Origin of the sequence: Mycolicibacterium agri (assembly GCF_002553505.1) — a bacterium.
GTDB lineage: Bacteria > Actinomycetota > Actinomycetes > Mycobacteriales > Mycobacteriaceae > Mycobacterium > Mycobacterium agri.
Genome location: NZ_PDCP01000011.1, coordinates 1 through 54389 on the forward strand (window position 1 = coordinate 1; position 54389 = coordinate 54389).

At 66.3% G+C, this 54389-nt stretch carries 59 protein-coding genes and 2 pseudogenes (1 of these 61 running past the window's edge); 34 read left to right on the plus strand and 27 right to left on the minus strand.

The features are described 5' to 3' along the window. From CQY20_RS07870 to CQY20_RS07900, 6 genes are all read right to left on the minus strand, one after another. A partial coding sequence (locus tag CQY20_RS07870) for a hypothetical protein (RefSeq protein ID WP_097939633.1) occupies positions 1–346 on the minus strand: 346 nt, incomplete at its 3' end. Positions 347–453: 107 nt separating this feature from the next. Beyond that, entirely contained in the window at positions 454–1680 is a 1227-nt protein-coding gene (locus CQY20_RS07875; protein ID WP_097939528.1) for an Nramp family divalent metal transporter, read from the minus strand. Between the two features lie 93 nt (positions 1681–1773). Continuing rightward, a complete protein-coding gene (locus tag CQY20_RS07880; protein ID WP_097939529.1) occupies positions 1774–2010 on the minus strand; it encodes a hypothetical protein in 237 nt (78 codons plus the stop codon). Between the two features lie 379 nt (positions 2011–2389). Then, positions 2390–2659: a hypothetical protein gene (locus CQY20_RS07890; RefSeq protein ID WP_097939531.1), complete on the minus strand. Its 270-nt coding sequence runs from the start codon at positions 2657–2659 to the stop codon at positions 2390–2392. Between the two features lie 22 nt (positions 2660–2681). Further along, a complete protein-coding gene (locus CQY20_RS07895; protein WP_097939532.1) occupies positions 2682–3767 on the minus strand; it encodes an NAD(P)H-dependent amine dehydrogenase family protein in 1086 nt (361 codons plus the stop codon). Between the two features lie 13 nt (positions 3768–3780). Further along, positions 3781–4572 (minus strand): SDR family oxidoreductase, encoded by a 792-nt coding sequence (locus tag CQY20_RS07900; protein WP_097939533.1) that lies wholly within the window; start codon positions 4570–4572, stop codon positions 3781–3783. Positions 4573–4863: 291 nt separating this feature from the next. Here CQY20_RS07900 and CQY20_RS07905 point away from each other — a divergent pair, with 291 nt between their 5' ends. After that, on the plus strand, positions 4864–5166 hold the full coding sequence (locus tag CQY20_RS07905) for a DUF732 domain-containing protein (protein ID WP_097939534.1): 303 nt from the start codon (positions 4864–4866) through the stop codon (positions 5164–5166). Positions 5167–5171: 5 nt separating this feature from the next. Here CQY20_RS07905 and ku read toward each other — a convergent pair whose 3' ends face one another. From ku to CQY20_RS07920, 3 genes are read right to left on the minus strand one after another with little or no spacing between them, the layout of a single operon-like run. Next, on the minus strand, positions 5172–6119 hold the full coding sequence (gene ku, locus CQY20_RS07910) for a non-homologous end joining protein Ku (RefSeq protein ID WP_097939535.1): 948 nt from the start codon (positions 6117–6119) through the stop codon (positions 5172–5174). A gap of 22 nt (positions 6120–6141) precedes the next feature. Continuing rightward, the gene (locus CQY20_RS07915) at positions 6142–7110 is read right to left on the minus strand and encodes a carbohydrate kinase family protein (RefSeq protein WP_097939536.1); all 969 of its coding nucleotides are present in this window, start codon (positions 7108–7110) and stop codon (positions 6142–6144) included. Continuing rightward, a complete protein-coding gene (locus CQY20_RS07920; RefSeq protein ID WP_097939537.1) occupies positions 7107–8549 on the minus strand; it encodes a mannitol dehydrogenase family protein in 1443 nt (480 codons plus the stop codon). The genes CQY20_RS07915 and CQY20_RS07920 overlap by 4 nt, the downstream gene beginning before the upstream one ends. A 76-nt stretch (positions 8550–8625) precedes the next feature. Here CQY20_RS07920 and CQY20_RS07925 point away from each other — a divergent pair, with 76 nt between their 5' ends. The 6 genes from CQY20_RS07925 to CQY20_RS07950 all read left to right on the plus strand — a co-directional run bounded on the left by CQY20_RS07925 (position 8626) and on the right by CQY20_RS07950 (position 16355). Continuing rightward, entirely contained in the window at positions 8626–9627 is a 1002-nt protein-coding gene (locus tag CQY20_RS07925) for a sugar-binding transcriptional regulator (protein WP_097939538.1), read from the plus strand. A 10-nt stretch (positions 9628–9637) separates the two neighbouring features. Then, positions 9638–10993: an ABC transporter substrate-binding protein gene (locus tag CQY20_RS07930; RefSeq protein WP_097939634.1), complete on the plus strand. Its 1356-nt coding sequence runs from the start codon at positions 9638–9640 to the stop codon at positions 10991–10993. Next, complete coding sequence (locus CQY20_RS07935; protein ID WP_097939539.1) at positions 10990–11952, plus strand: carbohydrate ABC transporter permease; 963 nt, start codon at positions 10990–10992, stop codon at positions 11950–11952. Before CQY20_RS07930 ends, CQY20_RS07935 begins: the two co-directional genes overlap by 4 nt. Beyond that, positions 11952–12839 carry a carbohydrate ABC transporter permease gene (locus tag CQY20_RS07940; protein ID WP_097939540.1) on the plus strand — a complete coding sequence of 296 codons (888 nt, stop codon included), beginning with the start codon at positions 11952–11954 and terminating at the stop codon, positions 12837–12839. Before CQY20_RS07935 ends, CQY20_RS07940 begins: the two co-directional genes overlap by 1 nt. A 16-nt stretch (positions 12840–12855) precedes the next feature. Further along, positions 12856–13944, plus strand: coding sequence for an ABC transporter ATP-binding protein (locus CQY20_RS07945; protein WP_097939541.1), 1089 nt, complete (start codon positions 12856–12858; stop codon positions 13942–13944). Between the two features lie 146 nt (positions 13945–14090). Beyond that, positions 14091–16355 carry an ATP-dependent DNA ligase gene (locus CQY20_RS07950; protein ID WP_097939542.1) on the plus strand — a complete coding sequence of 755 codons (2265 nt, stop codon included), beginning with the start codon at positions 14091–14093 and terminating at the stop codon, positions 16353–16355. A 6-nt stretch (positions 16356–16361) separates the two neighbouring features. On the opposite strand, the gene CQY20_RS07955 is transcribed toward CQY20_RS07950, so the two are convergent. After that, a complete protein-coding gene (locus tag CQY20_RS07955; protein WP_097939543.1) occupies positions 16362–16952 on the minus strand; it encodes a TetR/AcrR family transcriptional regulator in 591 nt (196 codons plus the stop codon). 96 nt (positions 16953–17048) lie between these two features. Here CQY20_RS07955 and CQY20_RS07960 point away from each other — a divergent pair, with 96 nt between their 5' ends. From CQY20_RS07960 to CQY20_RS07975, 4 genes are read left to right on the plus strand one after another with little or no spacing between them, the layout of a single operon-like run. Then, positions 17049–17525, plus strand: coding sequence for a DUF1772 domain-containing protein (locus CQY20_RS07960; RefSeq protein WP_097939544.1), 477 nt, complete (start codon positions 17049–17051; stop codon positions 17523–17525). Further along, positions 17525–17866, plus strand: a complete 342-nt coding sequence (locus tag CQY20_RS07965; RefSeq protein ID WP_097939545.1) for an NIPSNAP family protein — start codon at positions 17525–17527, stop codon at positions 17864–17866. Before CQY20_RS07960 ends, CQY20_RS07965 begins: the two co-directional genes overlap by 1 nt. Then, the gene (locus tag CQY20_RS07970; RefSeq protein ID WP_097939635.1) at positions 17863–18243 is read left to right on the plus strand and encodes a DUF4267 domain-containing protein; all 381 of its coding nucleotides are present in this window, start codon (positions 17863–17865) and stop codon (positions 18241–18243) included. The genes CQY20_RS07965 and CQY20_RS07970 overlap by 4 nt, the downstream gene beginning before the upstream one ends. 42 nt (positions 18244–18285) lie before the next feature. Beyond that, on the plus strand, positions 18286–18936 hold the full coding sequence (locus CQY20_RS07975; RefSeq protein ID WP_097939546.1) for a hypothetical protein: 651 nt from the start codon (positions 18286–18288) through the stop codon (positions 18934–18936). Between the two features lie 5 nt (positions 18937–18941). Here the strand turns inward: CQY20_RS07975 and CQY20_RS07980 are convergent, their stop codons facing one another. After that, positions 18942–19562: a VOC family protein gene (locus tag CQY20_RS07980; protein WP_097939547.1), complete on the minus strand. Its 621-nt coding sequence runs from the start codon at positions 19560–19562 to the stop codon at positions 18942–18944. A gap of 54 nt (positions 19563–19616) precedes the next feature. On the opposite strand from CQY20_RS07980, the gene CQY20_RS07985 reads away from it, so the two are divergent. Continuing rightward, entirely contained in the window at positions 19617–20453 is an 837-nt protein-coding gene (locus tag CQY20_RS07985) for an SDR family oxidoreductase (RefSeq protein WP_097939548.1), read from the plus strand. 103 nt (positions 20454–20556) lie between these two features. Here the strand turns inward: CQY20_RS07985 and CQY20_RS07990 are convergent, their stop codons facing one another. Together CQY20_RS07990 and CQY20_RS07995 are read right to left on the minus strand one after the other, a co-directional pair. Then, on the minus strand, positions 20557–21552 hold the full coding sequence (locus tag CQY20_RS07990; protein ID WP_097939549.1) for a cytochrome d ubiquinol oxidase subunit II: 996 nt from the start codon (positions 21550–21552) through the stop codon (positions 20557–20559). After that, positions 21549–22934, minus strand: a complete 1386-nt coding sequence (locus CQY20_RS07995; RefSeq protein WP_163701703.1) for a cytochrome ubiquinol oxidase subunit I — start codon at positions 22932–22934, stop codon at positions 21549–21551. The genes CQY20_RS07990 and CQY20_RS07995 overlap by 4 nt, the downstream gene beginning before the upstream one ends. Before the next feature lie 149 nt (positions 22935–23083). Here CQY20_RS07995 and CQY20_RS08000 point away from each other — a divergent pair, with 149 nt between their 5' ends. After that, a complete protein-coding gene (locus tag CQY20_RS08000; protein WP_133119043.1) occupies positions 23084–23428 on the plus strand; it encodes a hypothetical protein in 345 nt (114 codons plus the stop codon). Positions 23429–23449: 21 nt separating this feature from the next. Here CQY20_RS08000 and CQY20_RS08005 read toward each other — a convergent pair. The 5 genes and pseudogenes from CQY20_RS08005 to CQY20_RS08020 form a co-directional block, all read right to left on the minus strand. Then, positions 23450–25018 (minus strand): annotated as a pseudogene (locus CQY20_RS08005) (CheR family methyltransferase); the annotation flags it as partial. Between the two features lie 44 nt (positions 25019–25062). Then, positions 25063–25830, minus strand: a complete 768-nt coding sequence (locus tag CQY20_RS08010) for an STAS domain-containing protein (RefSeq protein WP_234816152.1) — start codon at positions 25828–25830, stop codon at positions 25063–25065. Then, complete coding sequence (locus tag CQY20_RS36175; protein WP_237683020.1) at positions 25811–26182, minus strand: hypothetical protein; 372 nt, start codon at positions 26180–26182, stop codon at positions 25811–25813. Before CQY20_RS36175 ends, CQY20_RS08010 begins: the two co-directional genes overlap by 20 nt. Then, complete coding sequence (locus CQY20_RS36180; RefSeq protein WP_237683019.1) at positions 26175–26834, minus strand: chemotaxis protein CheB; 660 nt, start codon at positions 26832–26834, stop codon at positions 26175–26177. Before CQY20_RS36180 ends, CQY20_RS36175 begins: the two co-directional genes overlap by 8 nt. A 109-nt stretch (positions 26835–26943) precedes the next feature. Further along, entirely contained in the window at positions 26944–27810 is an 867-nt protein-coding gene (locus tag CQY20_RS08020) for an LLM class flavin-dependent oxidoreductase (RefSeq protein ID WP_097939638.1), read from the minus strand. A 76-nt stretch (positions 27811–27886) separates the two neighbouring features. Between CQY20_RS08020 and CQY20_RS08025 the strand changes: the two genes are divergently transcribed. After that, the gene (locus CQY20_RS08025) at positions 27887–28156 is read left to right on the plus strand and encodes a DUF4235 domain-containing protein (protein ID WP_097939551.1); all 270 of its coding nucleotides are present in this window, start codon (positions 27887–27889) and stop codon (positions 28154–28156) included. Positions 28157–28240: 84 nt separating this feature from the next. Here CQY20_RS08025 and CQY20_RS08030 read toward each other — a convergent pair whose 3' ends face one another. Beyond that, a complete protein-coding gene (locus tag CQY20_RS08030; RefSeq protein WP_133119044.1) occupies positions 28241–29071 on the minus strand; it encodes a DUF4873 domain-containing protein in 831 nt (276 codons plus the stop codon). Beyond that, positions 29068–30006 carry an AurF N-oxygenase family protein gene (locus CQY20_RS08035; RefSeq protein ID WP_097939553.1) on the minus strand — a complete coding sequence of 313 codons (939 nt, stop codon included), beginning with the start codon at positions 30004–30006 and terminating at the stop codon, positions 29068–29070. The genes CQY20_RS08030 and CQY20_RS08035 overlap by 4 nt, the downstream gene beginning before the upstream one ends. A 128-nt stretch (positions 30007–30134) precedes the next feature. On the opposite strand from CQY20_RS08035, the pseudogene CQY20_RS08040 reads away from it, so the two are divergent. The 3 genes and pseudogenes from CQY20_RS08040 (at position 30135) to CQY20_RS08050 (ending at position 32328) form a co-directional block, all read left to right on the plus strand. Beyond that, positions 30135–31183: pseudogene (locus tag CQY20_RS08040) on the plus strand (YihY/virulence factor BrkB family protein). A gap of 15 nt (positions 31184–31198) precedes the next feature. Next, entirely contained in the window at positions 31199–31939 is a 741-nt protein-coding gene (gene cobF, locus CQY20_RS08045; RefSeq protein WP_097939554.1) for a precorrin-6A synthase (deacetylating), read from the plus strand. Positions 31940–31950: 11 nt separating this feature from the next. After that, positions 31951–32328, plus strand: a complete 378-nt coding sequence (locus CQY20_RS08050) for a phage holin family protein (protein ID WP_097939555.1) — start codon at positions 31951–31953, stop codon at positions 32326–32328. 3 nt (positions 32329–32331) lie between these two features. Here the strand turns inward: CQY20_RS08050 and CQY20_RS08055 are convergent, their stop codons facing one another. Next, a complete protein-coding gene (locus CQY20_RS08055; protein ID WP_097939556.1) occupies positions 32332–33498 on the minus strand; it encodes an aminotransferase class V-fold PLP-dependent enzyme in 1167 nt (388 codons plus the stop codon). Positions 33499–33527: 29 nt separating this feature from the next. Here CQY20_RS08055 and CQY20_RS08060 point away from each other — a divergent pair, with 29 nt between their 5' ends. Next, positions 33528–34391, plus strand: coding sequence for an Fpg/Nei family DNA glycosylase (locus CQY20_RS08060; RefSeq protein ID WP_097939557.1), 864 nt, complete (start codon positions 33528–33530; stop codon positions 34389–34391). Between the two features lies 1 nt (position 34392). Here the strand turns inward: CQY20_RS08060 and CQY20_RS08065 are convergent, their stop codons facing one another. Beyond that, entirely contained in the window at positions 34393–34956 is a 564-nt protein-coding gene (locus CQY20_RS08065) for a chorismate mutase (RefSeq protein ID WP_097939558.1), read from the minus strand. 26 nt (positions 34957–34982) lie between these two features. Here CQY20_RS08065 and CQY20_RS08070 point away from each other — a divergent pair, with 26 nt between their 5' ends. The 5 genes from CQY20_RS08070 to CQY20_RS08090 all read left to right on the plus strand — a co-directional run bounded on the left by CQY20_RS08070 (position 34983) and on the right by CQY20_RS08090 (position 37537). Beyond that, positions 34983–35732: an SDR family oxidoreductase gene (locus tag CQY20_RS08070; protein ID WP_097939559.1), complete on the plus strand. Its 750-nt coding sequence runs from the start codon at positions 34983–34985 to the stop codon at positions 35730–35732. Positions 35733–35778: 46 nt separating this feature from the next. Continuing rightward, positions 35779–36078, plus strand: a complete 300-nt coding sequence (locus CQY20_RS34460) for a hypothetical protein (RefSeq protein WP_097939560.1) — start codon at positions 35779–35781, stop codon at positions 36076–36078. A 111-nt stretch (positions 36079–36189) separates the two neighbouring features. Further along, positions 36190–36555 carry a hypothetical protein gene (locus tag CQY20_RS08080; protein WP_165789245.1) on the plus strand — a complete coding sequence of 122 codons (366 nt, stop codon included), beginning with the start codon at positions 36190–36192 and terminating at the stop codon, positions 36553–36555. 141 nt (positions 36556–36696) lie between these two features. Next, on the plus strand, positions 36697–36999 hold the full coding sequence (locus CQY20_RS08085; RefSeq protein ID WP_163701700.1) for a helix-turn-helix transcriptional regulator: 303 nt from the start codon (positions 36697–36699) through the stop codon (positions 36997–36999). Beyond that, positions 36980–37537: a hypothetical protein gene (locus CQY20_RS08090; RefSeq protein WP_097939562.1), complete on the plus strand. Its 558-nt coding sequence runs from the start codon at positions 36980–36982 to the stop codon at positions 37535–37537. Before CQY20_RS08085 ends, CQY20_RS08090 begins: the two co-directional genes overlap by 20 nt. On the opposite strand, the gene pgi is transcribed toward CQY20_RS08090, so the two are convergent. Further along, positions 37534–39201, minus strand: coding sequence for a glucose-6-phosphate isomerase (pgi, locus tag CQY20_RS08095; protein ID WP_097939563.1), 1668 nt, complete (start codon positions 39199–39201; stop codon positions 37534–37536). The genes CQY20_RS08090 and pgi overlap by 4 nt on opposite strands. Before the next feature lie 49 nt (positions 39202–39250). On the opposite strand from pgi, the gene CQY20_RS08100 reads away from it, so the two are divergent. Beyond that, a complete protein-coding gene (locus CQY20_RS08100; RefSeq protein ID WP_097939564.1) occupies positions 39251–40699 on the plus strand; it encodes an NAD-dependent succinate-semialdehyde dehydrogenase in 1449 nt (482 codons plus the stop codon). Positions 40700–40873: 174 nt separating this feature from the next. Beyond that, entirely contained in the window at positions 40874–42853 is a 1980-nt protein-coding gene (locus CQY20_RS08105) for an acyltransferase family protein (protein ID WP_234816153.1), read from the plus strand. A gap of 1 nt (position 42854) precedes the next feature. Here CQY20_RS08105 and CQY20_RS08110 read toward each other — a convergent pair whose 3' ends face one another. Continuing rightward, positions 42855–43166, minus strand: a complete 312-nt coding sequence (locus CQY20_RS08110) for a chorismate mutase (RefSeq protein ID WP_097939565.1) — start codon at positions 43164–43166, stop codon at positions 42855–42857. 199 nt (positions 43167–43365) lie between these two features. Between CQY20_RS08110 and pcrA the strand changes: the two genes are divergently transcribed. From pcrA to CQY20_RS08140, 5 genes are all read left to right on the plus strand, one after another. Continuing rightward, positions 43366–45684, plus strand: coding sequence for a DNA helicase PcrA (gene pcrA, locus CQY20_RS08120; RefSeq protein WP_097939566.1), 2319 nt, complete (start codon positions 43366–43368; stop codon positions 45682–45684). A gap of 124 nt (positions 45685–45808) precedes the next feature. After that, positions 45809–46135 (plus strand): hypothetical protein, encoded by a 327-nt coding sequence (locus CQY20_RS08125; protein ID WP_097939567.1) that lies wholly within the window; start codon positions 45809–45811, stop codon positions 46133–46135. Between the two features lie 57 nt (positions 46136–46192). Then, the gene (locus tag CQY20_RS08130; RefSeq protein WP_097939568.1) at positions 46193–46642 is read left to right on the plus strand and encodes a hypothetical protein; all 450 of its coding nucleotides are present in this window, start codon (positions 46193–46195) and stop codon (positions 46640–46642) included. A gap of 46 nt (positions 46643–46688) precedes the next feature. After that, positions 46689–47153, plus strand: coding sequence for a hypothetical protein (locus CQY20_RS08135; protein WP_097939569.1), 465 nt, complete (start codon positions 46689–46691; stop codon positions 47151–47153). After that, positions 47150–48070 (plus strand): hypothetical protein, encoded by a 921-nt coding sequence (locus tag CQY20_RS08140; protein ID WP_133119045.1) that lies wholly within the window; start codon positions 47150–47152, stop codon positions 48068–48070. Before CQY20_RS08135 ends, CQY20_RS08140 begins: the two co-directional genes overlap by 4 nt. 81 nt (positions 48071–48151) lie before the next feature. Here CQY20_RS08140 and CQY20_RS08145 read toward each other — a convergent pair whose 3' ends face one another. Next, positions 48152–48739 carry a hypothetical protein gene (locus CQY20_RS08145; protein ID WP_371871148.1) on the minus strand — a complete coding sequence of 196 codons (588 nt, stop codon included), beginning with the start codon at positions 48737–48739 and terminating at the stop codon, positions 48152–48154. Between the two features lie 11 nt (positions 48740–48750). After that, on the minus strand, positions 48751–49827 hold the full coding sequence (locus CQY20_RS08150; protein WP_097939572.1) for a M23 family metallopeptidase: 1077 nt from the start codon (positions 49825–49827) through the stop codon (positions 48751–48753). Positions 49828–50070: 243 nt separating this feature from the next. On the opposite strand from CQY20_RS08150, the gene sucC reads away from it, so the two are divergent. From sucC to CQY20_RS08165, 3 genes are all read left to right on the plus strand, one after another. After that, positions 50071–51237: an ADP-forming succinate--CoA ligase subunit beta gene (sucC, locus tag CQY20_RS08155; RefSeq protein WP_097939573.1), complete on the plus strand. Its 1167-nt coding sequence runs from the start codon at positions 50071–50073 to the stop codon at positions 51235–51237. Between the two features lie 22 nt (positions 51238–51259). After that, complete coding sequence (sucD, locus tag CQY20_RS08160) at positions 51260–52162, plus strand: succinate--CoA ligase subunit alpha (RefSeq protein WP_097939574.1); 903 nt, start codon at positions 51260–51262, stop codon at positions 52160–52162. Between the two features lie 232 nt (positions 52163–52394). Beyond that, positions 52395–53921 carry an acetyl-CoA acetyltransferase gene (locus tag CQY20_RS08165; RefSeq protein ID WP_097939575.1) on the plus strand — a complete coding sequence of 509 codons (1527 nt, stop codon included), beginning with the start codon at positions 52395–52397 and terminating at the stop codon, positions 53919–53921. A gap of 103 nt (positions 53922–54024) precedes the next feature. Here CQY20_RS08165 and CQY20_RS35910 read toward each other — a convergent pair whose 3' ends face one another. Continuing rightward, complete coding sequence (locus CQY20_RS35910) at positions 54025–54156, minus strand: hypothetical protein (protein ID WP_272938801.1); 132 nt, start codon at positions 54154–54156, stop codon at positions 54025–54027. 142 nt (positions 54157–54298) lie between these two features. On the opposite strand from CQY20_RS35910, the gene CQY20_RS08170 reads away from it, so the two are divergent. Then, positions 54299–54389: the beginning of an SRPBCC family protein gene (locus tag CQY20_RS08170; protein ID WP_097939641.1), read on the plus strand. Its footprint extends 344 nt past the window's final position; the window shows 91 of its 435 coding nt (coding positions 1–91); it begins with the start codon at positions 54299–54301; its stop codon lies off the right edge, out of view.

The window sequence follows — 54389 nt, forward strand, 5'->3', positions numbered from 1 at the left end:
GGGGAGGACCCTGCGGCGGCGGGGGCGGAGGCCCGGCCTCGTGCGGTGCGCCATGCCACGGATAGACGGTGTTGGCGGCGATGTCGACGATGCCCTCGGAGTTCCAGTACCAGTCGTGGCAGATGTTCTGGTCCCAGGTCAGGATGCCGAATTCGCTGCCGGGGATCGGCGGGTCGCCGGGGCACCAGCGGGTGCAGGAACCCACGCCGGGCGGACAGTTGCCGCCGCTGTAGCTGGGTCCCCATGCGGGGTCGGCAGCGGCGGTCGCCGAGGTCAGGCCCACGCCGGCCAAGCCCACCCCACCGGTCACCACCGCAGTGACGGTCCACCTCGCAATCCGATTCATGGTCGCTTCCTTTCGCAAGGCGCCGCCCCGGTGGCGTCGCCGATGCGGCCCAGTACAGAACGCCGAAGGGGCTACCGATCCCAACTGCGTTACCGGGACGGTAGTCGTCAGCCAGCAACCGTGAGGTAGATAAGCACAACGTTGAGCACGCTGATCAGCCCGGCCACGAGCCAGCCGAGCGTCGAGGTCAGGCGGTGGTTGGCGTCGTCTCCCATCAGCGCGGGATTGCTGGTCAGGCGCACCAGCGGCACCAGGGCAAACGGAATCCCGAACGACAGCACCACCTGCGACATCACCAGTGCGCGACTGGGGTCCACGCCGACGGCCAGGACGACCAGCGCGGGGATCAACGTGACCAGCCGACGCAGCAGCAGCGGGTAGGAGCGCCGCAGCAGGCCCTGCATGATCATCGCGCCCGCGTAGGCGCCGACCGACGTCGACGCGAGGCCCGACGCGAGCAAGCCGATCGCGAAGAACAGCGCGACGACGGGCCCGAGCGCGTCGCGCACCGCGGCGTGTGCGCCCTCGATGGAGTCGGTGTCGGGTTGGCCCTGCAGGTTGGTCGCCGCGATCAGCACCATCGACAGGTTCACCGCGCCCGCCACCACCATCGCCAGCCCGACGTCGATGCGCGTCACCCGCAGCAGCCGGGCGCGCTGGGCGCCGGCGTCGGGGTGGCCGTGCCGGTCGCGGGTTAGCCCGGAGTGAAGGTAGACGGCGTGCGGCATCACCGTCGCACCCAGCATGGCGGTGGCCAGCAGCACGCTTTCGGTGCCCTCGAACCGCGGTACCAATCCTTCTGCCGCCTCGGCGAGCGGGGGCGGCTCGACGAACAGACTGGTGAGAAACCCGATCGCGATGATCAACAGCAGGCCGCTGATCACCCGCTCGAACATCTGCTGTCCGCGCCGGTTCTGGACAGCGAGCAGCAGCAGCGACACCACCCCGGTGATGATCCCGCCGACCAGCAGCGGCAGGCCGAACAACAGATGCAGCGCGATCGCGCCGCCGACCACCTCGGCGAGATCGGTTGCCATCGCGACCAATTCGGCCTGCAGCCAGTAGCCGATCCTGGTCGGGGTGCCCGCGTGGTCGGCGACAGCTTCCGGCAGCGTGCGCCCGCTGACCAGACCGAGTTTGGCCGACAGGTACTGCACCAGACCCGCCATCGCGTTGGCCAGGAAGATGACCCACACCAGCAGGAAACCGAACTGGGCGCCTGCGCTGATGTTGGCGGCGACGTTGCCCGGGTCGACGTAGGCGATGGCCGCGACGAACGCGGGTCCGAGCAGCAGCCAACTCGGCCGCAGCCGCGTCTCCGGGTCGCGCAGCATTTCACCCCCAACTTCTATCCGGGCAGTCGAATAGAAAAGTTAGGGTACCCGAAAACCGATGAAGCCTGCCAGTTCGGGGCGGCTAGGCGGGTGTCACCAGCCGAAGCCAAACCCGCCGAGGCTGATGATCGGGAAGCCCCAGTACGGGTAGTTGTTCGTCACCGACGGCGACGTCACGATCTGCGCGCTGCCGTTGGTCTGGCACTGGGTCGTGTTCGGTCCGGTGTTTGTGCACTGCGGTGCGGCAGCGGCGGTGGGTGCGACGGCGATCGCCGCGCAAGCGCCTACCGACGCCAAAAGCAATGTGAACGAACCAATTTCGATTCGCATGGTTGGCCTCCTTAGGGCCAAGAAGGGTGCGCTAGCGGTGGCCGCCGCCACCGCCGTGGGGTCCCCAACCCCCGATGATCAGCGCAGGGCCGTAGAACTCATCATCCCACGGGTAGGGGTATACGGGCACGTCCGGAGCCGTGGCGTTGAGCTGGACGTTGCCCGGAGTCTCGCACTCGGTCGTCGCCGTGCCGACCGTCTGGTCGCCGCCGCCGCTCGTGCATTGCGGCAGGCCCGGGTCGTTCGGCGCAGCCGTGGCTGTGGGTGCGCCAAAGGCCGCCGCGATGACGCCAACCGCGGTGAGCAGTGCGGCGAGATGCCGAGTCGAAATGGGATCGCCTCCTAGATCGCCGCGATGACCCCGATGAGTTGTACTGCGTCAGGGGAAGAAGTAGCCGTCGCCGCCGAACATGTCGCCCCACGGCCCCTCGATCTCCGGCACGGCCGGAGTGGAGTCGATCTGGACGTTGCCCGGGGTCGCGCACTCGGTGTTCGAGCCGCCGAGGGCGGCCGAACCGCCGGTGTCGACGCACTGCGGCAGGTCTGGATTCGGTTGATTCGGTTCGGCAGCTGCCACGGGCGCGGCGACGATGGCTGCCGCGGCGCCGGCTGCGCCGATGATCGTGATGAAACTCCGGGGCGCCCGCATAGGCAAACTCCTTCGGTCGACCTCAACCCGACTTATCTGCAGCGTACAACCCCTTGCCGGTTATCAGGGGCAAGTCGAGTGTCGTCGGCACTCCGGGTGGCGCGGCCACGACAGCGGGAATGGCGTTGACGACCCGTGCGGCGGTGGCGACCAGCCCGGCGTGGTTGTGGTCGCCGTTGCGGCTGGAGAGGCACAGGTCCATGGCGTAGGACGGCTCGCCGGTGATCTCGATCCGGTAGGACCCGCCCTCCCGCGCGGGCTTGGGCCAGTCCGGGCACAGGTCGTTGCGCAGCCGGGTGACGTGTTCGAGGACGACGGCGGGATGACCGTCGACCATGCCGCGCACCTCGAACCGCAGGGCCGCAGCCGTGCCCTTGGTGATGTGGCCCGACGCGATGTCGAAGTCCTCCGGTGCAGGCTCGCGGATGTAGTTCTCGGTGACTTCGTCGAGCGAAACACCAAGGCCCGCAGCGAGTTGACGCACCACCGAGCCCCAGGCCAGGCTGAGCACGCCTGGCTGCAACAGCATCGGGGTCTGGTCCAGCGGCGAGCCGAAGCCCATCACGCCGAACATCACGTCGGCGCTGTCGTAGGTGTCGTAGTTGATGATCTCCATGCAGCGGATCTGCTCGATGCTCTGACAGGTGCCCGCAAGGGCAAGGGGCAGAAGGTCATTGGCGAAGCCGGGGTCGATGCCGTTGACGAAGATGCTCGACTTGCCCGCCTGCGCGGCGTCCTCGATCGGCTTGAGGAGATCCTCGGGAATGACGTGCCACGGGTACTGCAGAAACACGGCGCTGCTGCCGACGACGTTGACACCGGCCGACAGGATTCGCCGGTAGTCCTCGAGTGCCTCGGGCAGCCGATTGTCCGCCAGCGCGGTGTAGACGGCGCACTGCGGAGCGGTCGCGATCACCGCGTCCAGATCGGTGGTGGCCGCGATGCCTGTCGAAACGTCAAGGCCCGCAAGTTCACCCGCGTCTTTTCCGGCCTTGGCCTCCGACGACACCCACACGCCGGTCAACTCGAAGCGGGCGTCGTTGATCAGCTGGACCAGCGCGGGCTTGCCGACGTTGCCGGTGCCGATCAACGCGACGGGAATGGCCATGGACTGTCTCCTCTTACAGATCCGGGAGGGGCATGTCGAGGTTCGGGAAGGTCAGGCCGCCGTCGACCTCCAACGTCTTGCCGGTCAGGAAGCTGCCCGCCGGCGATGCGAGGTAGACGGCCGCCGCCGCGATGTCGACCGGGTCGCCGAGGCGCCGCAGCGGCGTGGCCTTTTCCATCGGCTCGCGCAGTTCGTCGTTGGCGGCCACCACGTCCAGCGCCGAGGTCAGGATCGATCCGGGGGCGATCGCGTTCACCCGAATCTTCGGGCACAGGTCGAGCGCCGTGAGTCGGGTGTAGTGAGCGAGCGCGGCCTTCGCGGTGCCGTAGGCGGCGAACCCGCGCCCGGCGAGGCGGCCCATGGTCGAGGTGATGTTGATGATGCTGCCGCCGCCGGAGTGCTCGAGTATCAGCGGCACCGCGGCCGTCGTCAACGCGTGCGCGGTGGCGACGTTGAAGGTGAACGCGTCCTTGAGGTCCTTGGTCGAGGTGTGCAGCAAGGCGTTCGGCATGGTGCCGCCGACGTTGTTCACGACGATGTCTAGTTTTCCGAACGCCTCGACCGCCGTGCTTGCCAGCTTCGCCGTGTCCTCGGGATGAGCCAGGTCGGCGGTCACGATGTGGGCGCGCCGGCCGACGCCGGCAATCTGTTCGGCGACCTGCTCTAGTTGGGCCTGCGTGCGCGCCGCAATCAGCACGTCCGCACCGGCTTCGGCGAAGGCCAGCGCCATCGCGGCCCCCAGCCCTCGGCCCGCTCCTGTCACCACAGCGACCTGGTCATCCAGTCGAAATCTGTCGAGTATCACGCGTGCCTCTCTTCTCGTGCCGGGCGCAACCGTAACAAGGCGCGGCGCCCGACACGCCGCATTTCTGAAACACGTTCTAGTCACAGGCGGATCAGTCAAAAGGGCTCGTTGGATGTGACGCACGAGCCAATCGCTGAGCGAAGTTATTTCACTCACAAACGGTGGTAAACGTGCTGGTAAGCCGGTCTAGGCTACGGAATTAGTGCTAGCGTCAAAATGTAGCCACTGAATCCGCAGATTAGCTTAGGAGTCTTCCCCGTGCCACACCGCGCCGATACTCGATCCGCCTCGATGCGGGCTACGGCGTCCAAGGCGGCTCGCGCCCTCGCCGTGCCGTTCGCGGCAGGCGCCGTGGCCCTTGGTGTCGCAGCCCCCGCGGCGGCGGACACCAGCTCCTACATCCAGGCCCTGCAGCCGCGGTACAACTTCATGAGTGAGTCCGAACTGATGTCTGCAGGCAACACCGTGTGCACCATGACGCGCAGCGGCCATCCTGCGTCGAACATCATCCCGACGCTTGTCGATCACTACGGCGTGTCGGTGTCGGCCGCCTACGAGATCATCGTCAACGCCATCAACCACCTCGGCTGCTGACGGAGCTACTTCTTGGCGGCGGCCTTCTTCGCCGTCTTCTTGGCCGGTGACTTCTTGGCCGTCTTCTTGGCCGGCGTCTTCTTCGCCGCCGACTTCTTGGCGGTGGACTTCTTGGCGGTGGACTTCTTGGCCTGACCGTCACCCGACGAGTCGCCTCCGCCGCGGCGGGCTTTCACGCTGGCCTCGAGCTTGGCCAACAAATCCGAGACATCCTCCGTCTCGTCGAGCTCCTGCGGCTCGGCCTCCTCGGTGGTGAACGCTTCGCCGCCTTGCAGTTTGGCTTCCACCAGCTCGCGAAGCTCTTCCTGATAGGTGTCCTCGAAGCGCTCCGGGTGGAAGTCGTCGGTCATCGACTCCACCACCTGGCCGGCCATCTTCAACTCGGCGGGTTTGATCTCGACTTCCTTGTCCAGCACCGGGAAGTCGGGATCGCGAATCTCGTCGGGCCACAGCAGCGTGTGGATGACCATCACGTCGCGCTTGCTGAAATCCTTGACCCGCAAGGCGGCCAGCCGCGTCTTGTTGCGCAGCGCGAAGTGCACGATGGCGACCCGGTCGGTCTGCGCCAGCGTCTTGGCCAGCAGCACGTAGGATTTCGTCGACTTGCCTTCGGGCTCGAGGTAGTAGCTGCGGTCGTACATCAGCGGGTCGATGTCGCTGGCGGGCACGAATTCGACGACCTCGATCTCGCGGCTGCGTTCCTCCGGCAGCGTCGCGAGGTCTTCGTCGGTGATCACCACCATGTGACCGTCGTCGGATTCGTAGGCACGAGCGATGTCGCGGTACTCGACGACCTCCCCGCACACCTCGCAGACCCGCTTGTAGCGGATCCGTCCGTTGTCCTTGGCGTGTACCTGGTGAAACTTGACGTCGTGGTCCTGGGTCGCGCTGTAGACCTTGACAGGCACGTTTACCAGTCCGAAGGAGATCGAGCCCTTCCAAATGGACCGCATAGGCCCAGTATTCCCCAATCAGTTAGCCGCCATGCGTCGATAACGGGGGCGCGCCGGCCGCGGCGGCGTCCCTGGTCGCGCGATCGGGCAGGTCAGCACCCGCGCGGGCCACCGTCAGCGCCGACGACAACGCGGCCGTCTGCAATACCTCCGTCAGCGCGTCGATCGTGATCGCGCGCAGTTCGCGGCGCTTGTCGGCGCCCAGCAGATTGAGCGTCCACAACGCGTCGATCAACCCCGTCATGAACGCATCGCCCGCACCGAGGGTGTCCACGACGTCGACCCGGCGGGCGGCCACCCGCGCCGCACCCGCCGCGCACAGCGCGAACGCCCCGCGCTCACCCATCGTCACCGCGACGATCGCAGGGCCGAGGTCCAGCCACGTCTGCGCCACCTGCTCGAGGGTGCGGTTCGGATCGATCCAGCGCAAGTCCTCGTCGCTGACCTTCACCACATCGGCCCGCTCGACCAGACGGTCGATGCGGCGACGCGCCTGCTCGTCGTCTTCGATCAGCGCCGGGCGCACGTTCGGATCGAACGTGATGGTGGCCGACACGTGATAGGTGTCGAGCAGCGCCGCGGTCGCACGGCACCCGGGTTCCAGAATGGCCGCGATCGACCCCGTGTGCGCCACCAGCGGCGGTGCCACCTCGGGGGTGCCGGTCAACTGCCAGTCGATGTCGAAGACGTATTGTGCCGAGCCGTCCTCGTCCAGTGTCGCCAGCGCGGTGGGCGTCCGCTCGGCCGTCGTGCTACCCGAAACCAGCTCCACCCCAGAATTTTTCACGTACTCGATGATTCGACGACCGCGGGCGTCGTCGCCGATGTGGGTGAGAAAGTCCACGCCGCGGCCCAGCCGCGCCAGGCCGACCGCGACGTTGAGCGGGCTGCCGCCGACATGCTCGCCGATGACCTGGCCGTCGCGCTCGACGATGTCGATCAACGCCTCACCGATGACCAGTGCCCGCTGCTGTCCGCCCGCTGCGCTCATGACGCCGACTCCTTCTGCATCAGGGCCTCAAGGGTCGCTCGCGCACCGTCGCGGTGCAACGACCCCAACGCCCAGGTGTACGCCTCGACGAACCGGCCTGAGGAGGCGAGATCACCGAACACATCGGTGTTTTCGATGAAGGCCGTCGGATTGTCCCGCTGTTGACGGGCGAGCGGCACCAGTATGTCGGCGAGTTGGTCCTGGACGTCGATCGGCTCGCCCTGTTCGTCGACGCCCTCGGCGTAGCGCGCCCAACTGGCGACCGTCGCCGCCGACAATCGGATCGGGCCGTCGGTGGCCAGGTTGGCGCGGATCACCGGAAGCAGCCACTTGGGAATGCGGTCCGAGGACCCGAAGCAGAGCCGGGCCACGGTGTCGCGCACACCGGGATTGGCGAATCGCTCGATCAGGGTCTTCTTGTATTCGGGTAGGTCGATGCCCGGCACCGGCAACAGCGTCGGTGTCGCCTCCTCGTCCATGTAGCGCATCAGGAACTCGGCGAACAGCGGGTCGCTCGCGGCGTCGTGCACGAACCGGTAGCCGGCGAGATAGGCAAAATAGCACAGACATTGGTGGCTGGCGTTGAGCAGCCGCAGCTTCATCAACTCATACGGGCGCACATCGTCGACCAGAAGAACGTCGACGTCCTCATACGGTGGCCTGCCGTCGGAGAAGTCGTCTTCGAGCACCCACGAGGTGAACGGTTCGGCGACCACCGGCCAAGCGTCGGCGACGCCGAACTCGGCGGCCAGATTCTCGATCACCTCGGGCGTGGTGACCGGGGTGATGCGGTCGACCATCGAATTGGGAAACCGGGTGTTGGCCTCGATCCACTGGCCCAGGCCGGGGTGCACGCGCTCGGCGAAGGCGCTGAACGTCTGCCGCGCGACCTCGCCGTTGCCCTCGATGTTGTCGCACGACACGATCGTCGGCGACTTCAACCCGCGGTCCCTGCGGCGCGCCAGCGCCTCGGCCACCAGACCGAACACGCTGATGTCGTCGGGGCCGATGTTGTCGATGTTGTAGCCGCCTTCGGTGATGGTCAGCGAGATGATGCGGGTGGTCGGGGCGGCGAGCAGTTCGATGACGGCCTCGGGGTCGTCGGGTGCGTAGCGGTAGTCGACGATCGATCCGATGACGCGCGGCTGGCGGCTGCCGTCGGGCTTCTCCAGGATCAACGTGTACAGCCCGTCTTGGGCTTGGAGCACTTCCTTCATCTTGCGGTCGGCCGGCATCACGCCGACGCCGCAGATGCCCCACTCCTTGGTGCCCATCTCCAGCAGCCGGTCGATATACATCGCCTGATGAGCCCGGTGAAATCCACCGACCCCGAAATGCACGATGCCGATGCCCACGTCATTTCGGTCGTAGGTCGGTTTGGCGATGGGGATCTCGTCCAGGTTCGCTGCTGAGAGTGTTGTGTGCGTCACAGCCTCCATGCTAACGTGATGAGCATCTACTCGCACCCCTGAGCAAAAGTTCACAGGGGACGGACAGAAACGGCAGGTCCAGGCAGTGTCGACGTCGACAGAGACCGTTGCGGGATCCGGTGCCGCGCCGGAAGATCTCCGTCTCGCGCTGCGAGCGGCGACGCTCTACTACCTCGACGGGCTGACCCAGGCGCAGATCGCCGGCCGGCTCGGCGTGTCCCGGCCGACCGCCGGCCGCCTGATCGCCCGCGCCAAGGCCAGGGGACTGGTCCGCATCGAAGTCGTGGTGCCGCCGGACATCCGCGACAACCTGCACGCCGAGGAGGAGCACGAACTCGAGCAGCGGTTCGGGCTCGTCGAGGCGGTCGTCGCGGGCCACGGCGTCGACGTCGGCGCACCGGGACGGCCGGGTGCATACGCCAGCGTCGGGCGCGCGGCGGCGGCCCTGCTGACCCGCCGCCTGGCGCCGACCGACGTCATGGGTTTCACGTGGGGCCCAGAGACGGTCGCGGTGGCCAACGCATTGACCCCCGGCGCGGCGAGCTGCCGCGCGGTGGTTCAGCTCGACGGCGCCATGTCGACCGCGGCCTATCAGACCGGCACCGAGTTCATCCTGGGCCGCTGCGCGGATGTGCTTCGCGCCGAGACCATCCGGCTGCCCGCACCGCTGTACGCCGACCCGTCGACGGTGGCGTCGATGCGCAGCGACTCGGTGATCTCGCGGACGCTGGAGGCGGGTAGGCGCGCTGACCTGATGATCTTCGGCATCGGTGCCGCGTCCACGGCGGGCACCCTGTTCGAGGGCAGCTATATCGACGTCCGGATGCTCGACGAACTCGTATCCCGTGGCGCCGTCGGCGAAATCGGCGGCCGGTTCTTCGACGCCGACGGCGAGCCCGTCGACACCGAGTTGCAGCAGCGCGCGGTGTCGGTGCCGCTCGAAGACATCAAGGCCTGCGCGAAGACCATCTTGATCTCCAGCGGCGCGGCCAAGCACCAGGCCACCCTCGCCGCGCTGCGCGGGAAGCTCGCCCGATTGTTGGTTTGCGATATCGACTGTGCCCGTTGGCTCTTGGCGCAGCAATAGGGAGGTGAAGGTGAAAAGGTTACAACGATCACTACGCCGGCTGGCCTTGTGTGCGGCTGCGTCCGGCTTGGTTCTCACCGCCGGCTGCGCTGGGGCGGGAACGTTCGGGGCATCGGGTGACACGGTCACGATCGCGATGGTGTCGAACTCGCAGATGACCGACGCGCGCGAGCTGTCGTCGAAGTTCGAAGAGGCCAACCCCGGCATCAAGCTGCGGTTCATCACGCTGTCGGAGAACCAGGCCCGCGCGAAGATCACCGCGTCGACGGCGATGGGCGGCAAGGAATTCGACGTCGTGATGATCAGCAACTACGAGACGCCGCAATGGGCCGAGAACGGTTGGCTGACCAACCTTTCCGACTACGCGAAGAACACACCGGGGTACGACGAGGACGACTTCATCCCGTCGCTTCGCGAATCGCTTTCGTATGAGGGCAACATGTACTCGGTGCCGTTCTACGGCGAGTCGTCGTTCTTGATGTACCGCAAGGACCTTTTCGACGCGGCCGGGATCACGGTACCCAAACAGCCGACGTGGCAGCAGGTCGCCGAGTGGGCCAAGCAGATGAACGGTCCCGACATGGTCGGAATCTGCCTGCGCGGCAAGCCGGGCTGGGGCGAGGTGTTGGCGCCGCTGGACACCGTCATCAACACCTTCGGCGGTCGCTGGTTCGACATGGACTGGAACGCGCAACTGAACAGTCCGGAGGTCGAGAAGGCCGTTCAGTTCTACGTCGATACCGTCCGTGAGTACGGCGAACCGAGCGCGGCGGCAAGCGGATTCGGCGAATGCGCGACGCAGTTCTCGCAAGGCCGCACAGCGATGTGGTACGACGCCACCTCCGCGGTCTCGGTTCTGGAGGACCCCGCGTCGTCGACCGTGGTCGGCAAGGTCGGCTACGCGATGGCGCCCACCGTGGAGAAGCCGAACTCCGGATGGCTCTACACCTGGTCGCTGGGCATCCCGGCGAGCAGCGACAACAAGGATGCCGCATGGAAGTTCATCTCCTGGATGACCGACAAGAACTACATCAAACTGGTCGGCGAGGAACTCGGCTGGGCCCGGGTGCCGCCCGGCAGCCGGCTGTCGACCTACGAGATCCCCGAGTATCAGGAGGCCTCAAAGGCTTTCGGGCAGGTGACTTTGGACTCCATTGAAGGCGCCAACCCGCTCAAGCCGACGGTGCAACCCGTCCCGTACACCGGCGTGCAGTTCCTGGCCATCCCAGAGTTCCAGGACCTCGGTACCAGGGTCAGCCAGCAGATCAGCTCCGCCATCGCCGGCGGCCAGTCGGTGAAAGACGCGCTGGAGCAGTCGCAGAAGTACGCAGAAGTGGTCGGTCGCAGTTATCAGGAGAAGTCATGACAACGAGCCAAGTAGGCACGGCGCGCCCGGCTGAGACCGAGGCCGAACACGTCGCGCGAATCAAGGAGACACAGGACGTCGGGGTCTCGAGGGCCGAAGGTTGGCGCAGGCGTGGACCGCTGCTGCCCGCGCTGATCTTCATGATCCTCATCACGCAGATCCCGTTCCTGTTCACGCTGTACTACTCGACGCTGTCGTGGAACCTGGTGCGGCCGGGCTCGCGCCAGTTCGTCGGGCTGCAGAACTACATCGACGTCGTGCAGGACCGCACGTTCTGGCAAGTGGCCTTCAACTCGGTGTGGTTCATCGTGGTGACGGTCCTGATATCGATCGTGCTTGGCCTGCTGCTGGCGCTGCTGCTGGACCGGGTATTCCTCGGCCGCGGTGTCGTGCGCACACTTCTCATCACACCCTTCCTCGTGACACCCGTTGCGGGAGCGTTGATGTGGAAGACGGCCATGCTCGATCCGGTGTTCGGCATCGTGAACTGGCTGCTGCCCGGCGAGGGGATCGATTTCGTGAGCAGCTTCCCGCGCACGTCGATCATCGTCGCCCTGGTGTGGCAGTGGACACCGTTCATGATGCTGCTGATCCTCGCCGGCCTTCAGTCGATGCCGCGAGACATCCTGGAGGCCGGTCGAGTCGACGGTGCCGGAGCGTTCCAGCTCTTCCGCGAGTTGACGCTCCCGCACCTTCGGCGGTTCATCGAACTGGGCGCGGTGCTCGGCGCGATCTATCTGGTCAACACGTTCGACCAGATCTACATGATGACGCAGGGCGGCCCTGGCACCGACAGTGCCAACCTGCCGTTCTACATCTACCAGCGCGCGTTCCTCGGCTTCGACATCGGCCAGGCCGCCGCGATGGGCGTCATCGTCGTCATCTTCACGATGATCATCGCCAGCTTCGCGTTGAGGTTGATCTTCAAATCGTTCACCGGCAAGGAAGAGGCAGCCTGATGAGCACTTCTGTTCCGCAAGCCTCGACCACCAAGGCGGCTGAAACCACCGGCGCGCCAACGGTCAAGGCGAAGGTCAAGCGGCGCAAGTTCGATCCGTGGGGCGCCGTCGCGTGGATCGTCGGGCTCGGGTTCTTCTTCCCGGTGTTCTGGATGGTGCTGACCGCCTTCAAGCAGGAGGTCGACGCCTACACCACGACGCCGAAGATCTTCTTCGTGCCGACACTCGACGAGTTCAAGGCGGTGTTCAACCAGGGCGTGGGAACGGCGCTGATGAATTCGCTGTTCGCGACGACGGTTTCGACCATCCTGGTTCTCGCGCTCGGCATTCCGGCCGCGTTCGCGCTGTCACTGAAGCCGGTGCGTAAGACGCAGGACGCGTTGTTCTTCTTCATGAGCACCAAGATGCTGCCGGTCGTCGCGGCGATCATCCCGCTGTACGTCATCGTGTCCAACATCGGGATGCTGGACAACATCTGGGCGCTGATCATCCTCTACACGGCGATGAATCTGCCCATCGCGGTGTGGATGATGCGGTCCTTCTTCCTGGAGGTGCCCGGCGAATTGCTGGAGGCAGCAAGCCTCGACGGGGCGAGCACCTGGCGTGCGATGCGCGAGGTGATCCTGCCGCTGGTGTCGCCCGGTATCGCGGCCACGGCGTTGATCTGCGTGATCTTCGCCTGGAACGAGTTCTTCTTCGCAGTGAATCTGACTGCGGTGCAAGCACAGACGATGCCGGTCTTCCTGGTGGGCTTCATCGCGGGTGAGGGCCTGTACTGGGCCAAGCTGTGCGCGGCGGCGACGATGGCCGCGCTGCCGGTTGTTCTCGCGGGCTGGGTCGCGCAGAACAAGCTGGTTCGTGGACTGTCCTTCGGCGCAATCAAGTAAGGGAAAGGCAAGACTCATGGCGGAAATCACGTACGACAACGCCTCGTGCATCTACGAGGGCTCCGACAAGCTCGCGGTGGACTCGCTGAACCTGGATATCGACGACGGTGAGTTCGTGGTGCTGGTCGGGCCGTCGGGCTCGGGCAAGAGCACGGCGCTTCGTATGCTCGCCGGCCTGGAGGACATCGACGAGGGCAGCATCTCGATCGGCGGCAGGGACATGACCGGTGTGCCGTCGAAGGACCGCGACATCGCGATGGTGTTCCAGAACTACGCGCTGTATCCGAACAAGACGGTCGCCGAGAACATGGGGTTCGCGCTCAAGCTGCGCGGCGTGCCCGCCGCCGAACGGCGCAAGAAGGTCGAAGAGGCCGCGAAGATCCTTGACCTGACCCAGTTCCTGGACCGCAAGCCGGCCAAGCTGTCTGGCGGCCAGCGCCAGCGCGTTGCGATGGGCCGCGCGATCGTGCGCGAGCCGCAGGTGTTCTGCATGGACGAGCCGCTGTCGAACCTGGACGCCAAGCTGCGCGTGCAGACCCGCACGCAGATCGCCGCGCTGCAGCGGCGGCTGGGCACCACCACCGTCTACGTCACCCACGACCAGGTGGAGGCGATGACGATGGGTGACCGGGTGGCCGTGCTGCGCAACGGCAAGCTGCAGCAGTTCGCGTCGCCGAACGAGCTGTATGACCGGCCGATCAACTCGTTCGTGGCCGGCTTCATCGGCTCGCCCGCGATGAACCTGGTCACGCTGCCGATCACCAGCGAGGGTGTACGTGTCGGCGACAACTCGACGCTGGAGCTGGAGCGCGACCAGTTGACGATGCTCGGCGAGGCGGGCCTGAAGGAGGTCACCATCGGCATCCGGCCCGAGCAGCTGGAGCTCGCAACAACGGGTGGCGTCGAGGTCGTCATCGACCTGGTCGAGGACCTGGGCAGCGAGGCGTGGGTGTACACGCACGCCGCGTCGGGCTCGGGCGTGGAGCTGGTGGCGCGGTCGAATCCGCGCACGGCGCCCAAGCTCGCCGAGACCGTGCGGCTGCGCAAGGCGCCCGACGGCGTGGTGCATCTGTTCCACCCCGAGACCGGCGAGCGCATCGGCTAGCCGCCTCGTTTCGCCCACCTGGCTAGCCGCGCCCGGTCCCGCGCGAACGTGCAGCCTCTGCGACTTCTCGCCCGATTTTTAGCAGAAGCTGCACGTTCGGCGGTCGGTGAATCGCGGGCTCGCTGTGAAACGGGTATTACGTTGGCGTGGTGGATCGAATCGGCCGGGTCAAGCTGACCAACCCGGACAAGGTGCTCTACCCCGCGACGGGTACCACCAAGGGCGAGGTGTTCGACTACTACGTCGCCATCGCCGAGGTGATGATCCCGCACATCGCCGGCCGCGCCGTCACCCGCAAGCGCTGGCCCAACGGCGTCGATGACCTGTCGTTCTTCGAGAAGCAACTGGCCAGCTCGGCGCCGGACTGGCTGAGCCGCGAGAGCGTGAAGCACTCGTCGGGCACCACCACCTACCCGATCATCGACACCGTCGAAGGCATGGCCTGGATCGCTCAGCAGGCCGCGCTGGAAGTACACGTGCCGCAGTGGAAGTTCGTCGACGGGCGGCCCGGCCCGGCGACGCGGCTGGTGTTCGACCTCGACCCCGGCGAGGGTGTCTCGATGGCGCAGATGTGCGAGGTCGCGACCGCCGTGCGCGAGCTGATGACCGACATCGGCCTGACGGTCTATCCGGTCACCAGCGGCAGCAAGGGCTTGCACCTGTACGCCCCGCTGGAGACCCCGGTCAGCTCACGCGGGGCGGTGGCGCTCGCGAAACGCGTTGCGCAGCAACTGGAAAAGGAAATGCCGAAGCTCGTCACGGCGACGATGACGAAGAGCCTGCGCACCGGCAAGGTGTTCGTCGACTGGAGCCAGAACAGCGGGTCGAAGACGACGATCGCGCCGTACTCGCTGCGCGGACGCGAACAGCCGACGGTCGCCGCCCCGCGCACGTGGGACGAAATCGAAGACCCCGATCTGCGGCACCTCCGGTTCGACGAGGTGCTCGAACGCGTCGCCGAACAGGGCGACCTGCTCGAGGGGTTGGACGAAGCGGTGCCCATCCCGGACCGGCTGACGAAGTACCGCAGCATGCGCAACCCGACGAAAACACCGGAGCCGGTGCCGGAATCGCCGCCGAAGACCGGCAACAACGACAAATTCGTCATCCAGGAGCACCACGCCCGTCGGCTGCACTACGACCTGCGGCTGGAACGCGACGGCGTACTGGTGTCGTGGGCGGTGCCGAAGAACCTGCCCGAGTCGCCTGCGGTGAACCATCTCGCCGTGCACACCGAAGACCACCCGATGGAATACCTGACGTTCGAGGCGACGATTCCGAAGGGGGAGTACGGCGCCGGCAAGATGTTCATCTGGGACACCGGCACATACGAGACCGAGAAGTTCAACGACAACCCGCCCGACGGTCCGGCCAAGGGCGGCGAGGTGATCGTCACGCTTCACGGCGACAAGATCGACGGGCGCTACGCGTTGATCCAGACCGACGGCAAGAACTGGCTGGCGCATCGGATGAAGGACCAAAAGCGTCCGACCGCAGCCGATCTCGCGCCGATGCTGTCCACCGAAGGCTCCGTCGCCAGGCTGAAGAAGACGCAGTGGGCGTTCGAGGGCAAATGGGACGGCTATCGCGTGCTCCTCGAGGCGAACCACGGCAAGCTGTGCGTGCGGTCGCGGCGCGGGCGCGACGTCACCGGCGAGTTCCCCCAATTCAAGGCTATCGCAGCTGATCTCGCCGACCACTACGTGATTCTCGACGGCGAAGCGGTGGCGCTCGACGAGTCCGGGGTGCCGAGCTTCGGCGAAATGCAGAACCGCGCGCGCTCCACCCGCGTCGAGTTCTGGGCGTTCGACATCCTGTACCTCGACGGGCGATCGCTGTTGCGCGCCAAGTACGACGACCGCAGACGCATCCTGGAGACCCTGGCCGAGGGCGGCGGGCTGATCGTTCCGGAGCAACTGCCCGGCGACGGGCCCGAGGCGCTCGAACACGCGCGCGAGCGCGGGTGGGAAGGGGTGATCGCGAAGAAGCGGGATTCCACCTACCAGCCCGGCCGACGGTCGTCGTCGTGGATCAAGGACAAGATCTGGAACACCCAGGAGGTTGTCATCGGTGGCTGGCGCGAGGGCACCGGCGGCCGCAGCAGCGGCATCGGGTCGCTGGTGCTCGGCATCCCCGCCGACGGCGGGCTCGATTACGTCGGGCGGGTCGGCACCGGCTTCACCGAGAAGGACCTCGCCAACCTGAAGAAGGCGTTGAAGCCGCTGCACACCGACGAATCCCCGTTCAACGCACCGCTTCCCAATCCGGATGCCAAGGGTGTGACGTTCGTGCGGCCCGAGCTGGTCGGCGAGGTCCGCTACAGCGAGCGGACTTCAGACGGCAGGCTGCGCCAGGCCAGCTGGCGCGGCCTGCGGCCGGACAAGACGCCCGACGAAGTCGTCTGGGAGTAATCGCTTCTACTGCAACGCCTTTCGCCCGTCGGTGAACCGTTCGACGAGCAGAAAAAGACGCTCCGACTCGTGGTCCGGGCGGAGTCGGCCGGCGCGGCTGAGGGTCACCAACCCGTGCAACGCGGCGAAGAACACCTCGGTGAGCCCGTCGGCGTCCTGGTCGTCGGCGACCAGCGTGACCGCCTGACGAAGCTCGGCGAACGACGTCTTCAGCGCAGCGGGCGTGTCTTCGGCGGCGAAGCGCAATGCGGTCGTGCGGGTGAACATCGCGTCGTAAACCGCCGGGTGGTCGCGGGCGAAGTCGAGGTAGGCGCGCGCGACGCTGAGCAGCGCGCCGCGAGGGGTGTCGGCGCCGGAGCGGGCGGCCCGGACCGCTTCGGCGAGTTCGTCGAACCCGTCGATCGCGATGGCGTCGGCGATCTGATCCATGCCGGCGAAGTGCTTGTACAGCACCGGCTGGCTGTACTCGATCTCGGTGGACAGCCGCCGTGTGGTGACGGCGTCCCAGCCTTCGGATTCGGCCAGCCTGCGGGCCGTCGAGATGATCAGCTGTCTGCGGGCGGCGCGGTCCCGCTCTCGGCGGTCTTGGATGGCCATGCCTGGATGCTATCACCGCTAGGAACACTAGCACCGCTATTGACATCGGCTCGGCCGAGGGTTAGCGTTGCTAGCACCTGCGCTGGAGGAGTTTTCATGACGTTGGATCTCATTACCCGGGCCGCCGCATTGGTCGCGGTGCTCGGCACCGCGGTGGTCTACGGCACCGACGTTTTCTGCGCGGTCGTGCTGCGACCCGCCTTGGCGGCGGTCGACGATCGTGCACTGGTCGCGGTGTCCGGCAGCGTGCACCGTTACGGCGATCGGCGAATGCCGCTGCCAGGGGCGCTCGGAGGGATCGCCGCTGGGGTGACCGCGGTGCTCGCCGCGTTCGCCGGGCAGTGGGCGCAGGCGATCGCTGCGGGGGTTGCTTTCGTCCTGCTGTTGACGTGGATCGGGCTCTATGCACGGGTGAGCGCGCCGATCAACCGCCAGCTGACAGCCGCCGCCGACGCCGGCCGGACGCCATCTAATGGCCGTGCGCTGCAAGCGAAATGGGACTCGATCATCGTCGCGCGCGCTGTACTCCAAGGTCTTGCGGTGTTCGCGCTGTGCATGGCGCTGGTGGTGTGATGCTTGCGCTCAGGATCTATACGCTGCGAACACCGGAAGCTCTGCAGCGGTATGGGACCGTTCACTGGGCTCGCCATCTGGCGACCTTCACGATATTCGGGGTTACCACCCACGGGGTGTGGACCGAGCGATCGGGCGGCGAGAATCGGCTTGTCGCGCTTATTCGTTACCCACGCGGCGCCGACCCGCAACACCTCACGCGGCACGTCATGGCCAGCCCGGAATTCGCCGCCGACATGGACGGCTTCAACGTCGACGACATCGTCGACGTGCAATCGATATCGCTTGATCCGACGTCGTTCTCACCAATTCACCGGCGACCGCAGGAGTGCTCGACATGACCGTCACCTACATCGGCTATACGTTGGCCGGCCTTATCGCTGCGGCCATCATCTTCATCGGCGCCCGATTCATCTTGGCGCCGCGCGTTGCCGCCGCCGGCTACGGGGTGCAAACCGACCTCCGCCACTCGGGCAGCGGCGCGTATCTCAGCGTCAAGGGCGTGCGCGACATCGCCTCGGGGTTGTTCGTCATCATTCTGATGGCGGCCGGCGCGACGCAGCTGCTCGGCTGGATGATACTGGCCGCCACCGTCATTCCGGTCGCCGACGCCGCGATCGTGTTACGCAACGACGGTTCCAAGGCGATCGCCTGGGGAGTCCACGGCCTCACCGCCGGCGTCATGCTCGTGACATCCACGCTCCTGCTCATACCGTAGACCGCGGCTGGCTTGTCAGTGGCCGCGCCTAGTGTCCGGCGCATGACGCAATTCGATGCGATCTCGACCGCAAACCTGGTTCCCACCCCCGAGCTGGTCGAGCGATTGATAGAGGAGAAGCCGAGGTGCTGGTCGTGGGCGGCCTTCGTTTCGGTGCTTTTTCAGCGGTGGGCGGCTGTTGAAGAACGAAAAGTGCGACAGGTGCTCGGCGCGCGCTCCCCGACGGGTCCGCACTTGAATACGGGCCACGCCGTCAAGGAATTCGTGTCGAGGCACATGCGCGACTGCGATGACCTGACCAAGCAATGTCATGCCTTACTGGCAGACCCCAGCTTCAGAGATGCCTTCGGCGCTCCTGACGATGAAAGCACGGCCGACGCCGCAGGGATAGTGCGGGCCGCGAACCGCGTCGGCGACTTCTATGTCAGATTTCTCGAGTTGGCCGAAGAGTGCCAAAGGTGTTCGGTGCCGGAGCAATACACGGAGTTCATGGATGATTGCACGCGGTGGATGAATCTGCCGCTGCACGATTTCGGAGAGTTCCTCAACGACGTCTTGATGGCGTTCGAGGAGCTTCAGCGGCGCGTGGCCTTAGGGGAACGCTACATCCGCCTCGATCCGGTCTCGCTGCCGATGACCACCGATGACCAATTGATCTGGTCAATCATGGATCGGCTCAGGGCCATCAACTAAACACCTTATCGGCGCGGGGATATCAACGCCGTCGGAACCGACATCCCGAGATCACGGTGCCGGAGCGTGGTGATGCGGCGACCCGGCTGCACCGCGTCTTTGACCGGCGTCGCGGCCGCACCGAAAAACGCGGCGGCGGCGTCGATATCGGCGACGACGTAGGTGATACCCCACAGTGTCGACGGCCCGTCGCTTGCGGTCGTCGGCGAGCCGACGGCCTCGACGATCACCTCGCCGAACCGGAAGAAGACCTGACGGATGGGTCGCCCGCCGAGTTCGCCCTCGCGTTGACGGCGCGGCCGCACACCGATCGCGGCCAGCGATTCGACCGTCCTGTCCAGATCGGGCGACATCAGCACCACGTGGTCGATCGCGGTGACCCCGTTGGCGTGCGTTCCCGGTTCGGCGACCGCCGCGTCCGATCGCGCCGTCGGGATGCCATCGATGTCGAACGCGTCAAGCAGTCCCCGCAGTGACCACCCGACGATGCCGGCGCCGCGTTCGCGCCCGACCAGCTGGATTCGAACGCCACCCACCTGGCACACGGCGTTCGAGACGGTGAATCCGGCGGCTGTCCAGGCCTCGACGGGATCGGCGACGTCCAGCGCGTCGACGGTGACGGTCACGAGCGGTGAGAGTACGCGCACCGCCGCGCTGGGCGGTCGCTTAGCATCACCTGCATGAGCAACGTATCGGTCATCACTGGCGGTGCAGGCGGCATGGGGCTTGCCACGGCCAAGGTTGTCGGCAACGACCACAGCCTCGTCATCTGCGACGTCCGCCAGGACCGGCTCGACGCCGCGGCAAGCGCACTCGACGCCCTCGGCATCGCCTATCAGGCCGTCAACTGCGATGTCACCGACCGGCGGGCCGTCGTCGACCTCTTCGACGTCGCCTCCGGGCTGGGCCGCATCGCCTCGGTCATCCATACCGCCGGCGTCAGCCCGTCGATGGGATCCGCCGAATACGTGATGCGTACCAACGCGATCGGCACACTCAACGTCAACGAATGCTTCTTCGACATCGCCGCCGAAGGAGCGGCGATCGTCAACGTCGCTTCGATGGCAGCGCATCTGCTGCCCGAAAACATGGTTCCGACAGATCGATTCCCGCAGGCGCTGAAGGACCAGGAGGCGTTCATGAAGGACATGCTGGCGGCGTGCAGCATCGTTCCCGAAGAGATGCAGTCCGGCATCGCCTACGCGGTCAGCAAGAGCTTCGTGCGGTGGTACGCCGTCGCACAGTGTGAACGGTTCAACGGCAAGGGACTTCGCGTCGTTTCGGTGTCGCCGGGCTCGATCGACACCGAGATGGGCAGGCTGGAGGCCGACGCGGGGGCGGGCGCTTTGGTCGCCGATGCGGCCGTGCCGCGCTGGGGTAAGCGCGAGGAGATGGCCGACCTGCTGGCGTTCTGTGCGAGCGACAAAGCCGGATATCTCACCGGCACCGACATTTTGAACGACGGCGGCGTCGTCGCTTCGGTGACGGAGCGGGCCAGACAGTCCGCGGACAGCTAGCGAGCGTGCGCAAACGCCTGGATTCACACGGCGTGTCGCCCGCAGACACGCACCCTCGCGGCGAAGGGGAGGGACACTCTCGCTCGCGGGAAAGGGGACCACTCTAAGTGCGAGTCCACTGCTGGGTGAGGCGGAACAGGTACACCAACGGCGGCAACACGACCACCCCGGCCAGCGCAACCACGATCAACAGTCCGACCAGCGTGGCGTCGGCGCCTGCGGCGTCGTTGATGGTCAGCTGATCGACGAGCATCCAGGGATACTGCCCGACGCCCCAGCCGGTCACCACAGCGGCGACCGCTGCTACGGCCGCGACCCGCGCCCAGCCAAATTGCTTGCGGTACACCAGCACAAGGGTCGCCAACCCCGCGATCGCGGCGACCACCAGTAGGGGAGCGGCGGCGGTGCGCAGGCCGTGGCTGAGCGTGGGCGCGTCGTGCCACACCGGATACAAACCGGCGAAGACGACACCGCCCGCGACGACGCCGACCGCCAACGTGCGCTTGCGCAGACGCAACGCCAGCTCGGTGCTGCCGGCGCGGTCGGCGTCGGCGGTCAGGAACACCCCGGCGAGGAAGATGCATGTCGCGACGGCCAGGCAGCCGCCGACCAGCGAGGTCGGGTTGATCCAGGAGCCGATGGGATCGCCGTAACCCTCGGCGGGCACCCGGCCCGAGGCGATGGCCCCCGCCGCCGCGCCGAGGAAGAACGGCGTGATCACCGACGAAGAGGCGAAGATCGCCCCGAACAGCCGCGCCTGAGCAAACGTCTCAGAGTACTTGCGAAACGCAAAGCTCGCCCCGCGCAACACGATTCCGGCCAGCGCCAGGCTGAGAGGGATGAACAGTGTGGTGGTCGCGGCCGCGAATGCGCTTGGAAAGCCCGTCCACCAGATCACCAGAATGTAGATCAGCCACACATGATTGGCCTCCCACACAGGCCCGATACTGGTGTCGACCAGGGTGCGCAGATCGCTGCCGCGCGAGTCGAATCCGGCCGTGAGATCGTAGAAGCCCGAGCCGAAGTCGGCGCCTGCGAACAACGCGTAGACCACCACGCCGAGGAACATCGCCATCGCCACCACCGTCGCGAGGGTCATGTCACCGAGTCCTCCCGCGGCGGCCCGTACGGGCTGGGCAGGTCGGCCTCACCGGCGCGCCAGCGTCTGGCCATGGACCGCAACACGATCCAGGCCCCGACCGTCATGCCGACATAGATGACCAGGACGGCGCTGTAGCTCCACCACAGCCCGGTCATCGTGGTCGCCGCGTCGGGCGTGCGCAGTATGTGCCACACCGTCCACGGTTGGCGGCCCACTTCGGTTGCGGTCCAACCGAATTCCACTGCCAGGATGGCCAACGGGCCAGCGATCACGGCGAACCGCAGGAACCACCGGTTGTCCAGCAGATCGCGGCCGCGCCAGCGCAGCAACCAGTACAGCAGGACACCGGCTGCCAGCGCCGTGCCGATGACCACCATCGACTGAAACGACAGGTGCGTGATGTTGACCGGCGGCCAGTCCTGCCTCGGTACGGTGTCGAGCCCGGGAACAGGCGCGTCGAAAGAGTTGCGTGCGATGATCGACCCGAGCCGCGGGATCTCCAGCGCGCCGTGCACCTCGCCGTCGACCAGCACGCCGCCGAGCCGGAACGGGGCAGGCCCTTCGGTGGTCTCGGCCAATTCGAACGCGGCCAGCTTGGCCGGCTGGCTGTCGTGGATCCGCATGCCGAGCACGTGACCGATCAGGGGCTGCGCGATCGCCGCCACCGACGCGAAGACGAACGGCACCGTGAAGCCGAGCCGGTGATGCGCGTCGTCGCGGCCCCGCAGCAGACCGGCCGCATACACCCCGGCCACGACCAGCCCGACGACCATGAACGCCGCCACCCACATGTGCAGGAACTGCAGCCAGACCCCGTCGTTGAACATGGCCCGCCACGGATTGACGTCGGTCACCTCGCCGTCGCGGATCGAGAACCCGGCCGGGTTGTTCATCCATGCGTTGACCGAGACCACGCAGAACGTGCCGACGATGCCGGAGACCCCCATCGGGATCAGCATCGCCAGGTGCAGTCGAGGCGGCATCCGGCCCCAGCCGTACAGGTAGATCCCCAAGAAGATCGCCTCGACGAAGAACGACAGCCCCTCGAACGCGAACGGCAGGCCGAGCACGTCGCCGAAGCGGCCCATCAGGCCCGGCCACAGCAGGCCCATCTCGAAGCTGAGGACCGTGCCCGAAACCGCACCGATGGCGAACAACACCGCCGATACCTTTGCCCAGCGTTTGGCCAGCCCGAGCGCCACCGGGTCGTCGCGCACGATGCCGCGCCGGTGCACCACGTAGATGATGGTCGGAAAGGCGACGCCGAAGCACGCCAGGATGATGTGAAAGCCCAGCGAGACCGCCATCTGCTGCCGCGCGGGCAACAGGCCGGGAGGATCCGCCAGGAGTAGCACCGCGTCGCTGAATGCCACAGCCATCGACGCTACGCCTTTAGCCCTGGTAGCGACGCATTCGCAGCGGCATCCACACCGCGTGTGGTAACTGCTTCAGAAAGTGCACGGAAGGGTACGTTGATTTGCATAGCGGAGCTGAGCTGGCGAGCTCCATCGATATCCACTTTCAGCAGGTGAGTGACATAGATACCGGCGCACAAGTGATCCACAGAGCCGAACGGACCAAGGTCGAACTGTCGGACGCCCTCGAGATCCGCGCGGCGCTGGAACAAGCCTATGGGGTGCGCCTGCGTCTGCACGAGAAGCGCACCCGCCAGCCCAACGAGAAGCTGACCCACGAGCGCGTCGACGTCGGCCCGTTCGCCATCGAGGACATCCACTTCCCCGGCGACATCGAGGTGTCACCCGATCCGCTCGACAAAGTCGTTGCGCTGTGGACCACCGCGGGCAGGTTGGAAGGGTCCTGCGACGGCCTCAAGGGCGAGGCGGCGGCCGGCGAAGTCAGCATGATCTCCTAACCGGACCTACCGCATTACGCCCACCACCCGCATCTCGCGATCGACCACAGCCATCCCGAACTGGATGGAGTCGACCAGCGAGTTCATCAGGTTCTTCGCCTCGTTCAACTCCAAACTGCGCTCACCCAGCGCGTCGTTGATGGTGTGCAACTCGTCGTTGGTGGACTGCAGCTCCTCGTTCATCGTCTCGAGTTCTTCGTTGGTGGACTGCAGCTCCTCGTTGGTGGTCTCCAACTCTTCCACCGTCGACTGCAGTTCCTCGTTGGTGGTTTCGAGTTCTTCGTTGGTGGACTGCAGTTCCTCGTAGGCGGCCTCGAGTTGACGGTTGGTCTGCACCACCTTGTCCAGCAGCGCCCGCGTAGCGGTGACGTCGAAGAACACGATCGACACGCCCAGCAGGCCGTTCTCGGCGTCGACGAGCGGGTTGACGTGAATCTCGAACCAGAGCACATCCGCGCCGGGACGCTGAAACTGAACGTCCTGGATGCGCGCCGACCGCCGCTCGACCTTGGCCTGTTCCACGTAGCCGCGTAACTCCACCGGTCGATAGGATACTTCGAGATCGCGCAGCAACCGCCTGATGTCGCGGGCCGACAAACCGAACGTCGTCTCGGCCTGCTGGTTGATCACCGCGACCACGTCGTCCCCGGTGACGACGATCTGGGCGACGGGGCTGGCCCGGAACGCCAACTCGCGGATCGGGGACAGGCCGGGCAGGTCGCCCTGCCTCTCCATCAAGGCCGCGGTGTTCTCGAGGCGCTCGACACCGGCGTGGGATCCCGCCGCCTTCCGGAAGATGCGAAACATCAGGTTCAGCGGGGTGAAGCGGTCGCTGTGGCTCAACAGCATCTCGGCGTGCCCGAGGAACAGCGTGTCCTTCGGCGCAAGAGCAAAGTGCAAGCGCCCCAACACATTACGTTGAGTCTCGGCGTTGAGATACATCAACGTGTTGCGGCACACCAGCAGGTCGACTCGGGAGATCGGCGCATCCTTGACGATGTCGTTGCGGCCGAAGATCACCGCACGGCGCAGATCCTTGCGGAAGACGTAACGGCCGTTGGTGCGCTCGAAGTACTTCTCCAACAGGGCCGGCGGCACGGATTCGACGGCCCTCGCGTCGTAGGTGGCGGCCCTGGCTTCAGTCAGCGCATCCTCGTCGACGTCGGTGGCGTAGATCTTGACCCGCTGGCGGAATTCATCGGGTCCCAGCGCCTCGGCAAGGACCATCGCCAGGGTGTACGCCTCCTGGCCGGATGCGCATCCTGCGCTCCACACCCGGATCTGTTCGTTGGGCGCCTTCTCGGCCAGCATCGCCGGGACTACTTCATCCCGGATGAAATCCCATGCGGGCCCGTCGCGGAAGAAGGATGTGACGTTGATCAGGATGGTGTTGAACAGCGCGGTGAACTCGTCGGAACTGGCCTGCAACACGTCGAGGTACTCCTCGAACGTCTGGTAGCCGGCCGCGTCCATCCGATGACGGACACGCCGGATCAGCGACGTCCGCTTGTAGCCGGTGAAGTCGAAGCCGCGCGAGTCCCGCATGAACCGCAGCAGCGCTTCGAACGCGTCATCAGTGTGCTCGTTCATCCTGGTGTCCGTTCCTTGGATTCGCGAGTCGAACATACTCGGCCCTAGAGCCTGTTCTCCGGACCTATCACAGCCCAAACCGTCTTACCCGACGGAGTGGGTGCGTTACCCCATGCCCGTGTCAGCGCGTCGATGAGCTTCAGCCCGGTGGGTTGGTCGGTGGCCAGCTGGGTCTCGGAGATGATCGGTGGCTTTCTGCTGTCGTCCTCCACGGCGACGGTTACCGTTTCACCCCTCGTCTCCAGGCGCACGCTCGGCGCGCTGTCGGTGTGTTGCAGCACGTTTTCGACGAGGGTTGTGACCACTACCTTCGCCACCGGAACGAGTTCGTTCTTCGACCATGCCGACAGCCACTCCTCGACCAGTCGGCGCGATCGGCTGAGGCTGGACGGGTCCGCCGGCAGGTTGGCTCGGGCGCGACGGCGGTGCCGGTCCGCGAAGCTGGGCACCGCGGCCATCGCCTCGCCGGCCGTGGGATAGACGGGGACATAGCGAGATACACCGTTGCGGGCGACGGCGCGCCGGCCGGCCAAGCTTCCACAGATCAGCGCGATCGGTATCTGAGGCCACCGTGCCACATGCCACTTGGCGCTGGTGAAAACGGCCAGTGCCGACTCGGCAGGCACGCTGAGAGCGGAGATGTCGACGAGCACGGCGGCAGGTTCATCCAGCGCCGTCTTGATGATCTCGTCGCGCAAAGAGCGGTAGGTGCGAGCGTTCAAAACCCCTTCGGCGGTAAGCAGAACGGCCTGGTCCACGGTCGCCGAGGAGACCGTCAGCGTGGAGGTGTGGTCAGCCGACACCGCGCTCACCAGGGTCGGGTGCGGTGTCGCGCAGCCGGTTGCCCAGCACCGTCATGGCGTGTTCGGCCTCTTCTGCCAGTTCGGTGTAGCGCTGCCTGAGCATGTCATGGCCTGCGTGCTCGGCCATCTTGCGCGACAGGTTCGCCTTTTCCTCCAGGCTGCGCAGCGCCACCCATAGCGCGCCCTCGATTTCGTGATCGCGAGCCTGCAGCAGGGCCTCGGCCGTCCACGCGTGTCCGACCCGGCAGCGGTAGCTGCCCGCACTCACCGCGACAAGTGACCCGTTGCAGTCAGGGCAGGTGTATCCGGAGTGCGGCCCGAGGCCCTCGGACCCGACGGATGTGTCGAAGCGTTTACCCATCGCGATGCGGTTCTCGGTTTCCGAGTGTGAAGTCCGGCTCCATGTCGGGTTCCTCGATCTTCTTCTCGGACAGCTGCTTGAGCAGCGGCCCCATGTCCGACACGGCGGCCGTGTAGTCGACGACTCCCGCGTTCAATGCGTTGGCTGGCATCGCGGGAAACATTGCCTCGGCGGGGTCTTGAACCACGACCGTGCCGCCCCTTGACCGGATTGCCGCGGCCCCGAGCACCCCGTCATCGAGCACCCCGGAGAGCAGCACGGCGACGGCGCGCGGGCCGAAGTTCAGCGCTACGGACCGGAACAGCGCGTTGATTGCAGGCCGATGTCCGTTCTCCGTCGGGCCCTCCGAAAGCAGCACACGGTGGTCGTGAACCAGCATGTGACGATTCGGTGCGGCCACATAGATGCGGCCAGGCTCGATGTGCATCCCGTCGGTTGCGGTCACCGCGGGGAGCGGTCCAGCGCGTCCGATGATCCTCGCCAGGACGCTCGGGCCGGTCGGTGGCATATGCAGGGCGACAAGAACGGCGAAGGGCAGATCCGTCGGCAGTTGTGCCGCAAAATGGGTCAGCGCTTCGACGCCGCCTGCCGAGGCGCCGACAGCCACCACCCCGACAGGTGCACCGTTATTGGACCCGCTTTGTTCCGCCATTGCGTGCTGGTTACCCAGGCCGGTCTCGAGCAACCATTCCTGTCCACTCGGGCCACCGCCCGGCGTTCTGCGCCAAGCTGGTATTGACGTTACGCCTTCTGCGGGCGCCTCAGACCTTGCTCATTACTTTTTCGGCGAACTTCTCGAGGTTGCGGATCTTGGTGTCCAGCGGCTCGGTGTCGGGCCCCATGATGTAGGGATTCCGGAAGCCGACGATCGCATCGGTGACGCCCTTGTCTTCGAGGCGTTTGATGCCGTCGAGCGTGTACGCATCTGCGGACATCACGTGGATCTCGAACGGCCCGGTGCGGTCCTGGACGGCGCGAATCTCCTTGAGCCGGTTGATAAGTCGATCGAGTTCGGCGCGGCGGCTGCCGCCGTGCATCCAGCCGTCGCAGCGGGCGGCGCGGCGCAGGGCGGCGTCGGCGTGACCGCCGACCAGGATTCGGATCGGCTCGCTCGGGGCCGGTGTCATCTTCGTTTTCGGGATGTCGTAGAACTCGCCGTGGAATTCGAAATAGTCGCCCGACGTCAGGCCGCGAATGATCTCGATGCATTCGTCCATTCGCTTGCCCCTCTTGGCGAATGGCACGCCGAGCAACTCGTAGTCCTCGGGCCACGGGCTGGTGCCGACACCCAGCCCGAGGCGGTTTCCGAATACCGCCGCCAGCGAGCCGGCCTGCTTTGCGACCAGGGCGGGCGGGCGGATCGGCAGCTTCAGCACGAAGAAGTTGAACCGCAACCTGGTGGTCACCGCGCACAGCGCACCGGCGAGCACGAACGCCTCGACAAACGGTTTGCCATCAAGGAACTCGCGATTCCCGTCGGGGGTGTAGGGATACGTCGAGTCGGACTCGAGCGGGTAGGCGATGCTGTCGGCGATCGTCATCGCGTGGTAGCCCGCCTCTTCGGCGGCCTTCGCAAGCGGAATGTAGTACGTCGGGTCCGTCATCGCTTCGGCGTAGGTGAACCGCATGCCGTGCATACTAGAACGCGTTCTAGTCGACGCCCTGACGAGTTTCGGGGCAGGCCAGTGCGGGAACGTCTCGGCGATGAACGTCTCGAAAGCCATGTACAAGCCGCTCTCCCTCGCGACGAGCGTTGCCGGCGGCCTGGTCGCCGCGAAAATCTTCACTGAGATCTGGCAGCGGATCAGCCCCACCGACCAGGAACCGCCCGATCCGCAGGATCTGTCCCGCTCCACCCGCGACGCGTTCCTCGCCGCGGCCGTACAGGGCCTCATCATGGGCGTCGTCCGAGCGGCGTTCGCCCGCGCCGAGGCGCACGGATACCGGGCGCTGACGAACGAAGATCCCTCGTAGGGCGATCCCGGCGCGGCATCATGTAGCAGGTGCAGGCATTGTGGGCGCCCTCTTCGCCATCGCCCTGCTTCTTGTGACGCTGCGCTACCGGTTCGGCACGACGACCTCGACGTCGTCGAGGGGATAGGGCGGCGCGCCGACGCCGGCCACCGAGAATCTGCCCTGCGGTGTGCGTTCGGTGATGCGCCCCTCGGCGCTGCGCTCGCCGATGGCGACGGTCGCCGGTTGCCCGAGCGCGTCATCGGAGAGCTCGTCGAAAATCGTTCCCTGCCAATGGTATCGGCCGTCGAGAGGATCCAGCCGGCCCGACAGCCGAACCCGGACCTCGCGTTCGTCGTCGCCGACGCGGATGACGGCGCGGCCGTCGTAGAGGTCGGATTCGACACCGATGTGCGAGCTGAGGTCGAACGCCGCCGGAGCGAGCTTGTGCATTCGTTGCCAGTACTTCGGATCGGTGCGCTCGGAACTGCTTTTCCGCACGTGCACCATGCGCTGCGTGCTGTAGAGCACTTCGATGCGCGTGCTTTCGGTGCGCCGCAGCAGTTTCAGGCACTCGGCGATGTAGTTCAGCCGCGCCGCCGCGACGGCATCGGCGCCGGTGACCATGAAGTAGTTGGGCACGCCGTGGGTGGCAACGCCCAGATACGGTTTGAGATTGTCGCGGCCGCTGCGGATTTGGTTGGTGACGACGATGCGGGCCCGGCACGTCGGCAGCACCCAGGTGTGGGTGGCTTCGTCGAAACTCGCCTGGGACAGGTCGCAGTCGTCGTACACGGCGATGCCGGCGATCCCGGCCTGTGTCAGTCGCTGTTCGGCGTCAGGAGCACCGACGATGAGGACGTCATGACAGGGGTCTATTCGCTCCTCACGTGCGCAGGGGTCTATTCGCTCCTCACGTGCGCGGTCGTCCGTCATCGCGGCAAAAAGCCGGTGCGCCGCCACATTCGGCGCGAGATCGGCCCCATCAGGCCGACCTCCTCCAGAAACGCCGCCAGCGGCGCGAATCCGCTGACCTGCACCTCGTGCCGGTTGCGGCTGGTGCGGGCGAGCTGACGCGCGCGGTCGGCGTCCAGGCCGACGCGGTAGTACGGGATCCGGTTGGTGAACAGGTAACGGAAGAACAGGCCGCCCAGCCCGTTGATGTTGGCCACCCACAACCGGGTCAGCCGCCCCATGTGCTGTGTGCGCTTGCGCAGCCCGTCGCGGGCGAATTGGATGTGGCGCGCTTCCTCGGTGACGTGAATCCGCATGAGCCGCTGCACCATTGGCTGTAGGTCATCGTCGTCCATCATCTGGCGCTGCAGCGAATCGAAGATCTCCTCGCCGATCAGCGCCGCGACCCACAGCACGGATCCCTTGAAGCCCAACGGCAGTGCGTTGATGATGACGCGCTGCCACCACCTGGGCTGCACCGGCTTGGCGCCGAGATGTTCGATGGCCTTGCCGAACATCACCATGTGGCGGGTCTCGTCGCCCATTTCGGTCAGCTCGTAGTGCGTGGCCCGCGCCGTCGGATCCTGGTGCATGATCTTGCGCAGCAACGCCTGGTTGAGGATGTTCTCGAACCAGATGCCCGCCGACAGCGTGTTGACGAGTTCCTGCCGCGACAGTTCGATCTGCTGCTCACGCGTCATCTCGTCCCACATCGGGGTGTCATACAGCGACACGCACCGCGGCGGCAGGAAGAACTTGTCCGGGTCCAGCGGCGCATCCCAGTCGATGTCGACGACGGGCGCGTAGGACTTCTTCACCGAACCCTTGAGCAGGCGGTCGGCGAACTCCTGGCGGGACGGCTCGCGCACGCGAGGAGCCGACGAACCCTCTGGCTGCTGCCGTACCGAGGCGGTCATCCGCGACTTCCTCTCTCGAAGCTCTTGAATCCAAGGTAAGGACGCTACACAAAAGATGTCAATACCCGCGGTACCGGGTAAATCGACTTATGGCTGTTTGACGCAATGGTCAACGGGTACCGGACGGCATGGCCGTCAACCAGGAAGCCCAACACGCCCCACCCGAGCCCGACGATCCGCGAAAGCCGGATTCACCGACCGATCTGACCAAGCCGTCGGTTCTGTTCGTGCTGCGCAAGACCGTGCGCGAGTTTCGGCAGGATCAGTGCACCGATCTGGCCGCCGCCTTGACGTATTACGCCGTTCTCTCGCTGTTCCCCGCGCTGCTGGTGTTGGTGTCTCTGCTCGGCGTGATCGGCCAGGGCCGTCGCACCGTCGACGCGGTGCTCGAGACGGCAGCCCGTGTCGTGCCGAGCGACGCACTGGATCTGCTCCGGCCCACGATCGAACAATTGGTGCAATCGCCGTCGGCCGGCCTGGCTTTGGTGACCGGGGCGGTCGGCGCGCTGTGGTCGGCGTCGGGCTACATCGGTGCGTTCGGGCGCGCGATGAATCGCATATACGAGATCGACGAGGGTCGCCCGGTATGGAAGCTGCGCCCGCTGCAGCTGGTGCTCACCCTGGCCGGGTTGCTGCTGGCCGCGGCCGCCGCGGTGATGCTGGCGGTCAGCGGCCCGGTGGCAGAAGCAGTCGGCAGGGCTATCGGGGCCGGATCGGCGGCGGTGACGGCGTGGAACATCGCGAAGTGGCCGGTGTTATTCGTCTGCGTCGTATTGGCGGTGGCGGTGCTCTATTACGCCACGCCGAACGTCAAGCAGCCGAAGTTCAAGTGGATCAGTGTCGGGGCTGGATTCGCGATCCTCACCTGGATCGTGGCGTCCGTGCTGTTCGGCCTCTACGTCTCGAACTTCGGGAGCTACAACAAAACCTACGGCGCCCTTGCCGGTGTCATCGTGTTCCTCTTGTGGCTGTGGATCACCAACCTGGCCTTGCTGTCGGCGCCGAACTCGACGCCGAACTCGAGCGCGGCCGTCAGCTGCAGGCCGGCATTCGCGCCGAGCGTGACCTGCAACTGCCGCCGCGGGACACCCGGGTGCTCGACAAGAACGAGGAAGCCGAAGAAAAGGACATCAAGCGCGCCGAGGCACTCCGCCGGAGTAGGGGTGAGGACGGATAGCGCATACTCACGGGCGTGACTCGTCGCATCCACGTCATCGGTATCGGCGCGGGCGACCCGGATTATGTGACCGCGCAGGCCGTGCGGGCGCTCAACGACACCGCGGTGTTCTTCGCGATGGACAAGGGCGAGGGGAAAAGCGATCTGGTGGCGCTGCGGCGGACGATCTGCGAACGGTTCATCGGCCACGCGGACTACCGGTTCGTCGAACTGGCCGATCCGCCGCGCGCCAAGGACACCGATTACCGGCAGGCCGTCGCCGACTGGCACGCGGCGCGCGCCGCTGTCTGGGCAGAGGCCATCGAACGGGAACTTCCGCCCGACGGCGTCGGTGCCTTCCTCGCGTGGGGCGATCCGTCGCTGTACGACAGCACGCTGCGGATCCTCGACGCCGTGGCTCAGCGCGTCGACATCGAATACGACGTCATCCCCGGCATCACGGCGATTCAGGCGTTGACGGCGCGACATCGCATCCCGCTCAACGACATCGGCGAGCCGGTGCTGATCACCACCGGCAGGCGGGTGGCCGCCGACGGCGTCGACGGCAGCGCGGTGGTGATGCTCGACGGCGACTGCGCGTTTCGGTCCTGCCCGCCGGACACCCGCATCTGGTGGGGCGCCTACCTCGGCACGCCGGACGAGCTGCTGGTGTCGGGCACCGTCGGCGACGTCGGTGAGAAGATCGCCGAGCTGCGGGCGCAGGCCCGCGCGCGGCACGGCTGGATCATGGACACCTACCTGCTGCGCAGCGGGTAGCGTCAACCGGCATGACGGCATTCCTGCTGCGCGCAGCGGTGAACGGGGTGGCGTTGTGGATCGTCACGCTGGTCGTCTCCGGAGTGGAATTCGTCGGCGGCGACACGCCTGCACAGAAGGTCGGGATCATCTTCGTCGTCGCGGTGATCTTCGGCTTGGTCAATGCGATCATCAAGCCGATCGTGCAGATCATCTCGATACCGCTTTACATCTTGACGCTCGGGCTGTTCCACGTCGTCATCAACGCGTTGATGCTGTGGATCACCTCGCGGATCACCGAGCACACCACGCACTGGGGCCTCTACATCGACGACTTCTGGTGGACGGCGATCTGGGCGGCGATCGTTCTGTCGGTGGTCAGCTGGGTGCTGTCGCTGATCGTGCGCTGAACCTCAGCGTGCGAGGGCTGCGACGGCGGCGATCGCCTGGTCGATCTCGTCGTCGGTGTTGTAGTAGTGCGGGGAAAGCCGCACCAGCGGATGCACGCCGCGCTCGTCGAACTGATTGTGCTCGGGCACCGTGGTGCTGACGTTGATGCCCTGTCGTAACAGCGCATCCGCGACGGCCTCGCTGTCGACGCCGGACACTTTCGCGGTCACGATCGCGCACTGTTCGCGTCCCAGGTCGTGCACGGTCACACCGTCGGTTTCGGCCAGCCCGCGTCGTAGCCGGGCGCCGAGGTCGCTGCTGCGCTGCGCGATGTTCGGCAGGCCAAAGTCGAGCGCCTGGCGCACCGCGACGCCGAGGCCGACGACGTTGACGTAGCTGTTCTCCCACGTCTCGAACCGCTGAGCACCGTCGGCCCATGTGAACGATCGCCCGCCGGTCCAAGTGGCAGAACGGATCTCGGCGACAAACGGTTCGAGTCGCTGCAACGCGCGCGGGCCGGTGTAGAGGAAACCTGTGCCGCGTGGCCCGCGGAGGAACTTGCGGCCGGTTCCGGTCAACATGTCGGCACCGATCGCCGTGACGTCGATCGGGAACTGCCCCACCGCTTGAGTCGCGTCGAGCAGATACAGGACGTCGGCGTCGTTGGCGATGCGTCCGACCTCGGCCGCCGGGTTGACCAGCCCGCCTGCGGTGGGAACCCAGGTCAGTCCGATCAGTTTGGTGCGCTCGTCGAGGAGGTCGGCCAGTGCGGCGACGTTGATCTGGCCGGTCTCGTCGTCGGGCACGACGACCACCTCGGCGCCGGTACGCTGCGAGACCTGAAGGTAGGCAAGCACATTGCTGCCGTACTCGCTGCGGCCGGTCAAGATGCGGTCGCCTGCTTTCAGCGGCACCGAATAGAACGCGGCGTTCCAGGCGTGGGTCGAGTTGTCGAACAACGCGATCTCGTCGGCGCGGGCGTTCAGCAACTCGGCGAGTGCCCGGTAGGTGTCGTCGATGCGGTCGGCGGAGGCGACGGCCGCCTCGTAGCCACCGATGTGGGCCTCGAGGTGCAACTGGTGCGTCATAGCCTCGATCGTCGGGTTGGCCAGTAGCGCGGCACCGGCGTTGTTGAGGTGATTGCGGTGAGCACATCCGGGGGTGAGCGCGCGCAGGGCGGCGATGTCCATGCCGTGAGAGGTTAGGGCAGACTGGAGTCATGCCGGAGTTACCCGAGGTCGAGGCCCTGGCCGACCACCTGCGTCGGCATGCCGTCGGCCTCACCGTCGGGCGCGTCGACGTGGCCGCGCTGTCCGTGTTGAAGACGTTCGACCCGCCGCTGACGGCGGTGCACGGCCAGGAGGTCGTCACCGCCAACAGGTGGGGCAAATACCTGGGCCTGCAGGCCGGTGACCTGCACCTGATCACCCACTTGTCGCGGGCGGGATGGCTGCGCTGGTCCGACAGGCTCGCGGCGGGCCCGCTCAAACCGGGCAAGGGTCCGATCGCGCTGCGCGTGCACCTCGGCACCCCCGGTGAGGCGCCCGGGTTCGACCTCACCGAGGCGGGCACGCAGAAGCGGCTGGCGGTCTGGCTGGTCGACGATCCGGCGGAGGTTCCCGGGATCGCCGCGCTCGGGCCGGACGCCCTCGAGCTGACGCCCGAGGGCTTGTCCGACGTGCTGGCCGGGCAGAGCGGCCGGATCAAGACCGTGATCACCGACCAGAAGGTGATCGCCGGAATCGGCAACGCCTACAGCGACGAGATCCTGCACGTGGCCAAGCTGTCGCCGTTCGCGACCGCAGGTAAGTTGTCCGATGCGCAGCTATCGGCGCTGCACGACGCGATGATCTCGGTGCTCACCGACGCCGTGCAGCGCTCGGTCGGTCAGAAGGCCGCAACGCTGAAGGGCGAGAAGCGATCCGGTCTGCGCGTACACGCCCGCACCGGGTTACCCTGCCCGGTGTGCGGCGACACCGTGCGGGAAGTGTCGTTCGCGGACAAGTCTTTTCAGTACTGCCCGACCTGCCAGACCGGCGGCAAGGTGCTAGCCGACCGGCGGCTGTCGCGACTGCTCAAATGAGTCAGCAGTAGGACCGCGTCGCCGACTCCAACGCCTGCCGGTAGAGCGGATCCAGGTGCCTACCTGCGGCCACGGCATCGGTCGCCTGCTGCAACTCGACGCGACACGTCGGTGCGTGCAGTGAATTCCATTGCTGGGCAATCTCGTTGACCATCGTTTTGTTGTACCCGTCGATCTCCGTGCGCGATGCGGACAGGTCGGGCGCGGTGGTCGGGGCGCCGGCGGGATCGAACTTCCACTGCGCGAACCGTGAGTACTCGATGCCTTCGGTCGCGCCGATCTGGTCGGTAAAGACTCTGCGGACGTAATTCGCGTCGATGCCGTGGGCGCTGGCGTCGGCGGCGACCGAATCGAGAACCTGATTGGCGCGCTGCGTATCGGTGATCGAGCCGCCGGTGAGCCATTTCGATGCGGCCACCGGATCGGCGGTCGCCAGCCGCTGGGCGGCGGTGTCGACCAAGCGGTACAGCGGACTGTCCGCGGCCTGGGCGGTCGCGGGCATTGCGAGCAGGCCTGACAGCATTGAACCGGTCACCAGGAATGCAGCAGTTCGATTACGAGTCATGGGTACATCATGCTTACGCTGTCTGAGTGACTCGCCAGAAGATCTTGATCACCGGCGCCAGCTCCGGCCTCGGCGCAGGTATGGCCCGCATTTTCGCTTCCAAGGGATGCGACCTCGCGCTGTGCGCGCGACGCATTGACCGCCTCGAGGAACTCAAGGCAGAGCTGACCGAACGCAACCCCGGCATCAACGTCGCCATCGCGGCTCTCGACGTCAACGACCACGAGCAAGTGCCCAAGGTGTTCGCCGAGCTCTCCGACCAACTCGGCGGCATCGATCGCGTCATCGTCAACGCAGGGATCGGCAAGGGCGCGCCGCTGGGATCCGGCAAGCTCTACGCCAACAAGCAGACGATCGAGACCAATCTGATCGCCGCACTGGTGCAAATCGAAACGGCCATCGAGATGTTCAAGAAATCCGGTGGCGGACATCTGGTGTTGGTGTCCTCGGTGCTGGGCAACAAGGGTGTGCCCGGCATCAAGACCGCGTATGCCGCCAGCAAGGCGGGTGTTTCGTCGCTGGGTGAGTCGTTGCGCGCCGAATATCCAAGCGGCCCCATCAAAATCACAGTGCTCGAGCCCGGCTACATCGAATCGGAGATGACGGCCAGGTCGGCGTCGACGATGATGATGGTCGACAACGAAACGGGCACAAGGAAGATGGTCGAGGCCATCGAGCGTGAAAAAGGTCGCGCCGTCGTGCCGTGGTGGCCGTGGGCGCCGCTGGTGCAGCTGTTAAAGGTGTTGCCGCCGCGGCTCACCAAACCTTTCGCGTAGGTCTGCTAGAGGTTTAGGGCTGCCTGGCTCGTGGTAGGCAGGTTGTATGACCGTGAAAGTGAAGACCCTGCCCCCATTGTTCTTTGCGGGCGCTGCGGCAACCGCGATCGCGCTCGCACCGGCCGCCGCCGCTGAGCCGGCTCCGCCGTGTGTCAATCCTGATGGAACGGCGTGTGAGGTCGCAGGTCCCGGTGGCGCCTCGGGCGAAGTTCCCGGTGGCGTTCAAGGTGGCGCCGGACCTGGAGGCGCCGCAGGCAGCCTGCCCGGCGGCGTGTTCGGTGAGGCCGGCCCCGGCGGAGCCAGCGGTTGCGTCCCAGGTTTCTGCACCACCATCCCCGCGCCGTAACCTGACCGCAGCAACGCGTAACGCTGAGTGACAACCGAATACAAACGAACGCGGCAGCAGCGTCGGTGGGGCGTCGCTGCCGCGTTCGTCTATTCGTGGTAGACCAAGATCATGGCGAAAATCGCGCGACTGACCCCAATTTTGTTCGCCGGTGCCGCTGCCGCTGCGCTCGCCGTTGCTCCGGCCGCCTATGCCGACCCGCCGCCCCCGCCACCGTGCGTGAACGCCGACGGTTCGCCGTGCTCGGGCATTGCCAACATCAATGCGGGCGGCGCCGACATCAACGTCCCGTACGGGCCGAGCGGCACAGCTGATCGCGGCGGCGCGGGCGGATCGATCCCGTACGGCCCGTTCGGCAGCGCCGACGGCGGTGGCGCCAGCGGTGGCTTCTGGAACGGCCCGACCGGTTCCGCCAGCCGTGGTGGCGCGAGCGGCTGCATCCCGAATGTGGGCTGCCTGAGCATCCCGGCGCCCTAACTCCACTTCTCGATTCGCGAGACGGAATCCTCGTAGGACCCTTCTCGAACTTTCGCTGCTAGGACTCCGTCTCGCGGGTGATCGCGGCCGGGTGTGCCGGTTTACTTGACGACTCGTTGGGTTTTTACAACAATCAGTTGTATGAGTCCGGTGCGAAGGGGTGAAACGCTCCCCATCCATAATCGAATCGGTGTGTTACGCGCCGAACGGGGGATGACTCGGGCGCAGCTGGCGGAATTGATCAACGTCAACCCGCAGACCGTCGGCGCGCTCGAGCGCGGAGACCACTATCCGAGCCTGGATCTGGCGTTCCGAATCTGCGATGTGTTCGGCCTGCCCGTCGAGGCGGTCTTCTCACGCAAACCCTTCGCGCCATTGTCCACCGAGCTCTACGCCCGAAACGATCGAGCACAAGGAGGCGCGCATGTCCGCCACGAACAGTGAACCGACGATCCTCGACCGCTACGAGGACTTCCGGACCAGGCGCTTCCTGCGACACGAGGAAACGTATGCGAATGCGCTGCCGCGCTGGCGCACTCAGCACAGGCGGCGCATGCTCGTCGTCGGCATCGCGGCCTCACTGGGCCTGATGGCATGTGTGAGTGTGGTGTGCGCCTTCGGATTTCGGCAGGCCGCGCTGCTGTGGATACCGGCGACACTGGTGTTCTTCCCGATGTGGATCATGCTGCAGATCGCGTCGGGCAGGCAGGGCGATGCGCCACGGCGAACGCTCGACGAGTTCGAGCTGCAGCAGCGCAACAACGCGCGATCGATCGGTCTGGTCGTGACGCAGAACCTGATGCTGCTGCCGATCGGTTACCTGATCATCGCGTCGACGACCATGCGCGATGTCGACGCCAAAGCCGCGCTCGACATGGCCTACGCCGGCGGGCTGATGACGTTGGCCGTCTTGATGATCGGCGGCTGCCTACCCGTGATGATCCTGGGCTGGACCAGGCGCTCGGACGAGGTGACCGGTTAAACGGTGCGGCCGCGTTCGGCGCGATAGCGGCGCACCAGCGCGTCGGTCGAGCTGTCCGATTGCTTGGCGGGCGCGTCGTCGCCGGTGATGACCGGCAGCAGCGCCTTGGCCTGAGTCTTGCCCAGTTCCACACCCCACTGGTCGAACGAGTCGATACCCCAGATGACGCCCTCGGTGAAGACCTGATGCTCGTAGAGTGCGATCAGCTGGCCGATCGTCGACGGCGTCAGCTGGGTGCCGAGAATCGACGTCGTCGGCCGGTTCCCCGGCATCACCTTGTGCGGCACCACATTTGGTGGTGTGCCCTCGGCGGCGATCTCCTCGGCCGTTTTGCCGAACGCCAACACCTGCGTCTGGGCGAAGAAGTTGCTCATCAACAGGTCGTGCATGCTGCCGGTGCCGTCGGCGGTGGCCAGATCGTCGGTGGGCTGGCTGAACCCGATGAAGTCGGCGGGTATCAACCGCGTGCCCTGGTGCAGCAGTTGGTAGAACGCGTGCTGCCCATTGGTTCCTGGCTCGCCCCAGAAGATTTCGCCGGTGTCGGTGGTGACGGGTGTGCCGTCGGCGCGCACCGATTTGCCGTTCGACTCCATCGTCAGCTGCTGCAGGTAGGCGGCGAAGCGGGCCATGTCGTTGGAATAGGGCAGCACAGCGCGTGACTGCGCGCCGAAGAAGTTGTTGTACCACAGGCCGATAAGGCCAAGCAGCGCAGGCGCATTCGCCTCCAGCGGTGCGGTGCGGAAGTGTTCGTCGACGATGTGGAAGCCGGCGAGGAACTCGGCGAACCGCTCCTTGCCGATCGCGGCCATCACCGAAAGGCCGATAGCCGAATCCACCGAGTAGCGGCCGCCGACCCAATCCCAGAAGCCGAACATGTTGTCGGTGTTGATGCCGAACTCGTCGACGAGCTTCTTGTTCGTCGACACCGCGACGAAGTGCTTGGACACCGCGGCGTCGCCGAGCGCATCAGTCAACCAGCGCCGCGCCGCCGTCGCGTTGGTCAGCGTTTCCAGCGTCGAGAACGTCTTCGACGCCACGATGAATAGCGTTGTGGCGGGGTCCAGCCCGTCGAGCTTGGCCACCAGGTCGGCGGGGTCGACGTTGGACACGAACCGGCAGGAGATGCCGGCGTCGACGTAGTGGCGCAGCGCGTCGTACACCATCACCGGGCCGAGGTCGGAGCCACCGATGCCGATGTTGATGACGGTGGTGATGCGCTGGCCGGTCGCGCCGGTCCAGTCGCCGCTGCGCAACCGATCGGTGAACTCGCCCATCCGGTCCAGCACCTCGTGCACGTCCTTGACGACGTCCTGGCCGTCGACGACGAGCTCGGCGCCGCGGGGCTTACGCAACGCGGTGTGCAGCACTGCGCGGTCCTCGGAGGTGTTGATGTGCGCCCCGGAATACATCGCGTCGCGACGCTGTTCTAGATTCGCGGCTTTCGCGAGATCGACCAGCAAACTCAGCGTTTCGCGGGTGATCCGGTGCTTGCTGTAGTCGATGTAGAGGTCGCCGACGGTCAGCGCCAGTTCGGTGCCACGGGCGGGATCCTCGTCGAAAAGTTCGCGCAGGTGTTTGCCGCGGATCTGGTCATGGTGCCGCGCCAGGGCCTGCCATGCTGGAGTGGCCGTGATGTCGGAGATCTGCTGGATTTCGGCGGTCATACTCCGACCCTAATGCGGGGGGCTTGACCGAAGGAGTAAGAGAGAAGCTATGGATACCACCGCGCTGTTGAAGTCAGTCCCCACCGGCATCTGGATCGGCGGTGAGGAGCGCGAGGGTTCGTCGACCTTCGACGTGCTCGACCCGTCCGACGACTCGGTCCTCACGTCGGTCGCGAACGCCACCCCCGAAGACGCCATCGCGGCACTGGATGCGGCCGCGGCGGCGCAGGCCAGCTGGGCGGCCACCCCGCCCCGTGAACGCGGCGAGGTGTTGCGCGCGGTGTTCGAGAAGATCACCGAGCACGCCGAAGACATCGCCACGCTGATGACGCTCGAGATGGGCAAGGTGCTGCCCGAGAGCATGGGCGAGGTCAAGTACGGCGCCGAGTTCTTCCGCTGGTTCGCCGAGGAGGCCGTGCGGATCCACGGTCGCTACACCCCGAGCCCCGCGGGTACCGGCCGCATCCTCGTCACCAAGCAACCCGTCGGGCCGTGCTACGCGATCACCCCATGGAACTTCCCGCTGGCGATGGGCACCCGCAAGATCGGGCCCGCCGTGGCGGCGGGGTGCACGATGATCGTCAAGCCGGCGCAGGAGACGCCGCTGACGATGCTGCTGCTGGCCAAGCTGATGGATGAGGCCGGCCTGCCCAAGGGCGTGCTGTCGGTGTTGCCGACGACCGATCCGGGTGGGGTCACCACGGCGCTGATCGACGACGGGCGGCTGCGCAAGCTGACGTTCACCGGATCCACAGGCGTCGGCAAGGCACTGGCCAAGCAGGCCTCCGACGCGCTGCTGCGGCAGTCGATGGAGCTCGGCGGCAACGCGCCGTTCGTGGTGTTCGACGACGCCGACATCGACGCGGCCGTCGAAGGCGCGGTGCTGGCCAAGATGCGCAACGGCGGCGAGGCGTGCACGGCCGCCAACCGCTTCCACATCGCCAACTCGGTACGCGACGAGTTCACCGAAAAGCTGGTCAAGCGGATGAGCGAGTTCACGCTCGGCAAGGGCACCGACTCGTCGGCGACGCTCGGCCCGCTGATCAACGCCAAGCAGGTGGCCACGGTCTCCGATCTGGTGTCGGATGCGGTGTCGCGCGGCGCCAAGGTGGCGCTCGGCGGCGTCGCACCGGGCGGCCCGGGCAACTTCTACCCCGCCACCGTGCTGGCCGACGTGCCCGCCGACGCCCGCATTCTCAAGGAGGAGGTGTTCGGGCCGGTCGCGCCCATCACCGGCTTCGACACCGAGGAAGAGGGCCTGGCCGCCGCCAACGACACCGAATACGGGCTGGCCGCCTACATCTACACCCGCGACCTCGACCGCGCGCTGCGCGTCGCCGAGGGCATCGAGTCCGGCATGGTGGGCGTCAACCGCGGCGTGATCTCCGACCCGGCCGCGCCGTTCGGCGGCGTGAAGGAGTCGGGCTTCGGCCGCGAGGGCGGCTTCGAGGGCATCGACGAGTACCTCGAGACGAAGTACATCGCGCTGACGAAGTAGCGCATCTCAGGAGGCACTCAGGTCTCGCTGTCGAGCAGACGCAGAATCGCACCGACACGCCGTCGCTAATGCGATTCTGCGTCTGCTCGCGTTGGAAAGATTTCACCGGTGAGTGGCCACCGATGGGTCGCGCCGCCCCAGCGCGCCGTGAACCGGGGCGCACCCAGAGCATCCGTGCGACCGCGCCGCGGCGGTCATGCGAAGGCAGGCATCCCCGCGCTGGACGGCGTGCGCGCGATCGCCGTCGCGCTGGTGCTGGCCGATCACGGCGGCATCCCCGGTGTGGCGGGCGGATTCATCGGCGTCGACGTGTTCTTCGTCCTGAGCGGATTTCTGATCACCTCGCTGCTGCTCGACGAGCTCGGCCGCACCGGCAGCATCGACCTGCCCGGCTTCTGGGCCCGCCGGGCGCGACGCCTGCTGCCCGCGCTGGTCGTCATGGTGCTGGCCGTCGTCGTGCTGCGCGAGCTGTTCCCGGAGGAGTCCGTCGCGGCGGTGCGCGACGACGCCGTCGGCGCCTTCTTCTGGATGATCAACTGGGTCTTCGTATTTCGCGACACCGACTACTTCACCCAGGGCGACACCCCTTCGCCGCTGCAGCACACCTGGTCGCTGGCGGTGGAGGAGCAGTACTACGTCGTCTGGCCGCTGGTGCTGGTGGTCGTCGCGGTAGTGCTCGCGCTATTGACCCGGCGTCGGCCGAACCGGCCGAAGCTGCACACGGTGCGCATGGTGATCTTCGCGCTGGCGTTCGCCGGCGGCGCGGCATCGGCGGTGGAGGCGTGCCTGCTGGTCAACGAGGAGTCGCTGAACCGGGTGTACTTCGGCACCGATACGCGTGTCCAGGCGCTTCTCGTGGGCGCGGCCGCGGCGGCGCTGCTGGTGGGGGACTGGTCGGCGCTGGCGCGCTACGGCACGCAGCTGCGGTCGCGGTGGGGCCGCGTGATCGCGCAGGTGCTGCCGCTGATCGGGCTGACGATGCTCGGGGTGGTGGCGCATTTCGCCACGGGCGGCGCGCCGGAGTTCCGTCGCGGGCTGCTGATCGTCGTCGCGGTGGCCGCCGTGTTCGTTGTCGCCCCGATCGCACTGGAACAGCGCGGCCTGGTGGCTCGCGTGCTGGCGCTGCCGCCGCTGGTGTGGCTGGGCATGATCTCCTACGGCGTCTACCTGTGGCACTGGCCGATCTTCCTGGCGCTCAACGGCGAACGCACCGGGTTGACGGGCCTGTCGCTGTTCGCGCTGCGGGCGCTGGCGACTGTCACGGTGGCCGCGATGTCGTGGCTGCTGATCGAGCAGCCCATCCGGCGGTGGCGGCCCGTGCATGTGCCGCAGCTGCGGCTGGCGGCGGCGACGCTGGCCACCGCGGCCGTCGCGACCACCGTCGTCGTCCCGGTCGGCATCCGGCAGGACGGCGAGCACCCGCAGATACCGCCCGAGGTGCTGGCCGCTGCCGTGCACCCCGAGGTGCCGGTCGAGGTCGGCGACACCAGACGGGTGGCGCCGGGGACGCGTCGGGTCGCGGTGTTCGGGGACTCGATGGCGTGGACGATGATGCGGTACCTGCCGCCGACGCCGGGATTCTCGTTCATGGACTTCACCACGATCGGCTGCGGTATCGCGCGCGGCGGGCCGTACCGGTCGACCGGCGAGACGCTGACACAGAAGCCTGAATGCGAGACGTGGCCCGCCAGATGGGCGCAGCGGATCAACCATGCCAAACCCGATGTCGCGCTGCTCATCGTCGGCCGCTGGGAGACCGTCGACCGCGTCAACGAGGGGCACTGGACGCATGTCGGCGAGCCTGCGTTCGACAACTACCTCAGCGGAGAGCTGCGGCGGGCGTTCGACATTCTCGGATCCACCGGCGCGCGGGTGGTGGCGACGACCGCGGCCTGCAGCCGGCGCGGTGAGCAGCCCGACGGGTCGTTGTACCCGGAGGACGAGCCCGAGCGCGTCGAAGCGTGGAACAAGTTGCTGCGCCGCGTCGCCGGACAACGCAAGAACATCGAGGTTCTCGACCTCAACGAGAAACTATGTCCCGACGGCGTTTACACCAACCGCATCGACGGCATCAAGATGCGCATGGATGGCTTGCACCCCACGCCCGAGGCCGTGAAATGGTTGACGCCGTGGCTGCAGGACGCGCTGCGCTGACCTAGTGGCCGAGGCGGCCACGGCCCAGCCGCAGCAGCAGCATCGCGAGGTCCTTGCCCTCGGGGCCGAGCTCGCTGTAGCGCTCGATGACCTTCATCTCGCGGCTGTGCACCAGGCGGGTGCCGCCGGAGGCCATCCGGGCCTTGCCGATGAGCTTGGACACCTCGGTACGACGCTTGACGGCGGCCAGGATCTCGGCGTCGAGCCGGTCGATCTCCTGGCGCAAATTGTCGATGTCGGCCACGGGCTCCGTTTCGATAGTCATTTCGTGCTCCTCGTCGTGTGGGGCGTTTCGTGGGAGTTGTGGTCTCATCCGGCTTCGGGCCTCACACATGAAACGAGCCCCGGATCCGGAAGCGGACCACGGGGCTCTAGAAAGCAGCTAGACCACGGGCACCGCTCGCCGGTACCCGTAGAAAAATCGATGCTGCTTGCTGAGCACGAAATAAGTGTGCCACCAGGGCGCCGCCAGCGCAAAAAGTGTCGACCCACAGCGGTAAGTTGGGGCTGACATGACTGTGCACCTAAGCCATCCTCCGCCGAGTTCAACGGCTGACCAGCTCCTCGAAGGGTTCAACCCGCAACAGCGCCAAGCCGTGCTGCATGAGGGTTCGCCGCTGCTCATCGTGGCTGGTGCCGGGTCGGGGAAGACGGCGGTGCTGACCCGCCGGATCGCCTATTTGCTGGCCGCCCGCGACGTCGGCGTAGGGCAGGTGCTGGCCATCACGTTCACCAACAAGGCCGCCGCCGAGATGCGCGAACGGGTGGTGTCGCTGGTCGGCCCGCGGGCCCGCTCGATGTGGGTGTCGACGTTCCACTCCACGTGTGTGCGGATCCTGCGCAACCAGGCGTCGCTGCTGCCGGGCCTGAACTCCAACTTCTCGATCTACGACGCCGACGACTCACGCCGCCTGCTGATGATGATCGGCAAGGACATGGGCCTGGACACCAAGCGGTACTCGCCGCGGCTGCTGGCCAACGGCATCTCCAACCTCAAGAACGAGTTGATCGGCCCCGAGCAGGCCGCCGCCGAGGCGCACGAGGCCGCCGACGACCTGGCCCGCATCATCGCCGAGGTGTACGGCGAGTACCAGCGTCGGCTGCGCGCGGCCAACGCGCTGGACTTCGACGACCTCATCGGCGAGACGGTCGGCGTGCTGCAGGCGTTCCCGCAGATCGCCCAGTACTATCGGCGGCGGTTCCGGCACATCCTCGTCGACGAGTATCAGGACACCAACCACGCGCAGTACGTGCTGGTGCGCGAATTGGTGGGCACCGAGACCACCGTCGACGATCTGCCGCCCGGCGAGCTGTGCGTGGTGGGCGACGCCGACCAGTCGATCTACGCGTTCCGCGGCGCGACGATCCGCAACATCGAAGACTTCGAACGCGACTTCCCCAATGCCACAACGATTCTGCTTGAGCAGAACTACCGCTCGACGCAGAACATCCTGTCGGCGGCCAACGCCGTCATCTCCCGCAACGCAGGCCGCCGCGAGAAGCGGTTGTGGACCGACGCAGGCGAGGGCGAGCTGATCGTCGGGTATGTCGCCGACAACGAGCACGACGAGGCGCGCTTCGTCGCCGAGGAGATCGACGCGCTGGCCGACCGCGGCGAGATCTCCTACAGCGACGTCGCGGTGTTCTACCGCACGAACAACTCGTCGCGCGCGTTGGAAGAGGTGTTCATCCGCGCCGGCATTCCGTACAAAGTCGTTGGCGGCGTGCGCTTTTACGAGCGCAAGGAGATCCGCGACATCGTCGCCTACCTGCGTGTGCTGGACAACCCCGGCGACTCGGTGAGCATGCGGCGCATCCTGAACACCCCGCGGCGGGGGATCGGCGACCGCGCCGAGGCATGCGTTGCCGTCTACGCCGAAAACACCGGATGCACGTTCAACGACGCGTTGCAGGCCGCCGCCGAGGGCAAGGTGCCGATGCTGAACACCCGCGCGGAGAAGTGCATTTCGGCGTTCGTCGAGATGCTCGACGACCTGCGGGGGCGTCTCGACGGCGAGTTGGGCGAGTTGGTCGAGGCGGTGCTCGACCGCACCGGATACCGCGCCGAGCTGGAAGCCTCGAGCGACCCGCAGGACTTGGCGCGGCTGGACAACCTGAACGAATTGGTCAGCGTTGCACACGAATTCAGCACCGACCTGGCCAACGCGGAGGCGACGGGGACCGATCTCGACGACGAGGACGTGCCCGATACCGGTGTACTGGCGGCGTTTCTCGAGCGGGTGTCGCTGGTGGCCGACGCCGACGAACTACCCGAGCACGGCTCGGGTGTGGTCACGATGATGACGCTGCACACCGCGAAGGGTTTGGAGTTTCCCGTCGTGTTCGTGACGGGTTGGGAGGACGGCATGTTCCCGCACATGCGGGCGCTGGGCGATCCCACCGAGCTGTCCGAGGAACGGCGGCTGGCCTATGTCGGCATCACCCGTGCGCGGCAACGGCTTTACCTCAGCAGGGCCAAGGTGCGCTCGTCGTGGGGTCAGCCGATGCTCAACCCGGAGTCGCGGTTCCTGCGCGAGATCCCGCAGGAGCTCATCGACTGGCGCCGCACCGACACCACACCGTCGTTCTCGGCGCCCGTCGGCAATGCCGGCCGGTACGGCACACCGCGGCCGTCGCCAGCGCGGGCGACGGTGGGCAAGCGGCCGCTGGTCGTGCTGGAGCCAGGCGACCGGGTCAACCACGACAAATACGGCCTCGGCCGCGTCGAAGAAGTGTCCGGCATGGGCGAATCGGCGATGTCGCTGATCGACTTCGGCAGCGCAGGCCGCGTGAAGCTGATGCACAACCACGCGCCGATCCAGAAGCTGTAATCCCCCGGTCCAAGGTGAATTAGCTCTAGTTTTCGCTCCAACGTGAAATTTCTGCGAAATTCGGCCACAAACCTCGCGCATTTTGCACGCTCGGCGTAACTGAGCGTAGCGAAGGGAGCGCTCGATGAACGTGCACGAAACCGTCGAGCACGCCCTGGCGACCGAGGCGCCTTTCGGGAACGCTCGCGCCATCCTCGATGGCAGGCGCGACGTCCTCATCGGCCAACTCGAAGAACTGGCGATGCCCGAGGCGACCCGGCTCGTCGAGGCCGTACGGCAGCGCGATCGCGATTGGCATCGGCTGTTCGCCGAGACGACGCTGCGGTCGGCCATCGGGCACGCGCACAAGCAGGTGGTCGACGGCGTCCCGCGCCGGCCTCAGCTGCTGCATCTTTCCGATTGCGCGGCCGTCATGAAGTGGCGACACGCTTCGCCGAAAGCTGGCAGATGACCACCGGCGCACGGGGACGGAGCGCATGCGTCAGCGCCTGCATCGGCTGGCGCAGCTGTGCCCGCCGTCGATCGCGCCGCCTTCGCGCCAACGGGACTGAGCCCCACCGCATTTCGTTTCGACGCGGCCGCCACCACCACAGATGTTGGGCTGGTCGGAATGGAATTCGCCGGCCCGGCAGATTTCGGGCCGGCTCAGCCGGTCGGTCCCGCTGACGAGGAAGTGCTCGCGGGCCTGGCAGAGCGTCTGCGCGCACACGGCAAGCTCGACCGGTTCGGAGTGCGGCTGATCCGCAATCAGCTCGGCATCTCAGAGGACCAGGAGTTGATGGAGACCTGCGACAAGCCGCGGCGCGCACTGCACTGCGCCGTCATCGACACCGCCGAGCGGCCGACGGACAAGGCCGTTGAAACCACGTGGCGGGTCACGCCTGCGGTCGGCGACGGTCCGTCCGCCAGCCAATGGTGTAGCAGCGTGCACTGCTACCACTCCTGCTACCACTACTGATTGGGGTCGATCGGGTAATCACGTCGGGTCGAGGGGACGGCCGCCGATGCGGCGCGTCTGGGTGATCGTCACGCTCTGGGGGCTGCTGGTCGTCCAGTATGCGGCCGACACCTTCGCCACATCGGCTGGGCGAGAAGCGTTTCCGACGGTCACCATGCCGACGTTCAGCGCGGCGAGTATCGGCGATGACGGGTCGGCTCGCGTGGTGGAACGCACGGTCCAGGTCATCGGTCGCGACGGGACCGTCAAACCGGTAGGTGTGGCTGCGCTGCTCGCGCCGCTTCATTCCGGGCCGGCGTCGTTGACATTGGACCGGCTGCTCAAGCCGTCCGCCGATGGCGCCGAGCCCTCCCGCGAAACGGTCGACTGGCTGAAACACCAAACCCTGCGGCTGGCAATCACATCCGACCCGATAGGCCTCCGAGTGGTGTGGCAACCAGCCGTAGTAGACCTGCGCGCCATGACGAGGACGCCTGCGGGTCCGCCGACGGTTCGCGAGGTGTGGTGGTGAGCGTGCTCGACCGCGCGGGTGCGGCCATCGACTGGATCAGCGAAGGCTACCGCCCGGCGGCGCGGCCACTGGCAGCCCTGCGGATCGTGTTCGCCCTTTACGTGTTGGTGTGGCCGAGGGACATCTCGTGGCTCGCGACGATGTCGGCGACAGGCTTCGACCCTCCGGCGGGCCCGTTTTCACTTCTTCCCGGCCCTGCCCCTGCGACTGCGATCCATGTGCTGGAGGTTCTTCGAGTCGTTGTCGCGCTGTGGCTGCTGATCGGATGGAAGACCGGTATCGCGTCCGGTCTCCTCGCGCTGATCTTGGTCGTGTGCAGCGGGCTCGCATACTCATTCGGGAAATCCGACGATGTCATCCTGTTCGACTTGGCGCCGCTCATGCTCGGCCTCGCCGGCTGGGGTTCGGCGTGGTCGAAGGACGCGCGGCTCGGTAGCGCTGCACGGCCGAGGGGTTTCCCGATGTTCGTGTACGCCACGCTGATTGCCTTCGCGATGTTCACCGCTGCGGCCGCAAAAGCGACGACGGGCTGGCTTCTGCCCACGCGGCAGGCCACCCGCTTCTTTGTCGTCGTGACCGCCGACAGTCCGCGGTCCGGACTGCTCGCCGATACGGTGTTGCGGTTCGACAACGCGGTGTTCTGGAAGGCGCTCGACTATGCGACCGCGTTCGTCGAGGGCTGGTTGGTCGTTGCGGTGTTCATTCCCATCCTGTTTCGCGTCGGGCTCGTTCTGATGGGCCTGTTTCACGTCGGGGTGTGGCTGCTTCTGGGCATCGATTTCCACCTCCACGCCTTTGTGTACGCGGGGTTCTTCCTGGTGCCGCCCGCGTGCTACTGGCGTGAGTTGGCGCTGCTGCGAAATGTGCGGACACGTTTGGCGCGACCCGTTGCAGTCATCCCGCAGGGTGCCTCGTGACCCGCGCCGAGACCGACAAAATGGCGAAATCCACTCGCACTTTTGCGCCCAAATGTCGGTTTGGGCGTGAAGGGGCGCGGGCTAGGGGTGGGCCCAGCGCGCGGTGCCCGGCAGCAGCGTGAGCGCGATGGTGAGCAGCGGCAGCACCGGGATCGCATACACCACCGGCGCCAGCTTCGCGCCGGCGATGAACAGGCTGGCAAAGATCAGCAACCCGATGACCGAGCCCACCACGACGAGAAGGCGTGCCGTCCGTCGGCGCAGCAGCAGCGCGATCAGACCGCTGATCAACGCCCCGGCGGAGACCAGCGTCAGAAATCCGACCGCCACGCAGAACAACCGGTCCGACGCCCACCAGCCGGTGATGAGGTCGGTGGCGATCACCGCGGTCGCCCAGCCGCTCAGGATCGCCAAAACCGCTGTGGCAACGGCCGTTTTGGGGCTGGGCTTGCGACGCACGCCGGGGGTCGGCTTGGCCTGCGGGATGTAGGTGGTCTGCTGCTCGGATTGCGCGTCGATGTGAGTGGTGCGGGGATCCTCGAGCTGGGGCAGTGACCCGGTGGGATGGCGCTTGATGATGCCGGTCTTCGGCGCCGACAAACCGTCGGAAGTCGGTCCGTCGGAGGTCAGTCCATCAGAAGGTGGGGACGAATCGTCCGGGTCACTCACACCCACCGAGACTAGTTGGTTGGGCTGAGTCCTCGTTTGGCCAGCCAGCCGACCGGATCGACCCGGTTCGAGCCGTTCTGCAGCACCTCGAAATGCAGGTGCGGCCCGGTGGAATTGCCGCGGTTGCCCATCTGGGCGATCTGGTCGCCGGCCCACACGCGTTGGCCGACGTTGACGTTCCAGCTGTTGATGTGGCCGTAGAGCGTGACGGTGCCGTCGGCGTGGCGCAGCTTGACCCAGGCGCCGTAGCCGGCCGTCGGGCCCACATCGATCACCACACCGTCGGCGGCGGCGTAGATCGGGGTGCCGATCGAGTTGGCGATGTCGATACCGCCGTGCAGCACGCCCCAGCGATAGCCGAAGCCCGACGTGAACACGCCCTTGGTCGGCATCACGAACAGCGGCCGCTGCAGCCGGGCCTCGCGCTCGGCGCGCTCCTGAGCGAACGCGGCGGCCTTGGTGATCTCCTCGGCATGCACGGCCGAATTGGCGACCGACGCGACCGTGACCACCTGCATGCCGCCGGTTGAGCCCGTCATCCCGGCGCCGGTGACGTTCGCCGACTGGTCGGCGGCCAGGATCGTGTCGGAGCTCGAGGTCTCGTTGTTGTTCATCACCGAGTGCGCGGCCGCGGCGGTGGCCCCTGCAGCCATCGCGGCGATCATCAGTCGGCCTTTGACCGCGCTCGCGGTTTCCTTGCGGTGCTGCGCCGCGCGGCGCGCGCCCATGTCGATGATGTCGGTGGCCGCGACGCCGTCGCTGGTGTCGGTGTGGCTCTCGCGGTAGGCGTGCGCCGAGAGCCTCTCTTCTCCGGGTTCGGGGCGGAACTCCGACGGCACGACGAGCCGCAGCGGAACGAGGTCGTCGGTGTCGGCCATGTCGTCGAGCTCGGGTGCGTGGATGACCTGGCACTCGCGGTCGAACGCCGAACTGCTGTGAAACTCGAGGTCATCGAGCTTGCCGAACTCGTTGAACGGGATGATGTCGGTTACTTCAGTGGCGATCTCGCCGGCTTCGGGATCGACCCATCTGCTGCGAGGGTTCGTCGTCTCTCCGTCAGGAGAACTAAACGAACGCGACCCCGCCAACCTGAAATATCCTTCTAGTCGTGATCAGACCGTTATATAGACCGCTAGACGTTAACCAAATCCCAATGTTTGTGGCAACCCGAGACAGTATTCCGTCGGCGATTGTGACTTGTATCACGCCCCCCGCCCCGGTGACCTCGGCCACATGACTGGTGGGCGGTACCGATGGCCTCAGCGACGGTCGATAAAGTTCCCCCGAGCCCGTCGGGTGAAAGACAGTAACTCCGAGCAGACAGCGAGCTGATGGATCTTTTCGAGTACCAGGCGAAAGAGCTGTTCGCCAAGCACAACGTTCCCACCACACCCGGCCGGGTGACCACCACCGCCGAAGAGGCCAAGACGATCGCCGAGGAAATCGGCAAACCCGTCATGGTCAAGGCGCAGGTGAAGACCGGCGGGCGCGGCAAGGCCGGCGGTGTGAAATACGCGGCGACGCCCGACGACGCCTACACCCACGCCAAGAACATCCTCGGCCTGGACATCAAGGGCCACATCGTGAAGAAGCTGCTGGTGTCGGAGGCCAGCGACATCGCCGAGGAGTACTACATCTCTTTCCTCCTCGATCGCGCGAACCGCACCTACCTGGCGATGTGCTCGGTTGAGGGCGGCATGGAGATCGAAGAGGTGGCGGCGACCAAGCCGGAGCGGCTGGCCAAGGTGCCGGTGAACGCGGTGAAGGGCGTCGACGAGGCGTTCGCGCGGTCGATCGCCGAACAGGGCCACCTGCCCAGCGAGGTGCTCGACGCAGCGGCGGTGACGATCCTCAAGCTGTGGGAGATGTTCGTCGCCGAGGACGCCACGCTCGTCGAGGTCAATCCGCTGGTGCGCACGCCCGACGATCAGATCCTGGCGCTGGACGGCAAGGTGACGCTGGACGCCAACGCCGATTTCCGCCATCCCGAGCATGCCGAGTTCGAGGACCGCGACGCCACCGATCCGCTGGAGCTCAAGGCCAAGGAGCACGACCTCAACTACGTCAAGCTCGACGGCGAGGTCGGCATCATCGGCAACGGCGCGGGTCTGGTGATGTCGACGCTGGACGTGACGGCCTACGCCGGCGAGAAGCACGGCGGCGTGAAGCCCGCGAACTTCCTCGACATCGGCGGCGGCGCCTCGGCCGAGGTGATGGCCGCGGGCCTGGACGTCATCCTGCACGACCCGCAGGTCAAGAGCGTGTTCGTCAACGTCTTCGGCGGCATCACCGCCTGCGACGCGGTCGCCAACGGCATCGTCAACGCGCTGAAGATCCTCGGCGACGAGGCGAACAAGCCGCTTGTAGTGCGGCTCGACGGCAACAACGTCGAGGAGGGCCGCCGCATCCTGGCCGAGGCCAACCACCCCCTCGTCACCGAGGTGGACACGATGGACGAAGCCGCCGACAAGGCCGCCGAACTGGCTGCGAAAGCCTAAGACTTAAAAGGAGATACGGCTTATGTCCATTTTCTTGAACGCAAACTCCAAGGTCATCGTCCAGGGCATCACCGGCGGCGAAGGCACCAAGCACACCGCGCTGATGCTCAAGGCGGGCACCCAGCTGGTCGGCGGCGTGAACGCACGCAAGGCCGGAACCGAGGTGACCCACCAAGACAAGGATGGCAACGAGGTCAACCTCCCGGTGTTCGCCACCGTCGAGGAGGCGATGAAGGAGACCGGCGCCGACGTGTCGGTGGTGTTCGTGCCGCCGAAGTTCGCCAAGGACGCCATCATCGAGGCCATCGACGCCGAGATCCCGCTGCTCGTTGTGATCACCGAGGGAATTCCGGTGCAGGACACCGCATATGCGTGGGCCTACAACGTCGAGAAGGGCCTGAAGACGCGCATCATCGGCCCCAATTGCCCGGGGATCATCACGCCGGGCGAGGCGTTGGCCGGCATCACCCCGGCCAATATCAGCGGCAGCGGGCCGATCGGGCTGGTGTCGAAGTCGGGCACGCTCACCTACCAGATGATGTTCGAGTTGCGCGACTTCGGCTTCTCGACCGCCATCGGCATCGGCGGCGATCCGGTCATCGGCACCACCCACATCGACGCCATCGAGGCCTTCGAGAAGGACCCCGACACCAAGGTCATCGTGATGATCGGTGAGATCGGCGGCGACGCCGAGGAGCGGGCCGCCGACTACATCAAGGCCAACGTCTCCAAACCGGTCGTCGGTTATGTCGCGGGATTCACTGCGCCAGAAGGCAAGACGATGGGCCACGCCGGCGCCATCGTGTCGGGTTCGTCGGGCACCGCGGCTGCCAAGAAGGAAGCGCTCGAGGCGGCGGGTGTGAAGGTCGGCAAAACGCCGTCGGAGACGGCGAAGCTGACGCGGGAGATCCTGCAGAGCCTCTAACCTCTACCCCCTTTTCGGCGAGCGTGCGTGTCTGCAGCCGACACGCCGGCAGAATTCGCGAGTTCACGCACGCTCGCGGCGGGGGACTGGCGGGCTGGACTGCGGGGAACTGGCGGGCTGGACTGCGGGGAACTGGCGGGCTGGACGCTATGTGTGACCGACGCCGCTCGATTAGGAACGCGTTCCACCCTTCGATTAGCCTGACGAATTAACACCTGTCAGGAGGTCTGTAATGGGTGATGCGCGCACACCGGTAATCGTCGGCATCGGCCAGTTCACCGAGAACATCGGCGATTCGGAGTATCGCGCGATGTCGGCGGTGGAGCTGGCGGTCGAGGCTGCCAAGGCTGCGCTGGCCGACACGGGCGTGGACGGCGCCGCCGTCGCCAAGGCCATCGACACCGTCATAGGGCTACGGCCGTTCGACATCTCCTCGCCGATCCCGCCCAAGCTCGGCGCCTCGAACAACTACCCGCGGTCGATCATGCGACGGATCGGCGCGGACCCGGCCCGCGCGGTGCTCGAACCCGTCGGCGGGCAGGGGCCGCAGAAACTCGTCACCGAGTTCGGCGCCGCGATCGCCAACGGCGACGCCGACGTCGTCATGATCGTCGGCTCCGAAGCCGGATCGACGGCGCGCTACTACGCCGGCCGCGACGACAAGCCCGATTTCACCGAGCAGATCGACGGGCAGCTCGAGGACCGCGGCCACCAACTCTTCAGCTACATCAGCGAATACACCATCAAGCACGGCCTGACCGGTGCGCCCTCGCAGTACGGGCTGCTGGAGAACGCGCGTCGGGCGCGCCTCGGCGTCAGCGTCGCCGACTACCGCAGGCAGATGGCCGAGTTGTTCGCGCCGCTGTCGAAAATCGCTGCGAAGAACCCGTTTTCGTCATCCCCGGTCGAGCGTGAGGTCGACGAGATCGTCACCGTCACCGACGACAACCGGATGATCGCCGACCCGTACCCGCGGCTGCTCGTCGCCCGCGATCAGGTGAACCAGGGCGCGGCCGCGGTGCTGATGTCGGTGGAGGCGGCCCGTCGCCTCGGTGTGCCCGAAGACAAATGGGTGTACCTGCACGGGCATGCCGACATGGTCGAGCAGCAGGTGCTGGAGCGGGCCGACCTCGGCGCCAGCCCCGCCGCCGTGCACGCCGCGCGAGAAGCCTTGCGGGTGGCCGGACTTGGTGTCGACGACATCGCCACCCTCGATCTGTACAGCTGCTTCCCGTTCCCGGTCTTCGTGATGTGCGAGGCGCTCGGTATCGACGGCGACGACCCGCGCGGGCTGACGCTGACGGGCGGGCTGCCGTACTTCGGCGGACCGGGCAACAGCTATTCGCTGCACGCCATCGCCGAGACCGTGACCCAGATGCGGGACAGGCCAGGGCAATTCGGTTTCGTCGGCGCTAACGGCGGCATCATGAGCAAGTACTCGGTCGGCATCTACTCCACCGCACCCGCGCCGTGGCGCGCCGATCGCAGCGCCGAACTCAACGCCGAGATCGCCGCTCTGCCAAAGGTTGCCGTGACGGAAGTGGCTGACGGCCCCGCGACGATCGAGACCTACTCTGTGCGCTACGACTGGCCGGTGCGAACCGGGATCATCGTCGGACGGCTCGATGCCGACGGCTCGCGGTTCTTGGCGACGACGAAAGACGAGGATCTGGTCGGGTTGATGTCCGACGGCGATCCGATCGGTGCCCGAATCGTCGTCAAGTCGACGGAAAAGGGCAACCGCGCCCGCCTGGCCTAGCCTCGCGCAGGCAGTCGATGGTCAATCGACCGTCGCGGGCGGCTAGTCCTTCTCGCCGGACTCCTCAACGCGGCTCGTTCCTCGCCGCTTGATCGTCGTCCGGCTAGTCCCGCCACCGTCGTTTGGCCACGCGTCCCTTGGTCTCCCCGCGATTGCGGTTGACGCGCCTGCCGTGGCGGGCGTTGGCGTGCGGGTCGTCGAAGATCCGGACGATCATCGGGCTGATGGATGCCATGAGATTCCCCTTGATGAAGTGATGCGACAACGTCGATGACTGTCCCGCCGGGGCCCGCAGCGCGGCACGCGTAGTCCGCTACTCGACCCTGCCAGGGGAGACGTACTTCACAGCCGGCCATCATTTATGTACCATGTGGTACATGTTTACGGGATGTTCCATCGAAATCGGCGCACCCGCCAACCTCGTGTGGGACGTCTTCTCCGACGTGGAGCGCTGGCCGGAATGGACGG

What these genes read in the sequence shown, in the direction of transcription:
- CQY20_RS07875 (WP_097939528.1), bottom strand. Translation starts at nt 1,680, where the DNA reads ATGCTGCGCGACCCGGAGACGCGGCTGCGGCCGAGTTGGCTGCTGCTC.
- CQY20_RS07880 (WP_097939529.1), bottom strand. Translation starts at nt 2,010, where the DNA reads ATGCGAATCGAAATTGGTTCGTTCACATTGCTTTTGGCGTCGGTAGGC.
- CQY20_RS07890 (WP_097939531.1), bottom strand. Translation starts at nt 2,659, where the DNA reads ATGCGGGCGCCCCGGAGTTTCATCACGATCATCGGCGCAGCCGGCGCC.
- CQY20_RS07895 (WP_097939532.1), bottom strand. Translation starts at nt 3,767, where the DNA reads ATGGCCATTCCCGTCGCGTTGATCGGCACCGGCAACGTCGGCAAGCCC.
- CQY20_RS07905 (WP_097939534.1), top strand. Translation starts at nt 4,864, where the DNA reads ATGCGGGCTACGGCGTCCAAGGCGGCTCGCGCCCTCGCCGTGCCGTTC.
- ku (WP_097939535.1), bottom strand. Translation starts at nt 6,119, where the DNA reads ATGCGGTCCATTTGGAAGGGCTCGATCTCCTTCGGACTGGTAAACGTG.
- CQY20_RS07915 (WP_097939536.1), bottom strand. Translation starts at nt 7,110, where the DNA reads ATGAGCGCAGCGGGCGGACAGCAGCGGGCACTGGTCATCGGTGAGGCG.
- CQY20_RS07920 (WP_097939537.1), bottom strand. Translation starts at nt 8,549, where the DNA reads ATGGAGGCTGTGACGCACACAACACTCTCAGCAGCGAACCTGGACGAG.
- CQY20_RS07935 (WP_097939539.1), top strand. Translation starts at nt 10,990, where the DNA reads ATGACAACGAGCCAAGTAGGCACGGCGCGCCCGGCTGAGACCGAGGCC.
- CQY20_RS07940 (WP_097939540.1), top strand. Translation starts at nt 11,952, where the DNA reads ATGAGCACTTCTGTTCCGCAAGCCTCGACCACCAAGGCGGCTGAAACC.
- CQY20_RS07945 (WP_097939541.1), top strand. Translation starts at nt 12,856, where the DNA reads ATGGCGGAAATCACGTACGACAACGCCTCGTGCATCTACGAGGGCTCC.
- CQY20_RS07955 (WP_097939543.1), bottom strand. Translation starts at nt 16,952, where the DNA reads ATGGCCATCCAAGACCGCCGAGAGCGGGACCGCGCCGCCCGCAGACAG.
- CQY20_RS07960 (WP_097939544.1), top strand. Translation starts at nt 17,049, where the DNA reads ATGACGTTGGATCTCATTACCCGGGCCGCCGCATTGGTCGCGGTGCTC.
- CQY20_RS07965 (WP_097939545.1), top strand. Translation starts at nt 17,525, where the DNA reads ATGCTTGCGCTCAGGATCTATACGCTGCGAACACCGGAAGCTCTGCAG.
- CQY20_RS07970 (WP_097939635.1), top strand. Translation starts at nt 17,863, where the DNA reads ATGACCGTCACCTACATCGGCTATACGTTGGCCGGCCTTATCGCTGCG.
- CQY20_RS07975 (WP_097939546.1), top strand. Translation starts at nt 18,286, where the DNA reads ATGACGCAATTCGATGCGATCTCGACCGCAAACCTGGTTCCCACCCCC.
- CQY20_RS07985 (WP_097939548.1), top strand. Translation starts at nt 19,617, where the DNA reads ATGAGCAACGTATCGGTCATCACTGGCGGTGCAGGCGGCATGGGGCTT.
- CQY20_RS07990 (WP_097939549.1), bottom strand. Translation starts at nt 21,552, where the DNA reads ATGACCCTCGCGACGGTGGTGGCGATGGCGATGTTCCTCGGCGTGGTG.
- CQY20_RS07995 (WP_163701703.1), bottom strand. Translation starts at nt 22,934, where the DNA reads ATGGCTGTGGCATTCAGCGACGCGGTGCTACTCCTGGCGGATCCTCCC.
- CQY20_RS36175 (WP_237683020.1), bottom strand. Translation starts at nt 26,182, where the DNA reads ATGGGTAAACGCTTCGACACATCCGTCGGGTCCGAGGGCCTCGGGCCG.
- CQY20_RS36180 (WP_237683019.1), bottom strand. Translation starts at nt 26,834, where the DNA reads ATGGCGGAACAAAGCGGGTCCAATAACGGTGCACCTGTCGGGGTGGTG.
- CQY20_RS08020 (WP_097939638.1), bottom strand. Translation starts at nt 27,810, where the DNA reads ATGCGGTTCACCTACGCCGAAGCGATGACGGACCCGACGTACTACATT.
- CQY20_RS08025 (WP_097939551.1), top strand. Translation starts at nt 27,887, where the DNA reads ATGAACGTCTCGAAAGCCATGTACAAGCCGCTCTCCCTCGCGACGAGC.
- CQY20_RS08030 (WP_133119044.1), bottom strand. Translation starts at nt 29,071, where the DNA reads ATGACGGACGACCGCGCACGTGAGGAGCGAATAGACCCCTGCGCACGT.
- CQY20_RS08035 (WP_097939553.1), bottom strand. Translation starts at nt 30,006, where the DNA reads ATGACCGCCTCGGTACGGCAGCAGCCAGAGGGTTCGTCGGCTCCTCGC.
- CQY20_RS08050 (WP_097939555.1), top strand. Translation starts at nt 31,951, where the DNA reads ATGACGGCATTCCTGCTGCGCGCAGCGGTGAACGGGGTGGCGTTGTGG.
- CQY20_RS08055 (WP_097939556.1), bottom strand. Translation starts at nt 33,498, where the DNA reads ATGGACATCGCCGCCCTGCGCGCGCTCACCCCCGGATGTGCTCACCGC.
- CQY20_RS08060 (WP_097939557.1), top strand. Translation starts at nt 33,528, where the DNA reads ATGCCGGAGTTACCCGAGGTCGAGGCCCTGGCCGACCACCTGCGTCGG.
- CQY20_RS08065 (WP_097939558.1), bottom strand. Translation starts at nt 34,956, where the DNA reads ATGACTCGTAATCGAACTGCTGCATTCCTGGTGACCGGTTCAATGCTG.
- CQY20_RS34460 (WP_097939560.1), top strand. Translation starts at nt 35,779, where the DNA reads ATGACCGTGAAAGTGAAGACCCTGCCCCCATTGTTCTTTGCGGGCGCT.
- CQY20_RS08080 (WP_165789245.1), top strand. Translation starts at nt 36,190, where the DNA reads ATGGCGAAAATCGCGCGACTGACCCCAATTTTGTTCGCCGGTGCCGCT.
- CQY20_RS08085 (WP_163701700.1), top strand. Translation starts at nt 36,697, where the DNA reads ATGAGTCCGGTGCGAAGGGGTGAAACGCTCCCCATCCATAATCGAATC.
- CQY20_RS08090 (WP_097939562.1), top strand. Translation starts at nt 36,980, where the DNA reads ATGTCCGCCACGAACAGTGAACCGACGATCCTCGACCGCTACGAGGAC.
- pgi (WP_097939563.1), bottom strand. Translation starts at nt 39,201, where the DNA reads ATGACCGCCGAAATCCAGCAGATCTCCGACATCACGGCCACTCCAGCA.
- CQY20_RS08100 (WP_097939564.1), top strand. Translation starts at nt 39,251, where the DNA reads ATGGATACCACCGCGCTGTTGAAGTCAGTCCCCACCGGCATCTGGATC.
- CQY20_RS08110 (WP_097939565.1), bottom strand. Translation starts at nt 43,166, where the DNA reads ATGAGACCACAACTCCCACGAAACGCCCCACACGACGAGGAGCACGAA.
- pcrA (WP_097939566.1), top strand. Translation starts at nt 43,366, where the DNA reads ATGACTGTGCACCTAAGCCATCCTCCGCCGAGTTCAACGGCTGACCAG.
- CQY20_RS08125 (WP_097939567.1), top strand. Translation starts at nt 45,809, where the DNA reads ATGAACGTGCACGAAACCGTCGAGCACGCCCTGGCGACCGAGGCGCCT.
- CQY20_RS08135 (WP_097939569.1), top strand. Translation starts at nt 46,689, where the DNA reads ATGCGGCGCGTCTGGGTGATCGTCACGCTCTGGGGGCTGCTGGTCGTC.
- sucC (WP_097939573.1), top strand. Translation starts at nt 50,071, where the DNA reads ATGGATCTTTTCGAGTACCAGGCGAAAGAGCTGTTCGCCAAGCACAAC.
- sucD (WP_097939574.1), top strand. Translation starts at nt 51,260, where the DNA reads ATGTCCATTTTCTTGAACGCAAACTCCAAGGTCATCGTCCAGGGCATC.
- CQY20_RS08165 (WP_097939575.1), top strand. Translation starts at nt 52,395, where the DNA reads ATGGGTGATGCGCGCACACCGGTAATCGTCGGCATCGGCCAGTTCACC.
- CQY20_RS35910 (WP_272938801.1), bottom strand. Translation starts at nt 54,156, where the DNA reads ATGGCATCCATCAGCCCGATGATCGTCCGGATCTTCGACGACCCGCAC.